The sequence below is a fragment of the Vibrio mytili genome (assembly GCF_000830505.1).
GTDB lineage: Bacteria > Pseudomonadota > Gammaproteobacteria > Enterobacterales > Vibrionaceae > Vibrio > Vibrio mytili.
Genome location: NZ_JXOK01000049.1, coordinates 1 through 57671 on the forward strand (window position 1 = coordinate 1; position 57671 = coordinate 57671).

At 44.2% G+C, this 57671-nt stretch carries 41 protein-coding genes, 2 pseudogenes and 1 riboswitch (1 of these 44 running past the window's edge); of the genes and pseudogenes, 19 read left to right on the forward strand and 24 right to left on the reverse strand.

Features of this window, described 5'->3' with window-relative positions; genetic code table 11:
• Positions 1-169: 169 nt before the first annotated feature.
• From SU60_RS21400 to SU60_RS12375, 3 genes and pseudogenes are all read left to right on the forward strand, one after another.
• A pseudogene (locus SU60_RS21400) lies at positions 170-908 on the forward strand (integrase core domain-containing protein).
• 595 nt (positions 909-1503) lie between these two features.
• Positions 1504-3108 carry a glycoside hydrolase family 13 protein gene (locus SU60_RS12370; RefSeq protein ID WP_041155769.1) on the forward strand — a complete coding sequence of 535 codons (1605 nt, stop codon included), beginning with the start codon at positions 1504-1506 and terminating at the stop codon, positions 3106-3108.
• Between the two features lie 3 nt (positions 3109-3111).
• Positions 3112-4440, forward strand: coding sequence for an MFS transporter (locus SU60_RS12375; RefSeq protein WP_041155770.1), 1329 nt, complete (start codon positions 3112-3114; stop codon positions 4438-4440).
• Between the two features lie 368 nt (positions 4441-4808).
• Here the strand turns inward: SU60_RS12375 and SU60_RS12380 are convergent, their stop codons facing one another.
• Both SU60_RS12380 and SU60_RS12385 read right to left on the reverse strand, forming a co-directional pair.
• Positions 4809-5045, reverse strand: coding sequence for a thioredoxin family protein (locus SU60_RS12380; RefSeq protein WP_041155771.1), 237 nt, complete (start codon positions 5043-5045; stop codon positions 4809-4811).
• A 30-nt stretch (positions 5046-5075) separates the two neighbouring features.
• Entirely contained in the window at positions 5076-6077 is a 1002-nt protein-coding gene (locus tag SU60_RS12385) for a permease (protein ID WP_041155772.1), read from the reverse strand.
• A 607-nt stretch (positions 6078-6684) separates the two neighbouring features.
• Positions 6685-6769, forward strand: a riboswitch (cyclic di-GMP riboswitch).
• Positions 6770-7223: 454 nt separating this feature from the next.
• Between SU60_RS12385 and SU60_RS12390 the strand changes: the two genes are divergently transcribed.
• The 4 genes from SU60_RS12390 (at position 7224) to SU60_RS12400 (ending at position 12017) form a co-directional block, all read left to right on the forward strand.
• Positions 7224-8603, forward strand: coding sequence for a glycoside hydrolase family 68 protein (locus tag SU60_RS12390; protein ID WP_245228401.1), 1380 nt, complete (start codon positions 7224-7226; stop codon positions 8601-8603).
• Positions 8604-8674: 71 nt separating this feature from the next.
• Entirely contained in the window at positions 8675-9802 is a 1128-nt protein-coding gene (locus tag SU60_RS12395) for a glycoside hydrolase family 32 protein (protein WP_245228402.1), read from the forward strand.
• Positions 9803-9828: 26 nt separating this feature from the next.
• Positions 9829-10305, forward strand: coding sequence for a GH32 C-terminal domain-containing protein (locus SU60_RS22385; protein ID WP_245228403.1), 477 nt, complete (start codon positions 9829-9831; stop codon positions 10303-10305).
• Between the two features lie 197 nt (positions 10306-10502).
• Positions 10503-12017: an EAL domain-containing protein gene (locus SU60_RS12400; protein ID WP_052481531.1), complete on the forward strand. Its 1515-nt coding sequence runs from the start codon at positions 10503-10505 to the stop codon at positions 12015-12017.
• A 54-nt stretch (positions 12018-12071) separates the two neighbouring features.
• Here SU60_RS12400 and SU60_RS12405 read toward each other — a convergent pair whose 3' ends face one another.
• The 8 genes from SU60_RS12405 to SU60_RS12440 all read right to left on the reverse strand — a co-directional run bounded on the left by SU60_RS12405 (position 12072) and on the right by SU60_RS12440 (position 19069).
• Positions 12072-13271: a type III PLP-dependent enzyme gene (locus tag SU60_RS12405; RefSeq protein WP_041155773.1), complete on the reverse strand. Its 1200-nt coding sequence runs from the start codon at positions 13269-13271 to the stop codon at positions 12072-12074.
• Positions 13272-13352: 81 nt separating this feature from the next.
• Positions 13353-13550, reverse strand: a complete 198-nt coding sequence (locus SU60_RS12410) for a hypothetical protein (protein WP_041155774.1) — start codon at positions 13548-13550, stop codon at positions 13353-13355.
• A 75-nt stretch (positions 13551-13625) separates the two neighbouring features.
• On the reverse strand, positions 13626-13985 hold the full coding sequence (locus SU60_RS12415; protein WP_041155775.1) for a DUF805 domain-containing protein: 360 nt from the start codon (positions 13983-13985) through the stop codon (positions 13626-13628).
• Positions 13986-14481: 496 nt separating this feature from the next.
• Entirely contained in the window at positions 14482-15204 is a 723-nt protein-coding gene (locus SU60_RS12420) for a dienelactone hydrolase family protein (protein ID WP_415679279.1), read from the reverse strand.
• Between the two features lie 182 nt (positions 15205-15386).
• Positions 15387-16148 carry an iron ABC transporter ATP-binding protein gene (locus SU60_RS12425; RefSeq protein WP_041155776.1) on the reverse strand — a complete coding sequence of 254 codons (762 nt, stop codon included), beginning with the start codon at positions 16146-16148 and terminating at the stop codon, positions 15387-15389.
• Between the two features lie 11 nt (positions 16149-16159).
• Positions 16160-17110, reverse strand: coding sequence for an iron chelate uptake ABC transporter family permease subunit (locus SU60_RS12430; RefSeq protein WP_041155777.1), 951 nt, complete (start codon positions 17108-17110; stop codon positions 16160-16162).
• The gene (locus SU60_RS12435; RefSeq protein WP_041155778.1) at positions 17103-18059 is read right to left on the reverse strand and encodes an ABC transporter permease; all 957 of its coding nucleotides are present in this window, start codon (positions 18057-18059) and stop codon (positions 17103-17105) included. Before SU60_RS12435 ends, SU60_RS12430 begins: the two co-directional genes overlap by 8 nt.
• Positions 18060-18148: 89 nt before the next feature.
• Complete coding sequence (locus SU60_RS12440; protein ID WP_041155779.1) at positions 18149-19069, reverse strand: siderophore ABC transporter substrate-binding protein; 921 nt, start codon at positions 19067-19069, stop codon at positions 18149-18151.
• A gap of 180 nt (positions 19070-19249) precedes the next feature.
• Between SU60_RS12440 and SU60_RS12445 the strand changes: the two genes are divergently transcribed.
• Positions 19250-20206, forward strand: a complete 957-nt coding sequence (locus SU60_RS12445; RefSeq protein WP_041155780.1) for a LysR family transcriptional regulator — start codon at positions 19250-19252, stop codon at positions 20204-20206.
• Positions 20207-20226: 20 nt separating this feature from the next.
• On the opposite strand, the gene SU60_RS12450 is transcribed toward SU60_RS12445, so the two are convergent.
• The 3 genes from SU60_RS12450 to glgX all read right to left on the reverse strand — a co-directional run bounded on the left by SU60_RS12450 (position 20227) and on the right by glgX (position 24325).
• The gene (locus SU60_RS12450) at positions 20227-21441 is read right to left on the reverse strand and encodes a multidrug effflux MFS transporter (RefSeq protein WP_041155781.1); all 1215 of its coding nucleotides are present in this window, start codon (positions 21439-21441) and stop codon (positions 20227-20229) included.
• Entirely contained in the window at positions 21438-22082 is a 645-nt protein-coding gene (locus SU60_RS12455) for a recombinase family protein (RefSeq protein ID WP_041155782.1), read from the reverse strand. Before SU60_RS12455 ends, SU60_RS12450 begins: the two co-directional genes overlap by 4 nt.
• Positions 22083-22300: 218 nt before the next feature.
• Positions 22301-24325: a glycogen debranching protein GlgX gene (gene glgX, locus SU60_RS12460; protein ID WP_041155783.1), complete on the reverse strand. Its 2025-nt coding sequence runs from the start codon at positions 24323-24325 to the stop codon at positions 22301-22303.
• Between the two features lie 444 nt (positions 24326-24769).
• Here glgX and SU60_RS12465 point away from each other — a divergent pair, with 444 nt between their 5' ends.
• The 4 genes from SU60_RS12465 to SU60_RS12480 all read left to right on the forward strand — a co-directional run bounded on the left by SU60_RS12465 (position 24770) and on the right by SU60_RS12480 (position 29478).
• Positions 24770-26068 (forward strand): maltoporin, encoded by a 1299-nt coding sequence (locus tag SU60_RS12465; protein ID WP_041155784.1) that lies wholly within the window; start codon positions 24770-24772, stop codon positions 26066-26068.
• 99 nt (positions 26069-26167) lie between these two features.
• A complete protein-coding gene (locus SU60_RS12470) occupies positions 26168-26977 on the forward strand; it encodes a MalM family protein (RefSeq protein WP_041155785.1) in 810 nt (269 codons plus the stop codon).
• A 305-nt stretch (positions 26978-27282) separates the two neighbouring features.
• A complete protein-coding gene (locus SU60_RS12475; protein WP_041155786.1) occupies positions 27283-27789 on the forward strand; it encodes a hypothetical protein in 507 nt (168 codons plus the stop codon).
• A gap of 90 nt (positions 27790-27879) precedes the next feature.
• On the forward strand, positions 27880-29478 hold the full coding sequence (locus tag SU60_RS12480; RefSeq protein ID WP_041155787.1) for an alpha-amylase family glycosyl hydrolase: 1599 nt from the start codon (positions 27880-27882) through the stop codon (positions 29476-29478).
• A gap of 138 nt (positions 29479-29616) precedes the next feature.
• Here SU60_RS12480 and pulA read toward each other — a convergent pair whose 3' ends face one another.
• Complete coding sequence (gene pulA, locus SU60_RS12485) at positions 29617-33603, reverse strand: pullulanase-type alpha-1,6-glucosidase (protein ID WP_041155788.1); 3987 nt, start codon at positions 33601-33603, stop codon at positions 29617-29619.
• Between the two features lie 569 nt (positions 33604-34172).
• On the opposite strand from pulA, the gene SU60_RS12490 reads away from it, so the two are divergent.
• On the forward strand, positions 34173-35372 hold the full coding sequence (locus SU60_RS12490) for a tetratricopeptide repeat protein (protein ID WP_041155789.1): 1200 nt from the start codon (positions 34173-34175) through the stop codon (positions 35370-35372).
• A 66-nt stretch (positions 35373-35438) separates the two neighbouring features.
• On the opposite strand, the gene sstT is transcribed toward SU60_RS12490, so the two are convergent.
• The 5 genes from sstT to malT form a co-directional block, all read right to left on the reverse strand.
• A complete protein-coding gene (gene sstT / locus SU60_RS12495; RefSeq protein WP_041155790.1) occupies positions 35439-36659 on the reverse strand; it encodes a serine/threonine transporter SstT in 1221 nt (406 codons plus the stop codon).
• Positions 36660-36955: 296 nt separating this feature from the next.
• Positions 36956-37609: an SCO family protein gene (locus SU60_RS12500; RefSeq protein ID WP_041155791.1), complete on the reverse strand. Its 654-nt coding sequence runs from the start codon at positions 37607-37609 to the stop codon at positions 36956-36958.
• 16 nt (positions 37610-37625) lie between these two features.
• Complete coding sequence (locus SU60_RS12505; protein ID WP_041155792.1) at positions 37626-38051, reverse strand: hypothetical protein; 426 nt, start codon at positions 38049-38051, stop codon at positions 37626-37628.
• A gap of 111 nt (positions 38052-38162) precedes the next feature.
• A complete protein-coding gene (locus SU60_RS12510) occupies positions 38163-39080 on the reverse strand; it encodes a polyprenyl-phosphate transporter (RefSeq protein WP_041155793.1) in 918 nt (305 codons plus the stop codon).
• Between the two features lie 640 nt (positions 39081-39720).
• Positions 39721-42429: an HTH-type transcriptional regulator MalT gene (malT, locus tag SU60_RS12515; RefSeq protein ID WP_041155794.1), complete on the reverse strand. Its 2709-nt coding sequence runs from the start codon at positions 42427-42429 to the stop codon at positions 39721-39723.
• A gap of 716 nt (positions 42430-43145) precedes the next feature.
• On the opposite strand from malT, the gene SU60_RS12520 reads away from it, so the two are divergent.
• The 5 genes and pseudogenes from SU60_RS12520 (at position 43146) to SU60_RS12540 (ending at position 52481) form a co-directional block, all read left to right on the forward strand.
• Positions 43146-45599 (forward strand): glycogen/starch/alpha-glucan phosphorylase, encoded by a 2454-nt coding sequence (locus tag SU60_RS12520; RefSeq protein WP_041155795.1) that lies wholly within the window; start codon positions 43146-43148, stop codon positions 45597-45599.
• A 152-nt stretch (positions 45600-45751) separates the two neighbouring features.
• On the forward strand, positions 45752-47932 hold the full coding sequence (gene malQ / locus SU60_RS12525; protein ID WP_041155796.1) for a 4-alpha-glucanotransferase: 2181 nt from the start codon (positions 45752-45754) through the stop codon (positions 47930-47932).
• Positions 47933-48146: 214 nt separating this feature from the next.
• Positions 48147-50378: a 1,4-alpha-glucan branching protein GlgB gene (gene glgB / locus SU60_RS12530; RefSeq protein ID WP_041155797.1), complete on the forward strand. Its 2232-nt coding sequence runs from the start codon at positions 48147-48149 to the stop codon at positions 50376-50378.
• Between the two features lie 135 nt (positions 50379-50513).
• Positions 50514-51191 (forward strand): monofunctional biosynthetic peptidoglycan transglycosylase, encoded by a 678-nt coding sequence (mtgA, locus tag SU60_RS12535; protein WP_041155798.1) that lies wholly within the window; start codon positions 50514-50516, stop codon positions 51189-51191.
• A gap of 127 nt (positions 51192-51318) precedes the next feature.
• Positions 51319-52481: pseudogene (locus SU60_RS12540) on the forward strand (MBL fold metallo-hydrolase).
• On the opposite strand, the gene SU60_RS12545 reads toward SU60_RS12540, so the two are convergent.
• Positions 52462-52881: a VOC family protein gene (locus SU60_RS12545; RefSeq protein ID WP_041155799.1), complete on the reverse strand. Its 420-nt coding sequence runs from the start codon at positions 52879-52881 to the stop codon at positions 52462-52464. The pseudogene SU60_RS12540 and the gene SU60_RS12545 overlap by 20 nt on opposite strands.
• A gap of 259 nt (positions 52882-53140) precedes the next feature.
• Here SU60_RS12545 and SU60_RS12550 point away from each other — a divergent pair, with 259 nt between their 5' ends.
• Positions 53141-53503, forward strand: coding sequence for a hypothetical protein (locus SU60_RS12550; RefSeq protein ID WP_041155800.1), 363 nt, complete (start codon positions 53141-53143; stop codon positions 53501-53503).
• A 95-nt stretch (positions 53504-53598) separates the two neighbouring features.
• Here the strand turns inward: SU60_RS12550 and SU60_RS21715 are convergent, their stop codons facing one another.
• The 4 genes from SU60_RS21715 to nfsA form a co-directional block, all read right to left on the reverse strand.
• Positions 53599-53772 (reverse strand): hypothetical protein, encoded by a 174-nt coding sequence (locus SU60_RS21715; RefSeq protein WP_128814671.1) that lies wholly within the window; start codon positions 53770-53772, stop codon positions 53599-53601.
• Positions 53773-54019: 247 nt separating this feature from the next.
• Positions 54020-55324: a dicarboxylate/amino acid:cation symporter gene (locus SU60_RS12555; RefSeq protein ID WP_041155801.1), complete on the reverse strand. Its 1305-nt coding sequence runs from the start codon at positions 55322-55324 to the stop codon at positions 54020-54022.
• Between the two features lie 327 nt (positions 55325-55651).
• A complete protein-coding gene (locus SU60_RS12560) occupies positions 55652-56920 on the reverse strand; it encodes a DUF1835 domain-containing protein (RefSeq protein WP_041155802.1) in 1269 nt (422 codons plus the stop codon).
• A gap of 261 nt (positions 56921-57181) precedes the next feature.
• On the reverse strand, positions 57182-57671 hold the 3' portion of the coding sequence (gene nfsA / locus SU60_RS12565) for an oxygen-insensitive NADPH nitroreductase (RefSeq protein WP_041155803.1). Its footprint extends 233 nt past the window's final position; the window shows 490 of its 723 coding nt (coding positions 234-723); the start codon falls outside the window, past its right edge; the stop codon is at positions 57182-57184.

The following is a 57671-nucleotide window of genomic DNA, read 5'->3' on the forward strand; positions in this document are numbered from 1 at the left end:
GGGCTCAATATAAAACATCATATGGTAGCCTATCTTGGCAAAGTAAACATAAGGCTGCCATTTATAATGCCTTGTGTGTTGATCCGCTATTGGTGTAACCCTCCCCGAAAAACTGGTCGCTAGTAATTAGAGCTTTTCCGTTTAAACTGAAACAAACGGAGAACGCATGATGAAGAAATCACGCTACACAGAAACACAAATCGTTAAGATCCTGAAGGAAGTGGAGGCTGGCCGAAAGGTGAATGAAGTCTGCCGCGCAGTTGGCATCAGTGACTCAGTCTATCGCTACGGCCAGAGCCTCATCGAGATGATGAGGTTCTGGCCAAGCTACAACAAGCCGTAGAGCGGTATCCTGCGTACGGATTTGGCAAGTTATTTAAAGTACTCAAGCGTTGGGGACACACCTGGAACCATAAGCGGGCTTATCGCGTGTACTGTTCGCTCAAGTTAAACATGCGACGCAAGGGTAAAAAGCGCTTACCCAAGCGTGACCCCGCACCGCTGGTATGTCCCGAGTGGATTAACGGTTGCTGGTCTATCGACTTTATGAGTGACTCACTGGTCTGTGGCAGACGCTTTCGTACGTTTAATGTGGTAGATGATTTTAACCGTGAGGTACTGGCGATTTAAGTGGATTTAAACCTGCCAGCACCACGCGTTCTAGAGCGTGTCATTGCCTGGCGTGGGTTGCCAAGTAAGTTGCGTATGGATAATGGCCCCGAACTTATCGGACAGAAGTACTGGATATGTACGTGTTTAAAACACTGAGTCAAGTCCGAGAGCTGATAGACAACTGGATGAGGGAATACAACGATGAACGACCTCATGACTCACTGGATGATCTGACTCCTTGGGAATATTTAGCAAGGCACGAAAGCAGGAAAAAATCTAATTTAGAGTGCCACTAAAACAGGGAGGGTTACATAATCTCATTCTGATCATTCATCGGAACAACGTAACTAGCTCTATATATTTTTTACCCATACTAACCCACCATATAGTCATCCATGCTTCTATAGTTAGTTATAAATACAATAATCACATTATAAGTAAAATTAGAAGCTATAAATTTTTTATACCTCCTTTTAAATTAGAATTTAATTAGTTTTCTATATGTGGCCCCGGTAGTTTACTGGGATCAGAATTCGTTACAGGCTTTGTTGCAGAAATCGAATGAACTAAATCGTAATCTTACGATCAGATCTGGGATAATACGCATATCGATGACCGCTGACATAAAAAAATTACATAAAAATGTGATGTATTTTCAATAAAAACATAAAATATGATAAAAACGCGATCTAGTTCACACATTAAGTAAGGTGGTGTGTATTTTATAACCATATGAGAGTAATTTTCCAACTAGAAAAGAGTAATTTTCCAACAGGAAAAGAGCAAATTTCCAACTGAACCGAGACAAATCAGTCGATTATCACTCCTTTGAGGCAAATCCCGATTATCGCTCGCCTATATACATTTATACTTTATACGGTGGCAATAACAATGAACACAATTAATCCTGGCACTATTGTTTATCAAATTTATCCAAAAAGTTTTGCAGACAGCAACAACGATGGGATAGGCGATTTACAAGGTGTAATTTCTAAACTTGACTACTTAACCGATCTTGGCGTTAATGCCATTTGGTTAAGTCCAGTCTACAAGTCACCTCTTGACGATAACGGTTACGATATTTCCGATTATCAATCAATCCTTCCCCAATTTGGCACAATGTCTGATCTTGATCAGTTAATTGAAGAGTGTCATAGCCGTGACATTAAGATAATCATGGATCTTGTAATCAACCATTGTTCTGATGAACATGAATGGTTTGAACAATCCAAGCTTTCTAAAGACAACCCTTATTCTGATTATTTCCATTGGGCTGATGGTGTAAATGGTAAAGAACCTAATAAATGGCGTTCTGCGTTTGGTGGTAGTGCATGGGAGTATGAACCCCAGCGTGATCAGTATTACCTGCACGTCTTTAGTAAAAAGCAACCCGATCTCAATTGGAGTAATCCAAAATTAGTTGAAGAAATTCATACAATGATCGCATGGTGGCTAGAAAAGGGCGTTGATGGCTTTCGTATTGATGCCATCTCATTCTTAGAAAAACCAAACGACTTCCATGCCTGTGAGAGTGACGATTTTGCTACCGTCCCGTGTGCTAACAAAGATATCGGTCATGGTTATATCAAGGGCTTTATGGACGTTATTAACCGTTATAATGCTTTTAGTGTTGGCGAAATCAATGATATTGATAGCAAAGGGATCATGACCTACGTTTCTCCTGAGGCGCAAAAATTCCAAATGGCTATCTCATTTGTCCCACCTGAGATTGAAGTGTTCAATAACGATCTTGTTGCTTATTACAAAAGTCAACTCCAGACCAAGTTAGAAATTGAGCAGCAAGGTGCTTGGAATACCTTGTTCTTCTCCAATCATGATAAACCACGTCAGGTTTCTTTATTTGGTAATGATGCAAAAGAGTATTGGAAAGATTCAGCAAAAGCACTAGCGGTATTAACGCTAACACAAAAAGGCACGCCGTTCTTATATCAAGGTGAAGAGATTGGCATGACGAATTGTTATTACGATTCGATTGCTCAATATAATGATCTAGACACAATCAACAAATACAATGAAAAAGTGCTAGCGGGTATGGACCCAGCGCAAGCACTTATGGAAGTGTCATTGGCGAGTCGTGATAACGCAAGGACGCCTATGCAATGGACACACGGTGATTTTGCTGGATTTAGTCAAGTTAAACCATGGCTCGATGTTAATCCAAACAAAGACACAATTAATGTTGAGTCACAGATTAATGAATCTACATCCATTTTAAATCATTACAAAAATCTTATTAACCTACGTAAAAAGGAAAAGACATTAACGCTTGGTGATACCAAATTAATCGACTTAGACAAAAACATCGTTGCTTATGAACGTAAATTTGAAAATGAACGTTTTGTTGTCGCCGTGAATATGTCAACTGATTCCGTATCAATCAAAGAGTCTACTCTACAATCAATGACTCCTTTAATGTCAAACAACTATCACAACAACAAATTAGAAAGCTACGGCTACGTGATATACAAAGGTTAATTTATGAAAATTTCGATGAAAGAAAAGGTCGGCTATGGCTTAGGCGACTTAGGCTGTAACGTCATATTCCAGACAGTTATGACCTACCTTATGTTCTATTACACCGATATTGCATTAATTGACTCTGCGGTGGTGGGGGTTATCTTCTTAGTTGCTCGTATTGTTGATGCGGTATCAGACCCTGTTGTGGGGATGATTGTAGATAAAACAAATACTCGCTATGGTCGTTTTAGACCTTATATATTATTCGGTTCAGTTTTTCTTAGTTTAACCGCATTTGCTTGTTTTACCATACCAATGGATATGTCAGCTACCGGTAAAATTGCTTACGCTACCGTCACGTACATTGCATTAAGCCTTGCTTATACCGTTGTTAATATTCCTTACTCAGCATTAACATCGGCAATTTCACAAGACCCTGATGAGCGTACAAAGATTACTGCGGTTCGTGTAATGTTCGCTGTAATATCTGGTATGGTTGTTGCGCAAATTGGTAACCTAGTGGATTTCTTTGGTGAAGGAGATAAACTGTTAGGTTACCGTTATACTATGGGTTTTGCAGCGCTGTTATCTACACTTTTACTATGGATAACATTTGCAACAACTAAAGAGCGTCAAGTTGTCAATGCATCCACAGAAACTAAGTACAAACTAAAAGATGGTTTCCGTATTGTTGCTCAAAACAAACCACTGCTCATTCTGTCAACTGTGTTCTTAATGACATTAACTGCTGCTTTCATTTCTTTCTCTATCAATATTTACTACTTGGAACACGTAATTCAAAGACCCGACCTTATCGGTACTTCAATTATGGTTGGTACGATAACGACTTTTTTCGGTACTTTCATTGTTCCAACAGTAGCTAAAATATACGGTAAGAAAGAAACGACGATTGTTACATTAACCATGTTTGGTTTAGTACACCTGTTCTTTGCATTGAACTTCTACACAGTAAACTCAATCGAGTTATACTTTGTAATCATTGCAGCGAAAGGTTTCTTAAACGCATTTGCATGGGCTATGGGATGGGCTATGGTGCCAGACACCATTGAATACGGTGAGAAACAAACAGGTGTACGAAGTGAGGGACTTGTTTACTCAACATTTAGCTTCTGCCAAAAACTAGGGATGGCGTTGTCAGGGGTAATCACTGGTTTTGTATTATCTCAATATAACTACAACCCAGAAGCTATTACGACCGAAGCAACGGATGGCATCATGGCTTTATTAGCTTATATTCCATTTACAATAATGATTGCAAGTTCATTATTGCTCACTAGATATAATCTAAGTGGTACTGATAAAGGGCACTTTGTCGAACAACGCTCTTAATTAAGTAATAATTTTGAAAATGCTAGCAGTCTCAGGCATTGCAAAATGTCTGAGACTGCTAATCTTAACTCGAATGAGAATATTTTACTTAGCACTGTGATGAGTTCTAAAATAGGATTTAATTTGATTCGTCTGGACTCAACCACTATTTGAATCCTTTGAGTCGATCTAATTAGTGTGAAGATAGCTTTATGCAAGATTGCATAGAACAAATTCAGCTGTGGGACAGTAAGCACCGTGAGTTCAGTATGTTTAAGATGGAACTCTCAGATCAAAGCTTTGGACTAATGCGAAATAAAATCTACAAACGTTTAAGGTTTCAATATACTTTTTCCTATCTGAAATGTGATGCCACTAAGTGATTTGAGTTAAGCGTTTAGCCAAGACCGTACTTTTTTGGTCTGTGGTATGCCTCCCGAGTGCACGACTTCTTCATCCATAACCACAGCTGGCGTCGACATTACACCGTAATCCATAATGGTTTCCATATCGGTGATTTTTTCTACTTTCACTTCAATGCCTTGCTCTAAGGCAATGCTTTCAATGAGTTTTGCGGTATTTACGCATTTTGTACATCCCGAACCGAGTACTTTAAATACTTTCATTTTATGACTCCCAATTTTATTTTCTAACGCCTAGAAGTGCCACAATGGTAAATTGAATATCCAACCCATCACTGTAAATGCTAAAAGTAACAAACCAAAGAGCATGCCTAGCAGCTTCCACTGCATAACCTGCTTTAGCATCACAAACTCGGGAACACTGGCAGCAACGGTACTCATACAAAATGCTAACGTTGTTCCTATTGGTAATCCGTTAGTGAGTAAGCTTTCCATAACGGGTATAACACCGGTCGCATTGGAGTAGAGAGGGATGCCGATCAACACGGCTGCTGGAACGGACCACCACTGCCCTTGACCTAAATGGGTCTCAATCCATCCATCGGGTACAAAGCCATGTAAACCTGCACCAATCCCGACCCCAATTAATACCCATTTCCAAACGCGGCTGACAATTTCAGTCATTTCTTGTTTGGCAAATTGATGACGCTCTGAAAGCGTAATACGTGAGTGTGTATGAGCGTGATTGGGAACACCGCTTTGCGTAGCGCTCTTCGCGTTATGCATCGCCTTTGCTGCGATAGGCTGTAACCAACGATGAGCGCCGATTAAATCTAGTAGCCAACCACTTAATATGCCGATGCTCATGCCAACGATGATGTACATGACGGTGAACTGCCATCCAAGCAGACTAAATAGCAATAACACGGCAATTTCATTAATTAATGGCGACGTAATGAGAAAAGCCATAGTGATTCCTATGGGGATACCAGCAGAGGTAAAACCAAGAAAGACAGGAATACTGGAACATGAACAAAACGGAGTAATTGCGCCAAAAAAGCTGCCTGCTAGGTAACCAAAAAAGCGTCGTTTTCCTTCCAGGTAATGGCGAACCTTTTCAACATTTAAGGATGCTCGCAGTAGGGCAATCACATATATCATGATGATCAATAAGGCGAGTATCTTCGTAGTGTCTTCGATAAAGAAATGTGTCGCGTCTGCTAGCTTAGAGCCTGACGACAGGCCAAGTAATCGGTAGGTCATCCAATCAGCTAGATAGGTAAAAGCTTCAAACACATCCGCTCCTTAAACATTGGTAACTATTCCGATCACCATGTGTATTAATCAGGTGAAACAACCAAAGGTCTTTTTAGGTACTTACTCTAAGTTTAATTCACCTTAGTGTGAGTGAGAGTATATAAAATGATATATGTCTCGTTTTGAAAGAGTAGGAGGGCTTGTTGGGGGTAAGTCATAAACGATCAGGAGAAAGTCGGTAAATATCCTCATTGCACGAATGGTAACGTTACCAACCAAGTTGTTTAATGGGTGAGGTTAAGAGAGCGATGGGTATTTGCTTATAATTTTTTCTGTTGTTATGTTTTTATGTCATTTTTGTGTGTTTTTTGGGTTATTTTTCATTAGTTTGGTGTGAAGGTTTTTTATTTGGTTCAAACTCTATTGTTGCTGTTTCTTGTAACCGGAACCAACCTGGTTTTAATAAGGTTTTGTTGCGTGAAGCGCTTCATATATCAACGTTCAATTTAGTCACGATATTGTCAGAGTTTTATACGGGTAATCGTATAATCTTTGAATTGTCATTTTCCATTGTTATGATTTTTCGCGTGGACAGAAAAGCAAGTCCACGGCCAGTTAACCATCTCTCCTTACGCGAGTGCTGCTTAACTGATAAAGGCAAAACCTTCGAAAGAGGGTGACGCAAAGTCTCCGATCTAACGGATATTTCCTATGGTAGCGGGACCGCCAGTTTTGTATGCTGACTAAGAAAATTTAGTTGTATTTCAATAACAAAAACATAGTTGAGATTTACTTTCACACAGGTGTTCAGTCGTTTTCATAGTCTGTTTGATGTGAAGGTTTAAGTTTTTCTTATTTTAGGGAACGTTCTCAACTTTTGGTTTGAAGTTGTATGCAGCAAATTTACTGTGATTAGTTCGTCGCAATACTGAGGGTTAACCACTTCTAGAAAATTAAAAATTTCAAAATTTTATTAGCAGAGGTAAGTAAAATGCGTTCAACGAAAATCAAAGCGAGAGTCCCTATTTTAGGGATGCTAATAGGGACAACAATGGCTAGCCAGTTCGCTTTCGCCGCTCAGCTTCAACCTGGGCCAGAGCTACTGTACACACGCAAGAAGCATTCGCTCCTGATGCTGACTTTACCGCTAAGTGGACCCGTGCAGACGCACGCCAGCTCAAGCGTTTGTCTGACCCAATGGCAGGATCTCGTGAAAACTCGATGCCAGAGGAATACACGATGCCAAGCGTCCCTCAAGATTTTCCAGATATGTCTAACGAACAGGTTTGGGTATGGGACTCATGGCCTCTAACCGATGCGGATGCGAACCAATACAGCGTTAACGGGCAGGAAGTTATTTTTTCGCTCGTGGCCGATCGAAGTCTAGGTTTTGATGACCGTCATGTATTTGCGAAGATCGGTTACTTCTATCGTCCTGCGGGAATTCCAGCGGATCAGCGCCCTGAAAACGGTGGGTGGACTTACGGTGGTTTGATCTTTGATGAAGGCGTCACCGGACAAATTTTTGAGGATCAGTCCTTCAGCCATCAAACGCAGTGGTCTGGGTCTGCTCGTATTTTCCCAGGTGGCGAGGTTAAGCTTTTCTTTACTGATGTTGCGTTTTATCGTGATTCTGAAGGTAATGACATTAAGCCATATGATCCGCGTATCGCGCTAAGTGTTGGTAAGATACACGCAAATAAAAATGGCGTGAAGTTCACGGGTTTCGATAAGGTGATTAACCTACTGGAAGCCGACGGAACTTACTATCAGACCGCAGAACAAAACCCTTACTTTAACTTCCGTGATCCATTCACCTTTGAGGACCCTGCTCACCCAGGTGAAACGTTTATGGTATTTGAGGGTAACTCAGCAATGGAGAGGGGCTCTGCGAAGTGTACTGCGGAAGATCTTGGTTATCAGGTAGGAGACCCGTACGCTGAAACCGTCAGAGAAGTGAATTCATCAGGTGCAACGTTCCAGATTGGTAATGTCGGTTTGGCGAGAGCGACCAATGAAGATCTGACTGAATGGGAGTTCTTACCACCGATTCTTTCAGCGAACTGTGTAACCGATCAGACTGAACGACCTCAAATTTACCAGAAAGACGGTAAGTACTACCTATTCACTATCAGCCACAGCACGACTTTTGCAAACGGCATTACCGGTCCTGAAGGGGTTTACGGCTTTGTCGGCAATGGCATTCGCAGTGATTACCAGCCGATGAACCAAGGCTCAGGTTTAGTCCTTGGTAATCCGACGAATTTGAACTTCTACCCAGGAACGCCGTTTGATCCGGACTACAACCAGCCAGCAGGCCACTTCCAGTCTTATTCACACTATGTGATGCCTGATGGTTTGATCCAATCCTTCATTGATACGGTCGGTTTTAAAGAAAACTTTCGACGCGGTGGCACTTTGGCTCCTACCGTGAAAGTGCTTATTGATGGGGACACATCTGAAGTCGATTATTATTATGGTGCTAATGGATTGGGTGGTTGGGCTGATATTCCTGCCAACATAAACGTGAACCCGAGTGGTAAAAAGGAAAAAGCACTGAAATAACGAAGCAAAGTTATTTGTGTCATCGATTGGAGGAGCGGTTTTTCCGCTCCTTTATTATATTAAGAAGGGCTATGCGATTTACTTATTTAAGGCCAGGGTTTAGACCTGCCGTTACGACTTTTCTTCTCGTTACATTATTAATACCAGACATTGCAAGTAGCGTACAACGTGTCGAAGACGGGCAGTTGTCTGTAGAATCCTTACCATTTTCTTATCGTACGGAATGGGCTAATTATCGACCTGCAATACATATTACTCCTGAAAAACACTGGATGAACGATCCGCAACGCCCATTACTGATCGATGGTATCTGGCACTACTACTATCTCTATAACGCTGACTATCCGCATGGAAATGGGACTGAGTGGTACCACATGACATCGAAAGACTTAGTGCATTGGCAAGAGCATGGGGTTGCTATCCATAAATATAAAAATGGCCTTGGCGACATTCAAACCGGCAGTGCGGTGGTTGATGTGAACAATACCGCAGGTTTTGGTGCCGGGGCGGTTATCGCAATTGTGACTCAACAGCATGACGGTGTGCAGCGTCAGTCGCTATTTATTTCAACGGATGGTGGTTACCATTTTAAAGCGTATGACGATAACCCGATTATGGATAACCCCGGAGCTGAACACTGGCGTGACCCAAAGATAGTCTGGGATGAGAAGCATCGTAAATGGATTATGGCGCTTGCTGAAGGAAATAAAATCGGATTCTATACCTCGCCAGACCTTAAGCGTTGGACGCATCAATCTGATTTCCATCGTAACGAGCTTGGTCTTCTCGAATGCCCTGATCTGTTTCAACTCTCCCTTGATGGCGATCCTAGTAAGACCCGATGGATACTAGCATCTGGAGCGAATGGGTTTAGAACGGGGAAAACAACAGGTACCGCTTATTGGGTTGGAAACTGGGATGGAAAACGGTTTATACCAGAAAAGAAAGAACCACAATGGCTAGACGCCGGTGCTGACTTTTATGCAATGGTATCCTGGGACGATACCCGCTTAGACACAACACCGGAGTTTAACTCTCGGTATGCGATTGGCTGGCTGAATAATTGGGCTTACGCCACGAACTTACCGACTAGACAATGGTCTGGTGCTGCTGATTCAATCGTGCGTCAAATGAAGCTACAAACTGTGGATGGCGAGGCGATTCTTACGTCCAAGCTATTGAGGCTATCGCAGGACTAGAAGGCGATGCATATACTCGCTCGGCAGTGGATGTATTTGAAGCATCGCCAACGGTTTTCCCCAAGCCACTGTCTGATGCATACCGTCTCAGAGTTGAACTTGATGCACACTCTGATGCGAGAGAGATTCAGTTTCGCCTAAAGGAAAAGGATGGGCATTTTGCCGTCGTTGGATACAACTTTGACGACAAAACCGTGTTTGTGCGGCGTGATAGTGATGCGATAGCAAGCTCAATGCCTAAAGAGTATCGAGCGGAGCGGTCTGCGGCGGTTCGCACTCTTAATGGCACGGTGAAACTGGACATCATTGTCGATACTTTTTCCGTTGAAGTCTTTGTCAATGATGGAGAGAGCGCATTATCAAATCTCATCTTTGGACTTCCAGGAAGTAATGCACTGTCTGCTGTATCAATCGGTGGCAACAGCGTACTCCGTCATTTACAACTTACCCCTCTAAAGGTTGCACCAGTTCAGCGATATAGCACTGGGCCATCATCTCAATAGATATTCTTAGTGATAGGAGTAAAAGCGTTTTATTCCTGTCATTAAAGTTGGCGTACTCGAACGAAGAGTTATTTCAAAGAATGATGACCTCTCAATTTACACGGAATCTATAGTCGCATGAGTAACTTACTGCTATTCTCAACTAATGATTGAGAATCACGATGTGTATTTTTCTCGAAAAGTAGAAGAGGCTGAGTTTGAAAGCAAAAATCTTACTGAGTGGTATTTTTATACTGTCTTTACTCACGTCTCTGTTCAGTGCCATGCTATTTTCATATCAACTTCAGCAAGACGAGCAAGAAGACTTTACTGCTGATGTATTAGAATATACTGAAATGGTGACCGATCAGTTGGCTTCTGTTCTTTCTGCTACGGAACAGTTATCGGACTTTAAATGCACCAAAGAGCATATCAACAAGCTTCGAGAGATCGCTCAGGTGAACTTGGAAGTTTTTGATGTCGGTTATATCGTTGATGATGAGGTATTTTGTACAGCAAATTGGGGAAAGATAACGCCAATAAAACTCCAAGCTCAAGATGTTGGCTCACAGAATGGCTATCGTTTTTACTCAAATGAGAAAAATCTTTATGATATTTCCAACCACTATAATATCACGGCTAAAAATCATTTTTTCGCGGTAAACATCGCCATTTCTTACTCGCGCATGATTAAATCCACGCCTAACCACCCATTTAAAATTTACTCTAGTTCTAATAGTGGCTATATCTTTGATGAGTACACTTTCAAGCAAGTAAAAAGAGGCCCTCTTTCTTTAAGTTTGGAAACCAATCTTTGTAGTGAGAAATACGATTATTGTGTGAAGAGCTCAAACTCTAACGCAGGTCTTGCTCATTACAGTGGGAAAACCAAACAACTCATCCTTTTCTTGAGCATTATTTTTGCTTATCTGGTTACTCACTTAGCAAAAATGGTGATGGTAAGTAATCAGTCCATTGAGTCGCGATTTAGGAAAGCACTAATTAACAAATCCTTATTCATGGAGTACCAGCCCATCGTTGCGATCCAGGACGGTAAGATTATGGGGGTTGAAAGCTTGGTACGTTGGAAAGATGATGTATTTGGTTATGTACCACCAGATCTGTTTATTGGAATTGCAGAAAAGCGCGGCTTATACCCTCAGCTTGCGCATTTCACTGCGAAGCGTTCCATCTCTGATATGGCACCGATATTGCGCGATAATCCACTGTTTTCGGTCGGAATTAATGTTGGGAGTTATGAAGTCTTAGATCATGGTTTCTTACTTTTTCTTGAGAAAGTTGCTAAAAAGCAACGGGTTAGACCTGAACAGATCAAAATAGAAATCACAGAAAGTATTGACGTTGCACTGGCTGATCTTACCGACTTTTCTAATCGAGCTCGTCAGTTAGGCTTCATGGTGGTATTGGATGATTTCGGAACAGGTGTGTCCAATTTAGTTTGGCTAACTGAGGTTAACTTTGACTACATCAAGATTGACCGTGTATTCGTGAATGCACTCAACTTTGATGTGAAAAAAGGTATGGTTAACTCAATCATGGAATTGATTGCAAATCTTGGCAGAGAGGTCGTGTTTGAAGGTGTAGAAACTGAGTATGAATACCACATGATCAAAGAGCGCTGTAAGTATGGCTATGTGCAAGGATGGTTGTTTTATAAATCATTGCCATTCACTGAATTACAGTCTCTGCTCAAGTCCAAATCCTTAGATTGAAACGTTGCAGGTCGTGTTAGTTGAGCTCGGTATTCACCGAGCTCTGATAAAAATTTAACCAAATAGACGCTGGTCGTTATCTTCGCGCTCATTAATCACAATGGTCTGCGCACGTTTGAAAAAGTTAAAATCGGTTGCGGTTGCACTGGTGTATGCCCCCATCATGCGACCGATAACCAAGTCACCGTTCTCAAGCTTCGGTAACATGACGTTTTCTGCAATGACATCAATGCTGTCGCAAGTTGGGCCAGACAATACACTAGGGTAGTGTTCCCTGTCGTGGTTTAACGTTACCAGTGGGTATTGCGCATCGTCAAACATCAAACCACTAAAAGAACCATAAATACCATCGTCTAGGTAGTACCACATTTGTCCTTCACGCTCTGCTTGTCCCATTACTGACGCTACACTGGTTACAGCGGCTGCGACGATAAAGCGGCCTGGCTCTGCAATAACGTGGACGGTTTCAGGTAGTTCATTAAGCGCTTCGTTAATTGGTACACAGAAGTCCGCGATTGGCATGGCTTGTTCTGTATACGTCACAGGGAATCCACCACCAATATCCAATGTGCTTAGCGCTGGCAAACCGCGTTCAACGACTTCAGCCATGACTTGTTTACAAGTACGAATCGCGTCCACGTATTTTTGTGGGTTCATCGTTTGAGAACCGACATGGAATGACAATCCTTTGATGCGAATATTCCACGCTTGAGCCGTTTCGATAATGTTTAATGCTTGCTCAGGAGCGCAACCGAACTTTTTCGACAGATCGGCGAATACGTCAGAGTTGCGAAAACTCAGGCGAACAAGCAGCTCGACATCATCTCGGTACGCTTTGAATTTCTCTAGCTCGTTCAAGTTGTCGACAACAAATACATTGCAGCCATAAGCTAATGCATCGCGAATATCACGATCACGTTTGATAGGGTGCGTATGAATGGTGCGCTCTGCTGGTACCCCTTGTTGTTTCACCAAATCGACTTCACCAGACGTTGCTAAATCAAAGCATGCACCTTCTTCCAATAGCGTGTTGACTACGCTTGGATGGGGCAGAGGTTTTAGCGCGAAGTGCAGAGTTACGTTTGGTAACGCTTGGTTCAATGCTCGGTATTGCTGACGAACCACATCACAATCAAGCATAAGCAATGGTGCACCAAACTGCTCAACCGATGTTTGAATAAGATCAACGGCTTCTGCAGGAAGTGCTGGAGAAGAAAAAGATTGAAAACCAAGTACAGACGCAGAATGAGCCATAGCAAACCTCCAAAGTTAAAAAGCACTTTTCATGGATGATGTGATGAAAAGTGGAGCGTCAATAAAAGCGGGTTACCGCCATCAAAGAAACTCTTGGATAGTTGCTCTATCGCCTTGCCACAAAACTGCTGTGATGTACTCGGATTGGCTATCATCAAGAAGCAGCGTGATATTAAGGTCATCTATTTTTGTGCGCAATAAAAAATGCAGCAAAGAAAGAAGAAGTTTTTTATCGTAAAGATTAGGTTTTTTGATGATAAATTTGTGTTCTAAAATCAAACACGGCTCAACAAAATGAGCCGTGTGTGATGTCGATGGTTGAACTCAGCGACCTAAAGGTCCGAAATAGGCGTGTTAAGCCTGCACACCGTCTGAGTTTTTAGGATCTGAGCCATATTGATTGTTGCCTGATTCACCGTCTGTTGCAGCAAATACCAGCAGAACAATTAAACCAATAAAAGGAATAAGTCCAATCAGTGCCCACCATCCTGTACGACCAATGTCATGCAATCGGCGAACGGTGAGGGCAATACTCGGAATCAATACCGCTAAACCATAAAGACCACCGATGATAGTTGTGCCTAGTAAGCCGTCAACAATGCCAAGTGCCAAAGAGATAAGTAGGTTGAATAAAAAGAACATCCAATACTCTTTTCTTCGCGCTCGTCCATTAAAAACGGCGTATTTCTTTAATACACTGATATACCAATCCATTTGTTTTTCCTTGTCATGATCATAAAGTCGATAACGAATCCCCAATAACGTCAAGGTGTAGAAAGAACGATTAGTAAATCAACACCTTGACGGTTTTTGGATATTACATTCATTATGACACAGTGTGAATAACCATGCCGTAGATCGCACTCGACAACGTAAAAGACGAAACGTGTTTTTATGATCTCAGTGTCTGTTTTGCTCTCTAGGGTCTGTTGACGTTTCGTGGTTAAATTTTGTTCGGATGGGGACGCCTAGTCAAAAGCGTTTTAATCGCGGCGAGAGGTTTGTAGCCTAGTCATTCTAAGCAAAACACCTCTCAACAAAGAGTAAAACGCTTTTAGCCGAACCCTTCGGGCAGCGTTTGTGTCTCCTTTCTACTGCGTTATCGGCTTATCAGGTAGGGCAACTACATTTCAAAGCCTCTGCCTTGTATAAAGAATCCACAAACTGCTGCAAAAATCATCTCGAAACGTCAACAGACCCTAGGTTGGTTTTACATCTGAGTGTTGGCCGATAGAAAGCTGGAAAAGGCTTGCCAAGATTTTTCATCCGCGTCTTTACGATAGCGGTCGGATCCCCAAACGGTAAACGCGTGAGGGGCACCACCATAGGTGATCATTTCATGCGGGATCTTGGTTTCTTCCAACTCTGAAGCCAGCTGGGCGAAGTCTGCCATAGTAATGGCTGTGTCAGCGGTGCCATGTAGAATTAACAGCGGAGATGTCGTCTTTGAATAGTCTTGTCCGTCTGGTGTGCTAAGACCGCCATGAAAGGTGACAAAGCCACGTGCGTTCATCCCAGCGCGGGCGGATTCCAGCACTGCTGCGCCGCCAAAGCAATAACCCATGACCACGGTGTTGTCTAAATTCCCGCCCAGTTTACCGGCTTCTGCTAGGCTTGCATTCATCAAGCTTCTAAGTTTGTTTCTGTCTTTATAAAGCTCACCCGTATGTTGTCTTTTGTCTTCAACTTTGGTCGGTCTTACACCTTTACCAAAGAGATCGGCTGCGAAAACGTTGTAGCCCATTTTATTGAGCATTTCTGCCCGTTTTTGTTCATAGTCGGTCAAACCGTCCCAATCGTGGATGAGTAATACTAGTGGGGCTTTATCATCGACTTTGGCCCAATAACCTTCGTAAGCCTCACCATCGACTTGGTAAGTTATGTTTTGTCCAGCAAGGACTGACGCGCTACCGAGCGTCGCGAGAACTGCCAATCCAACATGTTTCATTTTCATACTCATTCCTTTTTGTATTACTTTGCAGGGTACTCTCGAAGCTTAGTACATGCTCAGAAAGGGATAAAAATAATGATGAGCAGTTTTGTTACGGATGTTGTCGACAAAAAAGGCGACACACGGTCGCCTTCCATTTCATTGTTGGCATTGTCATGCGGGAATTAACGCCGATAGTACAACGAAATAAGTTTGCCATTGAGTTCTTGAACACTGAATGGAATTTCGTAAATATCACTCAATACCGCTTCATCAATCACTTCGTTTACGCTGCCTGCTTTGATCACTTCACCCAGTTTCATCGCGACGATATGGTCTGAATAACAGGACGCGAAGTTGATATCATGAATCACAATTACGACGGCTTTATTGTTGCGTTCAGCGAGTTTTTGCAACGTGCTCATGATGTCGACCGAGTGTTTAATATCGAGGTTGTTCAGTGGTTCATCTAAGAAAATATAGTCCGTGTCTTGGGCGACTACCATGGCGATAAATGCCATTTGACGCTGGCCACCAGAAAGCTGGTCAATAAAACGATCGTGTAAGTGATCAATCTCTAGTTGCTGCATGGACTCATTGATAATGCGATTATCCTCTTCGGTCAAACGACCTTGCGAATAGGGGAATCGTCCAAACGCTACCAAGTCCCGCACGGTAAAACGCATATTGATGTTGTTGGACTGACGCAAAACAGACAGACGTTTGGCGAGGTCTTCTGTGTCCCACTGGTCTAGCGGTTTGTCGCCGATCACGACCGTACCTGCATCGCTCTCTGTTAGACGACTTGCCATCGAAAGCAGGGTACTTTTCCCGGCACCATTAGGACCGATGATACTGGTGACTTTTCCAAGAGGAAAAAGGGCATCCGCATTTTTTACCACGTATTTTTCATTGTATTGTTTACTTAAACCTTGAATACGGATCATGAGATACACCTTTAATCGAATTTATTTTTCATAAGAAGCAGTAAGAAATAGCCGCCACCAACAAAGTTGATGATAACGCTGATGGTCGTGTCGAAGTCGAACAGGTTTTCAACCACCCATTGCCCACCGGAGAGCAACACGACAGATAGGATAGAGCTGGCAACTAGAAGTAATCGGTGTGAGTAGCCGATAAACACTTGACGGGTTAACGCTACTACAATAAGCCCAAAAAATAAGATGGGACCTACCAGCGCGGTGGAAATCGACACCATTAACGTGATGATAAACATTACCTGCATGGTCAGTTTGTGGGTATTGATACCCAAGCTTTTAGCGTTATCAACGCCGAGCCACATCACATCCAATTTGTTGGCGATTTTGGTTAAATAAGCACCACAGAGGAGTAAGGGGATGATGCACCAATACACCAGCTCATTATTGATGTTGTTGAAACTGGCAAACATAGAGCCCTGAATAAAATTGAACTCGTCTGGGTCAATGACCATCGTGAAAAAGCCTGTAATGCTGCTAAACAAACTGCTTAACACAATACCAATCAGTAACAAGGTAAAGATGTTTCGTTGTCGACCTCGAAAGTAAAAGCTGAATAATGTCATGGCACACAGAATCATAATGCCAGTCGATAAGAGAAAGTTGATCTTGGTGTTGATGACCAAAGCACTCATTCCACCAAACACAGCAACCAACATAACCTGAATCATGACATACAGGGAGTCAAAGCCCAAGATGGAAGGCGTTAGTATACGGTTGTTGGTGATGGTCTGAAATATTAACGATGAAGAAGCAATCGCCATCGCTGCGAGTACAATCGCTAATACTTTGGGAATGCGACGCGACAAGAAAAACTGATAGTTATCTGGTGTTAAACCTTTACCGATAAATACGGCACAAATCAGTGTTGCGGCCACTGCGAGCAGAATGACTTTCATGGAATCACGCATTCTTTTTGTCTCTCAATATCAGATAAATGAAAACCGAGCCGCCCAAAATACTGATGATCATCGATATTGGAATTTCATAAGGGAAAATAATTAGGCGGCCTAAAATGTCGCAAGTTAGGACTAAAATGACGCCCGCGTACGCAGTCCAAGGAAGGTTGCGTCGCATGTTGTCCCCAATAAAGATCGACACTACGTTAGGCACAATAAGTCCAAGAAATGGGATCATTCCAACAATCATGACGACGGATGAAGACAAAACGGCCACCAAAATAACACCAATGAAGACGATACGCTGGTAGTTCAAACCAATGTTTTTGGCAAAGCTTTCACCAATGCTTGCAGCGCTGAAGCGATTGGCATAAGCGTAAGCAAGTACGGATATGGGGAGCGCTAAGTATAAGAACTCGTAATTACCTCGCAGAACTGAGGCAAAATTCGCTACGGTCCAGGAGCCCAGCGTTTGGACAAGATCGTATTTGTAGGCAATGAAGGTGGTCATGGAAGACACCACATTACCATACATGATGCCAATGAGTGGAACAAGTACTGCGTTCTTGAACTTTAGATGTTGGAGAAATCGAACAAAAATAAGTGTTCCGAGTACGGAGAAACCAAAGATGGTGAACAGATGGACCCAACTGCTCATATCCGCAAAAAATATCAACGCAACGATGTAGCCAAACATTGCCCAGTCCACAGTTCCGGTGGTTGAAGGGGCGGCAAAGCGGTTTTGGACGATTTGTTGCATGATCAAGCCAGCAATGCTCAAGCCTGCACCTGCTAACACTATGGCGATCAAACGAGGCAGGCGGCTGACGATAAGAATGTTTAGGCTCTGGCTGTCACCAGCCAATATCTGTGGCAGAGATATATTTGCGACTCCGACTAACAGAGATGTGCAGCCGAGAGTCAAAAGCAAAATGGACGCTAGGATATGGTGTAATTTCATTGTGAAGATACGACTATATAAATACAACAATGACCTTTCACGCCATAAGCGGAAAGGCCATGCTTTATCGGGTGATTAACGTGTCTTATTTAGTTAACAACGACTTGGTTGAGATCTTGAATCATGGTTTGAGTGGATTGGTAGCCACCTGCGGTTAAGTACCAAGCGGCTGGATCAACAAACATGACTCGATCGTTTTTTGCAGCTGGAGTCGACTTTACGAGCGCATTGTCAAACAAGGCTTTTGCTTTGCCATTGCTTTGACCAATGGCTTGCTCACGATCGAGCACCAATAAGACCTCAGGTTGCGCATCAGCAATGTACTCAAACGAGATCAAATTGCCGTGTCTTCCTGGGGTTGCCTTCACGTTCTGAGATGTTGAGGGTTTAAAGCCTGCCTCATCATACACAAATGAGAAGCGACTGTTGGCACCGAACATGGCAAGGTTGTTGCCGCTATTGGTGACAGTCAATGTTCGAGGAGCATGTTTAGCTACCTTAGTATGCAGCGTATCAATCTGATCTTGGACCTGCTCAATAAGTTGATTGGCACGATCTTGTTTATGGAAAATTTCACCTAGCGTACGCCAATTTTTCTGTGTGGTTTGCCAGTAATCACCCGTATCAACTTGGAACATATAAGTGGGAGCAATTTGCTTCAAGTCGTCGTAGCTTTCTGCGATTCGAGGCTCTGCGATGATCAAGTCTGGCTTAAGGTTAAAGAGCGTTTCGAAGTTCACTTCTTTCACAGTGCCAGTATTTACAACCGAATCGTTATCATATTTTTTTAATGTCCGTGGCAATAGTGTCTTTGGTAAACCAACAGGCGTGATACCTAGCGCATCAATATAATCCAGACTGCCATAGCCAAGTACAACAACACGCTTCGGTACGTCATTTATTTCTACAGAGCCTAAGCTGTGTTCGTAGGTTTTTGCGCTTGCCCCAATAGGCACTAAAGCAAGTAACAACATGCCTGTTGCTACGCGAAGAGAGGTTTTACCAAACATGGTGACTCCTAAAACGGTTCATATCATCAGTCATCGAGTGAAAGACACCGAAACCAAAGCTAAGCACGAGATGACCTGACAGGCGTTAGTTATATTTAACTGGCAATAAAAATAAGAATGATTATTGATTGCATATACGTTAGCAGATAGTCTATATGCAGCAATAAAATTATTAGAATAATGGGTATGCAAAAAGTGAATTTAGCTCAGGTGGACTTAAGCTTACTGTTTATCCTCAAAAACTTACTTGAGGAAAAGCATGTGTCCAATACTGCCGTTTTGCTGAATATGAGTCAGCCATCGGTCAGTCGCTCTTTACAAAAGTTACGCAATTTATTTCATGATGAGTTATTAGTTCGTACGGCACATGGGTACGAATTAACGCCGAAAGCGGAAATGATCAAACAGGATTTGAATGCGGTACTGACGGGGTTGGAAAAGCTGATGTATGGTCAGTCTTTTGTGCCAGAAAAGAGTCAGGGAACCATCCGATTTTATGGTTTGGCTCCTCAGGTCAATATGCTCTTGCCCAGAGTCGTGGCTCGTATTCGTGAAAAGGCACCCAACATGACCGTCGATATTGACTCGACACCGAAAAGGCACTTTGAGGCACTAGTGACAGGAGATGTCCACTTTGTTCTTTCAACCTCGGAGCCAAATAGTTCGGAACAAAACTTATATCGAATGAAGATCGCCCATCGAGATTATCGGTTTCTCATGTCTGAATCTCATCCACTGGCTGAGGTAGAAGAACTCACCGTTGAGATGTTGCTTGAATGCGATTTTGGGCAAATCTCGCTCGAGGGTGGGAAGCAGTTGTCTATCTATAATCGCTTTGTAGAATTAGGCGTCGTGGATAAACAACGCAAACTATCCATCCCTATTCAGTTATCGAACTTTAACGCCGCTCCTGCTATTGCAGAGCACTCAAATGTGATTTTTCATCTTCCTACTCCATTCGCCAAGGAGTCGTGTCAGGGGCGGAAACTGATCACAAAAGCGGTGCCAAAAGCGATTCGGTTGGATAGCGAGTCTGTCTATTTGTATTGGCATAAGCGTTATCATAATGACCCAATGTGTCAGTGGGTTAAGTCGTTGTTTAAGGACATCAATGGTGCAGAAAACCTCGAGTGTTAGACTTATCCCCTAATTTATCGTCACTTAGATATAGTACTTTTGGCTTCGACGGCAGTGTGGGTGGCTGCTGAAACGCTAAAACCGCGTAAAATGTTCAGTAATGTAATCACGGTAAACAGTGCAATGACGAGCGAAAGGTGCCATGCCTCACTTAGCCCTAATTGAACCAAAGTTAAACTGACAACTGCTGACACCACCATCTGCCCTCCGCCTGACATCGCTGCTGCTGTGCCTGCTTGATCTTTATAGGGTTGCATGACCAAAGCCTGAGCGCATGGCAATGCAATACCATTACCTAAGATCATCAACAGCTGTCCAATCATCAAATACAAAGGATCTAATGGGCAAAAGAATAACCATAATGCAGCGCTAAGATGCAAGATAGGTGTACAGAGTAACATCTTCTTATTGCCAATGATGGGGCGGACGCGATTGCAAGTGATTGTGCCTCCCAACATCCCGAGAGCGGGAATCAGTGCCCACATCGCGTATTCATCGGACGTCATACCAATTTGGTCTTGCATGATAAACGGCATGACAGAGACCGTAGTAATCATCAAACTGAAGTTTAACCAACTGATACTGGCAAAGCTCATAAAGTAACGTGAACAGAGCAAATCACGATACTGCCCCAACATTTTTTTGGGGGAAGGTAACGTCGTTTTTTGTGGAATGGTTTCTTTAAAATGCAGTGCAATAACAACCCACGCGAGTGCTACATAGCCAAATAGCGAGATAAACACCATGCTCCAACCAAAATGGAAGTTGATAAAACCGCCAATGACTGGGGCCATGACGGGAGTAATCGACGCCGCCATTGCGATATAAGACATCGCAACCGGAAGCGCACTTCCATTAAATTGATCTCTGGTCGAAGCCCTTGCTAATACAGCACAGCAGCCCGTTCCAAGCCCTTGAAGAAAACGGCCTAGCACCATGCCAGTAAAGGTTTGGCTGAAAAAGATGATCATTAACAGTCCCGACATCGCAATCAATAAGCCTGTTTGCAGCACTTTTTTTCGTCCTAATGCATCGGATACGGGTCCATAAATAAATTGAGAAGGGCCAAAACCGAGCAAGTAAACACTGACTAACAACTGAGCTTTATCAAGAGTAATCGAGAAATCTTTTGCTATCCAAGGCAAAGAGGGCATGACCAGCCCCATACTCAGCTGGCCAATACTAATGATGAGACATGCGAGCAAAATCGCTCGGAAGTTAATGGCATGCTTCATGATGATTCACCATCGGAAAGGCCTGCATTCCCACGGGTTCGCAGTCCTCCCTCATCATCAAATTCATTCAGTTTTGCTTTGATCCGCTTGACGGTCGACAAGCTCACCTCACACTGCTCAGCAACGCTCTGCAGCGTATTTCCATCAAGTAAAAGTGTTGCGATTTGCTGATGTTTCGCTGTGTTGGCAGGACGCCCCCTAAACTTTTTCTTCCACATTTCGGGTTGGTTTTTGATCGCTTTTCGGCCTTGTTCCGCTGCGAATAAACGGTGTTGGATTTGAACTTTACTGTAGCCAGATAGGACGGTAAGTAAGCTTTGCGTTTGGACCGAGTTAGATTCGAATGTTAAAGGTTCACAAACTGTTTTTAGTGCAACGCCTTTGTCCAGCAGCAGGTTGATGGTCGCGAGTGCTTGACTGAAATCCCGGCCAAATACCGTCAGCCACCAGACGATGACAGTATCCCCCGTTTTAACGGTGTTGAGTAATTGTTGAAAGGCTTGTCTCTCGGTAGGTGGCAGGCATCCTTGAACTTTGTCCTCAAAATGTCGGGCATTAGGGGCAATGGCTTGCAGTGACGCTAGGTGATCACAGTAGGCTCGATTTTTTGGTGAATAGCGCGTGTAAAGGTAAGTCGTCATGATCCTTTGCCAGAGAGTTGGTTCATATGATGTATTGGCTCATAAATATACAGGGGTTCATTATTTACCGCAACACCAAATGAGCTTTAAAGGTGTTTAGCTCAATCACTCATTTAGAGGCTACTAGCAGGGGCTATAACTAAAAAACCGATGCACGGAGGCATCGGTTTTACTACTTTTTGTCAAACAAGTGGCTGACATCAAAGGTTTATTCTTTACTAAGATGTTTTGGACTTGGTTTTTTTAAGACCTGCCTGAGCTTTTTTTGATTGAGATGAAGTTTGCGCTTCTGGTTCGAAGTGCAATATTGCCATGGATGATGGAGACAGCAGCACTTCGCCTTCGGCATGGCCTGGGTTTACATTGCGCACGTTGGTATCACAAATGGTTATCCAGTTTTGTTTGCGATCATTTGGGAGCTTAAAGCGCGCGGTGGCGTTGGTTTGGTTGATCAAATACACCAACTCTTGTCCATCTTTACCAATTCCCAGGTGTAGTGCAACAGAGCTTAAACGGTTCCAGTCGTCATGTTCCATTAAGTGGCCATCGGTTCGTCGCCAGAAAATACGGTTATTATTGCGATTTTCACCACTGAAAGAACGGATAAATGGCACCATGTACTGGCTTCGGTTTGCCACCATTTGTGCCATCCACGTTTTAAAATGTTGTTTTCTCTCGGTTTCGCTCCAGTCTAACCAACTGGTCTCGTTATCTTGGCAGTAGGCATTGTTATTACCACCTTGAGAGTGCGAAAGAATATCAGCAGTCAAAATATGGGGAATACCAAAGGCAAACAGTAGGCTAGCGATAAGGTTACGCTTTTGCTTTTCACGCGTAGCAATGATCATTAGATTTTCAGTTGGGCCTTCCACACCATAATTTTCTGAGCGGTTATCTCCATGCCCATCGCGATTGTCTTCACCATTGGCTTCATTGTGTTTGTGTTTGTAAGACACTAAGTCTTGCAAGGTGAAGCCGTCATGGTAGGTGATATAGTTAACCGTCAATTTGTATGGCCAATTTGCTGCACTGTATATATCGCGTGAACCCATCAAGCGAGTGGCGAACTCTTTCAAATAGCCGTTATCACCTCGCCAAAAGCTACGCGCAATATCACGCAGTTTATCGTTGCACTCATTCCAGCCAAACGGGAAATTACCAACTTGGTAGCCATTCGGGCCAATATCCCAAGGTTCGGCAATTAACTTGGTTTCGCGTAAGACAGGGTCTTGTGCAACGGCTTTGAAAAACGCCGATTCTGGATTGTAATCGTCACCTTGGCGTCCAAGGGTTGCGGCCAAGTCAAACCGGAAACCGTCCACCTTAAACTCGCTTACCCAGTATCGTAACGTGTCCATGACAAGGTTAAGTGCAGGCTGATAGGTAAGGTCAACCGTGTTACCACAGCCGGTATAGTTCGCAAAGTGCGTACCGTGTTTGATATAGAAGCGTGAATCTAGCGCTTTGAGGTTAAAAATGATCGGGCCTTCGCCACCTTCCGCCGTGTGGTTGTACACCACGTCAAGTATCACCTCTATGCCGTGTTTGTGCAGTTCTCGAATGGTGGTTTTAAGTTCTGTCACCGCATCGTCTTGCGCATAGCGGGGATCTGGGACCATAAACAGATAGGGATTGTAGCCCCAATAGTTCACCTTCTCCATCTCCAGAAGGTGAGGTTCATGCATACAAGCTGCAACCGGTAACAATTGTAAGGTGTTAATGTTTTGTCGTTTATAAAACGCCAGCATTTCTGGTGATGCTAATCCCAGGTACTTTCCTTTAAGATCATCGCCGACACTTGGATGCTGTTTTGTAAGTCCCTTAACGTGGGTTTCAAATAGCACCATTTCTTCTCTTGGAATCCTTGGATGTTTGGTGTCCTGCCAATCGAAACTATCATCCACTACTATACACTTCGGCATATCGAAGCTTTTACTCGGGCTGTAAGGCGGAGTGTAATGCAGTACTTTATCAATCGACTTGGCATAAGGATCCGAGACCAGCAGAGGCTCATCTTGGTGAGAAACAACATAACCGTATTTCTGCCCCGGTTTAATATCAGCGATGAATGTATGCCGTATGCCTGCGTACTCATTTGGTAAGTCGTGCAGTGCATAGCTGTCGTCTTCGGCAAACAGTGCCAGCTTAATGTCTTTGTTCTCTGGCGCGTAGATTGAGAAGTTACACCCTTCTTTAGCTACCGTCGCACCCAGAGGGTAAGGGAGAGATTTTAGTTGTGTCATCGGCGATTCTTTATATAAATATTATTACGACCTTTGGAAACTATAAGTTAAAAACTTTGTCTTAATAAGGTCAACCACCTAACAATATAAATATTACTGTAATTTAATTACTTTTTATTGCGACTTTGAGACAGATTTTTGAAACGGGTATCACTTTGTAGCCATTTCCGACCGAAGAAACTTACTAACTCCTCCCTAGAACTTTGAGATAACTCGTAAAAACACCATGCGGTAAAATCCCTCCTCCCTTCTCATCCCCCCTAAATAGTTTTAGGGTGAGGAAGCCATATTTTTACGCCTCAGGTAGATTCTTAACTGTTGAAACAAAACGGGGATACATTCCCATCTTACCTCTCTTTCTCTTGGTGAATTTTTACTGCCTATATTCGCTGAGAGAAAGAAAGGAAAGACAAAAAATTATAAATACCCTTAATGGAGTTAAGAATGAAAAAAGTAAGTATGATTGCTGCAGCAGTGGCTGCCTCTTTAGCTGCTGGTTCTGCATTCGCAGTAGATTTTCATGGTTACATGCGTGCTGGTGTAGGTGTAAGCGGTGATGGTGGCCAACAAGTTACATTTGAAAAGAACAAAGTGGGTCGTCTAGGTAACGAAGGCGATATCTACGGTGAAGTTCAACTTGGTCAAGAAGTTTACAACAACAACGGTAAAACCTTCTATGTCGACTCTATGGTTGCCATGACTTCAAACGGTTCAAACGACTGGGAAAGTACTTCAACGAACTGTGGTGTTACTACTGATACTAATGGCGCAGTGGATGGCGTTGATTGTGTTGATGATGCACAATTCGCGCTACGTCAATTTAACGTTCAAGCGAAAGGTCTGCTGAACTTTGCTCCTGAAGCAACACTTTGGGCTGGTAAGCGCTTCTACCAACGTCACGATATCCATATCTCGGACTTCTACTACTGGAATATCTCTGGCGCAGGTGCGGGTATTGAAGGTATCGAAGCGGGCCCTGGTAAACTTTCTTTTGCGTGGGTACGTAATGACCGTAATGACAATGGAGGAACACCAGACGCAGGCAATGATGGTAAAGCAGCAAACGTTAACACATTAGACCTACGTTATGCAGGCATTCCGCTATGGAGTAATGCTTCTCTTGAAACGGGTCTGGACTACGCCATCGTAAACGAAACTGAAGATGCTTCAAATGCAGCTAAAGATGCGAAAAACGGCGTGATGTTCACTGCTGAGTTAACTCAAGGTCTAGACTCTGGCTTTAACAAAACTGTATTCCAATACGGTACAGAAGGTTACTCTAAAGCGTTCGCATTCTACGGCGATGGTAGCTGGTACGGTGCAGAAGCAAACGATGGTGCAGACGGTTACCGTATCATCAACTGGGGGGTAATCGGTCTTGGCGATAACTGGGAACTTGGTCACCAATTAGTATACGGTGTTGGTAACGACATGTGGGATGGCCAAGATAAGTGGGAAACCATGTCTGCTGTCGTACGCCCTGTATTCAAATGGGATGACAACAACAAGACTATCTTCGAAGCGGGTTACGCGATGGATGACAACGATGGCTTTGAAAGCACTTTTGGTAAGATGACTGTTGCTCAAGCTTGGTCTGCAGGCTCTAGCTTCTGGGCACGTCCTGAAATTCGTCTATACGCGACTTACCTAACTGCTGACGATGATAACGACACACAAAAATTTGATGGTGGTCGTTCAGACGATACATTCCAATTTGGTGTACAAGCAGAAGCTTGGTGGTAATCATTTGACCATTAGGTCCTAAATTGTCCTAGAATGATACAGCCAGAACTTATCTGGCTGTATTTATTTAAAAAACAATTAAATTCGAGGTAGACAGTAATGAGAAAATGGCTTGCTCCCGTACTGCTAGGCATGTTGGCAACTGGCTGTGCGTCTGTAGAACAAGTAGAGATGGCCCCAAGTGATCAGCAACAGGTGATTACCCAGTCTGATGATATTCAATGGGTGCCGCTTGATGTGCCAGTGGTTACTGATTTTGCTTTGACTAATAAAAGCCAAATGCTACTGGATGGTAGTAGCGCAGGCGCTATCGCAGCATTTGCACTTCCGGGAAACCGTGGCAGTCTCGATTTGCAACTAGAGACATTCGTTAGCACAGACCTTCAGTTTTACGCGCCTAATGTAATTGTGGTAAACGCGGATGGGAAAACCGTTTACTCAGCAGATTTTTCTCAGTTTGAGTACGTTCCAGCCAAAATGCTAGATAACGATAAATTTGTTCTGAATCTGAATATTATTCCTGATACAAGTGGAGAAGACCTTCACGTATTGATTTACACAACTTCAGATGATTTAAAAGGAAGCACTCAGATTCTGCACCCTGCTAAAGCTTATGCGTTAGCGCGTCATACTCAGCCACCTGATATTGCCGATCCGCAAGCGAAACACAGTCCACTTGGTCAGTTCCGTTTATCTGTATCTGCAAATGACATCGTGACGACGAAGATTGTCGCTAAAAACGATAATATTCCTGAAGGCGCAGAATTAACAGGTTACTACCACCGCGCTATTGAAAGAGCAGTAGCGGAAGACAATATTCCTAAAGCTTTAACTTTACTAGATGAAGCGAAAGCGTTAGATATTAAAGGCGCACAAGAAGTATTTGTTAAAGCAGTAAACAGAAAATAATAGATAGTATATTCATATAAAAAGGTCAGTCTCAAACTGGCCTTTTTTAATTATTATGCGCTCAAAAATAGTTACCCCTACATAGAGTTATCCCATTCACATATTCACTCACATTCCTTTGTCTTTAGTATTGTTTAGATCAATAATTTAATTTGTTAGTCATTTTATCTCGTATGATGAAAATGATAATTTTCTCTGACCTTTGAAACGAGCAAGAAAGCTGTCTTAATTAACTCAGTCTGCATTGAGCTAATTTTATTCTTGTTTATTTTCTGTTGTTAAAATAAAAAAGGAATCACTTCAATATGAATATGATGAAGACTTCAATTGCAGCTGCATTGCTTATCGCTCTTGTTGGTTGCCAATCTACATCTGAACCAGAACCAACGGTTACGCCTACCAATACAATGTCTGACGCAGAATTGGTGATGTTTATGCAAGCGTGTGACAATCCAGACAGCGTAGAAGCGGGACCAATTAAGAAGCCGCTATTTGTTGTCGGATCTTTTTCAGACTCTAACTGGAAGCATGTTCCTCAGCGTCAATATTCTTACAAAGGAAATAATATTTACCAAGCAGTAATACAAGAAAAGTCAGGCTCATTTAAAATGCAGTATGCGACAGAGTTATGGTTTCCACAATTTACTGCAAAGGGTAATCGAATGAATGTCGGTGAATTAACACCATTAACTTTTGGTGGTTATGGTACCGATACGTCAGTGGATATTAAAGAAGACGGGACATATGTTTGGAGTCTGCATTTTGAAGGTGAAGGTAAGCCTCTTCATGTCATGGTAAATAAGTGCCAATAATATTTAGTTGATCTGGCGATAATTTGATTTTTGTGTAATTAGCCCCTGCATGTGAAGTATGTAGGGGCTAATTTCTTTTGGGAGGGGTTCATGAGTACAAATTTATATAAATCTTTTTTAGCCTTAGCCATCGCGGGAGTAATAGCGGGTTGTAATTCGTCTGATAGTAATAATGAGAAGGCCTCGACACCCAGTGAGGCCAGTTATGATTGCCAAATTGGTATAGCGGAGCAGAGTAATCAGTTGCGTACTTATCAAATTATGGTGGAGAGCTTTGTCGATGGTGATGCCAGTATCGGTCATGGAACGGGATACGGAACCAGCCATCATAATGGTAATTTACAAGGTATTATTGATTCATTGGATTATATTCAAGCATTGGGCATGAACGCGATTTGGCTGACACCGATCTTCGATTCTGAAGCCATTGTAGGACAAGATCATTGGGCCGATCGTTTGGACGCAACCGGATATTATGCGACAGACTATTTTAAGATTGATCCTCGGTTTGGTGATCTTGAAACGGCGAAAAAGATGGTAGAGGAGGCCCACAAACGTGGATTATATGTCTTTTTTGACGGTGTTTTTGGGCACCATAAAGCGGGGCTAATCAAACCTTCGCCCTCTGGGCTGCTCCCTTCTGGTTCTAACAATCCTGTTGATTACCCAGCGAGTCTCGAGTTTTATAAAGAGGTCGCAACATATTGGATAAACGAACTAAAAATTGATGGCTGGCGCTTAGACCAAGCTTACCAAGTACCAACCGACGCTTGGGCGCAACTGCGTATGGCGGTTGATCAAGCCTCACAAAGTGTGACCTATATCAATAGGTTAGATGAGCGAGTGCATCCGTTAGGTTACATGGTGGCAGAAATCTGGAAAGGTGAATCAGATATTGCTGATGAGGCTTATGGAACGGAAAGCGAGCCGGCGTTATGTTCTGCTTTTGACTTCCCTATGCGTTACCGCATTGTCGAAACCTTAGCGGTGAATGAAAGTGGCGTAGGCGGTAAAGATGTTGAATGGTTGGACAACGGTTACCTCACACATCAACAATATCCAAGCCATGCCCAACCCAATTTAATGATTGGTAATCACGATTTAGTTCGCTTTGGCGACTTGTTACAGCGTGGTGGGTTAGCTGATGTAAATGATCAAGAATACTGGTTGCGACACAAAGCTGCGTTTGCATTTCAGGCTGCATATAGTGGTCCTATCACGCTTTATTACGGTGACGAGATTGGTGATCAAGTGGCGGATTTTGCAACAAAAGAAGACACGAATACTTGTGCAGTCGCTGGTTTGTGTGATGACCATGTGGCTCGCAGTAGCGCAAAAATTGAAGGCGTGACGGCGACGCTAGATGCAAACCAAGCCGACCTAAAGTCTTATGTACAAGAGTTGATGGCCATGCGTACCGCTCATTCGTCGCTGTATGAAGGATCACGTACTAACTTGTTGGCCAGCAACGGTATTTATGTCGATTTAAAAACATCGGACACCGATCGAGTCGTTTTTGCATTGAATACTCTTGAAAATGCAAGGACCGTTATCCTCACCGAGGGTATGCTCGGGGGGCAGTACTCGCTGGTGGATTTGATGACCAATGAGACGATCTTGTCTAATAACGGCCAGTACCAAATATTGATGTCACCACTGCAAGGAAGGTTCTTTGCAGTGAGCCAATAGTGTCCTACCCGTTAAAGTATGGGTCAAGTGATGCGGTTAGCTTGAAGGAACGCTTGGCTTTTGTCTCTGTGCAAAGTGAGTAAATGAAAAAAAGGGGGGAAGCAATAGCTTCCCCCCTTTTTGGTGCTGTTACATTAATTAGTTTTGCGTAACGGTCACTATTGGTGCAGCTGTATCGGCAGCATTAAAGTGGAAGTGATAGCTTCCGTCTGCAGGGACAGTGATACTAATGTTACCGCTTGAACCACCGGCCTCCATAGTTAATGGCGTGCCAAATTCAATGGCACCTTGCCCACCGAAGTTGGTTGCGTCTGCCCAGTCAGAACTTGCCACTTTCATCTCGAACGTGCCAGCGGTCAGATCGATGTCTAATGAGTAAACGTCGTTGGCTACATAACTAAACTTAGCGGTTTCAAGTGCGCCCCAGTCTGCATCCGTCACGTCTCCGCGTAAGTATAGAGAGGTATCGCCGAAGGTTGGGGCGTCCGCGGATTTGGTTACCGAAACCACAGGCTTTTCGACGCTTTCATCTTGAACATTGAGTGCGTTAAGAATGAAGTTGTATTTGCCTGTTTCAGCTACAGTCAGTGTGCAGTTGTCACCCGTTCCAAGATCAAGAGAGTCACCGGCTTGCTCTGCAGCACTGCAACCAATGTTTGGAACTGACCAGTCAGCATCTGCAAACTTGAACTCATGGTCACCTGCTTCCAGTACACCTGTCACTGAATACATACCGTTGCCAATAAAGGTCATTGCCCAGTCAGAGCTGTCAGCCCAACCGTTCATTGTGCCTTTTACATAAACCACGGTTTCGCCATACGGCGGGATACTTGATACGTCTTTGTTAGAGGTATCGACTGGAAGCCCAGCCCCTTGTGCGCCGGCTTGTGGCTGCACAAATACTGCGGTTGTCAGTGCTGGTACGGTAAAGGTTTCACCAGAGAAGCTTGCCGCTTTTACCACAGAGTCTGCCGAGTTTTTCTGGATGTCATGAAGCTCAAAACCGCTTGTGCCAGAGATGGTGAACGACTGTTGTTCAGCCGAAGCATTGATCACTGCCACGATCGCATCGTAGTTCGGATCCAAGTCTTGCCCTGCAGAGACCCCGTCATCAATCGTCATTACAATCAGACCAGAGACCTGATTTTGGCCAACGTTGCGGAAGTCCACTCGGTTCATCACTTCTTGAGCCGTATCTAAGCGGAACAGTTCACTGGAGCTACGGATTTTAAGTAACTCTATGAATTGCTGTTTCGTTAACTCGATGTCAGTCGTATCCGGTTTTGCTGTACTGTCACTGATGATCGTTTTGATCAGCTCCCAGTTATCGCCATCTTTATCTTCGCGTGGCAAACCAACGTTCCAGTTGTTGTCACTGCCATCGAAGAACACGCGGTTGAACCAATCGCCAGAGTCGTAGGAATCACGCTGCATCGACTTCGAGCGTAAGAGTTCTGAACCCATGTGAATGAATGGAATACCTTGACCTAGCATGACAGTCGAAAGCGATACGTTTTGCATACGAGCTCGCTCAGCTGAGCTAGTGCCCATTGCGATCTTATAGGCATTATTATCCCAAAGGGTTTGGTTATCGTGTTTAGAAACGTACGAGATGTTCTCCGATGGTACTTTCGTGTAGCCAGCAGGTGCACCATTGTAATCGACGTTCTTACCGAGTTTGGTTTCGCCGGTGTAATCCAACAGTACATAGTCTGCCAAGTTACCTGCCATACCTAGACGTACGATGTCTTGATTGTGCAGACGCCCGTTCACTGAATCGGCATCTGCTTTAGTTTCTTCGTTCGGGTACGCTGCATTACCAAAACCCTGGTTGTAGCGTAATGAGTGAGAACCATCTGAATCGACACCACCATCAAACGGACCGCCACCGCGTACAGCGTCACGCAGACGGTCGGAGAAAGTCCCTATTTCTGTACCAGCCATGTTAGGTTGATTAGCTTGATCAAAGCGTGCATTGTTCGCTACTTCACCAAAGTCCCAGCCTTCTCCATAAAATAAGGTATTAGGGTCAATCTTACGGACTTGCTCTAACGCGTAGACCATGACGTCTTTTGGCTGGTGGCCCATTAAGTCAAAGCGGAAGCCATCGACTTTGTAGTCTTGCGCCCAAACTTTCAGTGAGTCCACCATCAACTTGCCCATCATCAAGTTTTCAGTCGCAGTGTTATCACAGCAAGTTGAGGTCTCTACACCACCAGTATTCACATTGAGGCGATGGTAGTATCCCGGAACGATCTTATCCAGAACAGACTTTTCATTGATACCGGATGCGTTGGTGTGATTGTAAACCACGTCCATCACCAGTTTTAGTCCCATTTTGTGAGTCGCTTGAACCATTTCACGGAACTCAATGATTCGCTGAGTGCCATTTGGGTTGGTCGCGTAGCTGCCTTCCGGTACGGTGTAGTGGAATGGGTCATACCCCCAGTTAAAGCTGTCTAAACTGCGCAGATCGTTCATTAGTGCTTGTGCTGATCCTGTTGTGGGATCATAACTGTTGAGCACATCTTCAATCACCCTCGCTTCACCTTCGCTATCACATACGGCTGCGTCTGGCTTAACCGCACATAGCTTGCCAACCGTATCAGTAATATCGACTCGATTATCCGTATTTTCATCTACGGTCGCGATATCAAAGGCAGGCAGAATATGTAAAGTGGTTAAACCTGCGTCTTTTAGTGCTTGTAAGTGAGAAACGGACTCGCGCTCAGGTTCGGTGAGGGCTAAATACTTACCATCGTAAGCGGGTGTACCTTGACGGTCGTTAAAGCTAAAGTCACGAAGATGGGATTCGTACAATACGTGGTCTTCATCTTTCGCTAGGGTTGGGCGATCGTAGTTGTTCCAATCTTGCGGCATCAAGCTTGCATCGTTTAGATCAACGACTTGTGAGTAGAGGGAGTTAATCGACAAGCTCAGTGAATATGGGTCAGTGACCATCCGTGTTTCTACAGCGCCCGTTGTAGGATGATAAACCGTCACTTGGTAACGATAGAATTTGTTTACAACGTTACTTTGTGGTTCAGACATCCAAATACCGGTGGTGTTATCTTCCGTCATTGTCACGGTTGACTCTTCTTGTAGGTTCTCATCATAGATGACAAGAGATACATCTTGCGCTGTTGGCGCCCACAGCTTAAAGGTTGCCGCACCACCTTCGACGATAGCGCCTAAAGATTGACCCATTGCATTACCGGCATCGGCATCAGCAAAAACGGCATCCAACACGCCCGGTTTCTGGACTTCTGTCGCTGAAATAACATCACCATCAGCATTGTAAGCTACTACCACAATTTGCGATTTTAGGATGGTACGCAGTGTCGCATCATCGACATTGATTTCTGCCGCTTTTAGGCTTGATAGGTGACGGAATCGTGATTTTAATTCTTCGGAAAGCTCGCCGCTCGGAATGAGTTCGATGGCCGTACCACCAGTGAACTGTTTATTTTCGTTCATCGAAATGTCATTGGTCAGGCTATAGTAAAGCTTCAATGAGTCGGCATCACCAGCGGCTTCCCAGGCGATCGTCGTTGCATTTAACCAATGCGCTTTCTGACCATCTACCTCAACTGGACGCTCTTCGATTGGCTCGTAGTAAAGTTCGCTGCTGCCATGGAAACCGAACAGACCTTGAGACGCTCCGACTTTAGTCAATTCAACCTTTGAGTTAGCACTACCGAATGCTTTTTCATCGCCGTTGTGCAAAATAAAGTTCATACATTCGTATGGGTCAGCCGCATCTGGGTCGACCTTCAAGATATAATATGCACCGTAAGTATCGCTAATGCCGTCATAAGGATGAGGCGACGCCCAATCTGTACCACCATTGGCAATCCCCATCGCTTCAAGATCGGTACTTGTACAACCTTCACCGTTCCACAAGTGCAGACCCCAACCATCATAATCACTGGCGGTTGAAGCGGACGCTACGTCTCGTTTGTAATAGACCACCACTTCATTTTCGCCTGCAGGGTACAAACCTGAACTAGGGCTGGTCGTATCGTCGTTAGTGCTGTCACTGCCACAACCGCTGATCACCGCAATGGAGATCAAAGGCAGTACGGTTTTGGCAATCGCTGATAGTTTAAATGTTTTTTTGTCCACGTTTACAAATCCATTTTTATGTAATTGAAATATCGCGTGGTGTATTTCACTGATTAATTCGTGAAATACACCACTAGCTTGTGCGGCAAAATGCCGAAAGGAAATGTTCAACTAGATGCTAATACACAGAATCACCAACAAAATGTGAGGACAAACGCCGAAGTTATTTGCGAAGAAAAAATTTGCCTCACAGTCGATGACGTTCACAAATTCACTAAGAAACGCAACACAGATTGAGAGTTGTCGCACATCTCATATTTAAGAACTATGGCGGGAGTAGAGCAGAGGGAGGAGGAAGGAGGAGAGATGCTCAGCCTCAAAAGCGTGATGCATATCTATAAAAATCACGTATATATTTTTAGATGAGAAATAAGTATCTCCAATACTTCAGGTGGGTGGGTATTCAATTCGTTTGTTTGTTACGATTGGTATCAATTTATCGTCATGCTACCCAGCGCTATTTCGCTGCTAAACTTCAGTTTTTTGCCTGACGGTCGATATAATCGTCAAGCGCCGAGGAAAGTCGGTATTGATTTCTGTTTGTATTCCTAAATAAAAAGAGGCGATTTATGAGCGGTATAGGCATTGCTATTGCGGCAACTGGCCTTTCTCTCGTCCTGATATTTGTGTGGATGGCTTCGTTATCCATGCGCAAGCAACGCCTTGAAGCTGAGAGAAAAGCCCGCGAAGCGGTTTATCGAAAGGCGATGAAGAAGGCCCGAGAACAAGAGCGAAAAGAACGTGAGTTTAAAGCGGAAACGGGCCATATCCCAACCATTTTATATCTCGCGAAAGAAGCGGAAAAACGCAATATTAAGCAGGCTCTCTATTGGTATGAAAAAGCCGCTAAACTCGATAATATCACTGGTATGTACAGCATTGTCCGCCTCAGCGAGCGCATGAGGGAGGATATGGTTCTAAAGGAACAAGCGAATTTTTGGCGCATGGCCATTGCTGGAGTGGAAGGCGATGTAGATGCCAGGTTTGGTACTGGTAAGGCTTTAGTGTTTGGACGTGGTATTGAGCAAAATACATCTAAAGGGCTTGAGCTGATAGAGTCAGCAGCAGAAGAAGGGTGCGTTGACGCCATGTTATATATGGGAGAATGGCAACTTTCTCCTGAAAATGCAGCAGGCAAAAAAGAAGACGCACTTTACTGGTTTCTAAAAGCGGCGGATAAAGGCAGTATTGCAGGGAAAATTCAACTCGGCCTATGCTATTTAAAAGGCCTTGGAACGGAGAAAAACCTGCTTAAGGGGCGTTATTGGTTAGAGCGTGCAGCTGAATGCGGCAGCGCAGAAGCCATGTACCACGCGGGTGAAGCTTGGCAAGACACCAGTAAAACTGGCAATGCGATTGCTTATATTTGGCTGTTCCTCTCGGCCAGTATGGGATATGAGCCAGCACGTATTTTACGAGACAAAGTGGCAAGTAGCATAGGGGTTGATGTTGTCGTCGGGTTGCAGTCGATCGCGAAACCACTGCAGCGTAAATTAGCTTCAGGCGATGTGAAAAAGCATGGCATTATTCGCGCTTTGAACAAGGTGTACAAACGCCCACCGTATTTTCCAGACAAAGAAAATATTACAGAGTCCGTAGAGGAGACTGATGCAGATAAAGCAGGCATCGATTTATTTGAAGGCGAGCAAGAGAGTCACTTTCAATCGGATACTCAGCTTGCGGAATTTGAACCTCGTGATTCTGAACCAAAGCCAACTCGTTTATCAAAAGAAGCTCTGGACTTCACTCAGAACTTTCTTCAACCCTAGACCCCAACCTTTAAAATAATTAAGGGGAGCCAATTGGCTCCCCTTGTTGTTTATATATTCTTGCGATTACGACTGTTCTTTTTGATGTTCAGAGCGGCACACGGCAGCGGTGAAAACAACGTCAGTCGAGCTGTTAAGTGCTGTTTCAGCAGAGTCTTGAATCACACCGATAATAAACCCAACGGCAACCACTTGCATCGCAACGTCGTTAGAGATACCGAACAAACCGCACGCGAGAGGGATCAGTAATAGAGATCCACCGGCAACACCAGAAGCGCCACATGCCGATACCGCTGCAACGATACTCAGAAGCAGTGCAGTCAAGATGTCTACTTCAATACCCATAGTATGCACGGCGGCGAGCGTTAACGTGGTGATGGTGATTGCAGCTCCTGCCATGTTAATAGTTGCACCTAGAGGAATAGACACAGAGTAAGTATCTTCATCCAGCTTTAATTTTTCACATAGCGTCATGTTAACTGGGATGTTTGCGGCACTTGAACGAGTGAAGAATGCGGTTACACCACTTTCACGTAGACATTGGAACACAAGCGGGTAAGGGTTTTGCTTAGTTTTGAAGAAGACGATGGCTGGGTTAACAACCAAAGCAATGATTGCCATTGCGCCCAGCAACACTGCCAGTAGGTGAGCGTAGCTTGCTAGGGCGCTGAAACCTGTCGTTGCAAATGTTGCGGATACCAAGCCAAAAATACCAAATGGTGCAAGGCGAATGACGAAACGCACAATGTAAGAGACACTGTGGCTGAGATCTTCAAATACCGCCTTTGTGGTAGCAGATGCATGATGAAGCGCAAGCCCAAGACCTACACCCCAAGCCAGAATACCGATGTAGTTCGCTTCAACAAGAGCGTTAACCGGGTTATCGACTACTTTGAAAAGCAGTGTACGTAAGACCTCTGCAATACCTTGAGGAGGCATTGCACCTTCAGCACCGGTCACAAGCGTCAAAGTGGTTGGGAAAAGGAAGCTTAGAACAACGGCTGATAGGGCCGCAAAAAATGTCCCCATTAGATACAGAGCAACGATTGGGCGCATGTAAGTGTGTTGATTTTTCTTCTGATTAGCGATAGAAGCCGCAACCAAAATAAAGACTAAGATTGGGGCAATCGCTTTAAGCGCGCCAACAAATAAACTACCAATAAGGCCAGCGCTTTCTGCGTGACTTGGTGAGATTGTCGCAAGCAAAATCCCCAAGACGATACCGACTAGGATTTGAACGACAAGGTTGCCACGAGCATATCGGGCAACGAGACTGTTATGTTGCATACTTCATTCCTGCATGTTGTGCTTTAGTGATTCAGCCAATGGTTACTATCACGCTATAGCAATAGCTGATCTCCCCGAACGACAAAGAGAAAACATCACTGTTAATCACCGAGTTGCATTATTATCAATTAGAGCATTCAACCACTGTATTGTTGAATGCGACATATCTTAACTTCGGAATATTTTGTGTCTAGTTTTTGTTTGTTTTTGGACTAAATGTTTGCTCAATGTTACTAAAATAAGTCTTTTGTGTTGCAAGTTGTTGGCGAATGTGAGTGATACTTTTGAACGTGTGCTTAACCTGCATTCGCTTGGTCTTCCGCTTGTTCATCGACCGTTAGTTTTGATATTGCTTCGACAATTGGAGCAGGGGTCAGCGTATGCGGTACTTTGGTGATGAGTGTGCCATCAGGCTTTAAGAAATAAAAATAAGAGCTGTGGTCCAGCGTGTACCCAAGCTCCGAGCCTTCCAGTTCTGTTTTACGGAAAATAACACCGTATCGGTGAGCAAGAGGTGTTGTCACATCGAGTGGCGCTGAAAGTCCTTCAATCATCGGATGAAAGTAATGGGCATACTTGGCTGACGCGTCGGCTCCGTCTCGCTCTGGATCAAGTGAAATAAACATTGGACGAAACTGAGCTTTTTGCTTGTCATCAATTTGGTTGAGCGCACCCGCTAACATCGCTAAAGATGTTGGGCATACATCCGGACAACGAGTAAAGCCAAAGTAAACAATTCGAATGCGTGAATCATTGACATCGAAAATATCAACGGGTTGTTGATTTTCACCAAACAGTATCGTTTGCTGATCGGCTTGCTGGATTGCAGCTTGTTTGGAAGCGGAGGTTTGATCGTGTGTTGATACGTTGCTCTGATTGTCTAAATAGCTTTTAACGCCAAAACCCAGTGCGAACGCGGCAACGAGAAAAAGGGACCAATTACGGCTCATTATTTATTCCTTATCTTTATCTGTGCATTTTAAGGGCGGGATAAAGGGTGCTTTGCCCATCCGTTAGCTCTCCGACCCATGTCATTGAATCTTGTATACACACTGGCAGCAGTAGCTCTCCCTGGTACTTACCTGGAGAGACTTGTTTAAGTATGTATTTGGGTTGTCCCATATCCATCTCCCGACCAGCTAACGTAAGAATTAACTGTTCTGCTTGACTGTCTTCCCAGTCAACGGTGAGTTGCGCCGGAACCAAAGGTTGTGGCACTTCGACATCAAGCATCATAGACACGCCTTGCTGTTCACAAGGTGAGGTCGATAGAAAGCAGTATTCATCGAGTGGTTTGAGAGTGGAAGAAGAGGAAAAATTTTTAAGTAACGTTGGAGTGTAAAAACCAACAACAAGCGCCGCTACGACACCTGCCATTTTTATCAGTTTCATTCGGACCCGCACCCATCGCAGAAAGTTATCTGTATCGTATCACACAAGGGTATCGCACTAATCGAGCAGATCGGCAAATTGTGCGCGATACCCAAGTGTTAACGCCAGCATTTAGCTATTTGATTCTGAGAATTTTTCTAGGCCAAGTACTAAAGCAATCGCGACCAGCATCATGACAATGGCTAATATCAGTTGCGAAGGCTGTGAGGTAATGTGCTCAAATTCAAACGGTGACAAATTGTGTTGCAACAAAGGCACTTGTTCACCTTTGGAGTTGATACGCCAGGTAATGGTTTCTTTCCAGGGCCAAATTTTTGGCAGCGTCCCTAACATGAGGCCGGTTAAGAACATGAGTGTGAAATCGCGAAATTTGCGCAACAACCAAGACAAGAGGTGTGAAAAGGTCAGAAGGCCAATCACACACCCGGTTAAAAATAGTGCCAAGATATCAATTTGCAAACCTTTGACTGCGGTTAATACCGGCGTATACATGCCAATAAGCAGTAAAATGAAGCTGCCTGAAATACCTGGCAGAATCATGGCACATATGGCTATCGAGCCCGCAATTAGAATATTCAGCGTTGTTGGCTCCATGTGCAGCGGCTGCAGCACGGTAATGCTATAAGCGAACGCAATGCCTATGAGTAGAGTAATGAAGCGAATCACATCTCGTTTTTCGACCTGGCGAATGATGTGGTAAACAGACACTAAAATAAGTCCAAAGAAGAATGACCAAACCGGGATTGGGTGAGTGTCGAGCAACCATGTAATCAGTTTCGCGAGTGTTGCGATACTGCTAAATATACCGGCAAACAGAGCAATAAGAAAAAAGCCGTTGATATGGTTGAATGCCGCTTTAAACCCTTCTTTTCGCCAAGTCGATAAAAGTGAAGGGTTAATACGGCGGATGCTTTCTAGCAAGGTGTCATAAATACCTGTGATGAACGCGATTGTACCGCCTGATACGCCTGGGACCACATCGGCTGCCCCCATAGCCATTCCTTTGAAGAAAGTAATTAAATAGTTCATTTCTTGTTATTCAATGCTGTAAGTGGAACAGAGTATACAAATTTTGCAGTAAAAATAGTATGAGATAATGCTGGAGGATGAGCTCTGAATGTCGCCAAAAATAGAATTTAAAACCTTGGATAAATCTAAGAAAAGAAGCTATGTGGCGTAATCGTCAGCGCATTACTCGTTCTTTGAGTGTGAAGTTGTGTCGGATAATCACCATGAGAAGTGAGTGAAATTGGGGTGTTTGCATTTTGCAATTGCGAAATGCAAGCAACTTTTTGGTTTTGCGAGAGTGTAGGGTGGAAAATGTATAAAAATGTGTCGGCTAACATTAAAAATAGCACTTTAAAAGTTGGCATGTTTAATGCATAATAAATATCGACCCTTCTTAAGCCGAGGGTCACCTAGCCAACTGACGTTGTTAGTGAATGCACATTGTTCACATTAAATATTAGCCAATCGCGATTGTTGCGGTTGGCTTTTTTTTTATCTGAGTAAGGCCAATCTCTCGGTTGGGTATGGTCATTTTTACGAATGCAAGTCATGCCATTATCAGAAAATGGCGGGAATGAGTAAAAGAACGGTCAATTAAAAAGGGCTTACGTTATCTCGCAAGCCCTTTGTCGTATACACAGACTAATCAAACGAACGGAAGTTAATATCCCATCAATTGAAGTAAGTTTTCCGCTGTGATAATCGCTTCTTTTCGATTCGCGATATTTAGCTTTTGATACAAGTTACGAATGTGAGTCTTGATTGTGGTGCCTGCGACATCCAATTCTTGAGCAATCTGCTCGTTACTAAACCCAGAGTAAATTAATCCTAGTACTTGCCATTCGCGTTGGGTTAGTGGGCTAGTACGTACTAACTCAGGGACATTCGGGTGATTCACTAACTTTTCAATGAAATCTTCGTCAAAGTGAACGGAACGGCTACGTTGATTCGAAGAAATGTCTTTCATCAATTGTTGAGCTCGATGGCGCTCCAGATCACCCAATTCGTGACGCAGACTGAGTTTTTCAAGCAAACCTCCGATGGTCGCGCCATCGACAAGGAAGTTACCGACCATGCCAGTTTGATTGGTCATGACGAGCGCTTCTTTTAATAACCGCTTGGCCTGTTCTTCATCTTTTTGGCGAGCGGCCAGCGCGGCTTCGACGACTAGGTTGCGATTTGTATCCGTGACTAAGTGACTTTTACTGGCTTCACTTTGTAGGAAGTCCAAAGTTTGACGAGCTTGTTCGAATTGACCCAAATTAATATGCGCACGAGTGATGTTACGCCATTGTAACTGCAAGAAATGGTTACACGCTGATTCAGGACGAACCGCGGTATTTAGCCATTCTTGCATTGCTTCAGTGTCACCTCGAGCTTGCCAGAACAAAATGAGCGACAGTGACGCGTTGGCTGTCCAATCAACGTGGTAGGTAGACTGTCTCATGAGATGCTGAATGTGCTCGATAAATTTACCGGCTTTGTCTAGTTCGCCACGACCAACGGCGATACGTGCCAGCATTGAGTAGCTATGTAAGTGCTTACTTGGCGAGTGGTTTTCAAGAATTTGTAACCCTTTGTATGAACACTCTTCTGCTTCATCTAATCGATTCCAGCACCAGAGTACTTGAGCTCGGATTCGTAGAAGAAACTCATGCAACGGGACATGTTGAAGCTGATGTTCCTCGATTAAACGAAACCCTGAATCTTGTACTTCAAAGGCTGCTTGGACATAGCCTTGCGCAATTAAAATTTCACTCTGTTGCAAGATGGCCCAAAGCGCTTGGTGATAGACTTGATATTGACGTGCCAGCTTTTCGGTCTGTTGCATCATCGGCAGAGCGCGATCTAGTTTACCAAGTACGTGGTTTACCTCTCCAACGACAGAGGTCGCCACAATTCGGCTACGATAAATAGTGTGATCGAGTTGGCTCAGCGCAAGTTCGGCCAGCTCAAGTGCTTTTTCCGGCTCGTTATTGTTAATCGCTACTTGGGCAAGCAGGGCATTTGCCTGACCTTGATAGTGAATATCCAGTTCGATGTCACGTTTTTTATGCTCTTCTTCTGCCTCTTTAAGTAGCTGGCCGACTTGGTTATAACGGTGTTGGGATTGAGCAAGCCACGCTCGTAACATCGTCAATTTAGGGTGGAAATATAGCAGGTCAGCATCAAGTTTATTGATTGCAATTTCGAGCGTGCTGAGCTCGCCTTGATTAAACATTTTCCAACCATATTGATTGAGGATATCGACGACGAGATGCTTGTCGTCTGACTTCTGAGCATGGTGGATGGCTTGATGTGGTGATTCTTGTTGCAGCCATGCAATAGCTGCGTTTCGGTGCAGTTCCTTTTCTTGTTGCGGAATACGGGCTTGGCGCTGGTGTGATAAAAACTCGCCAAACAAATTGTGGAAGCGGAACCAGTTTTGTTCACCATCCAGAGGATAAATAAACAAACCGTAACGATTTAGGGATTCGATCAAACCAAGCGCATCTTCGCGCTGGGTAAGAGCAAAGACAAGCTCATCATTAAAATGATCCAGTACCGAGACTTGCATAAGAAATTGACGAGTTTCGTTGTCTAATAGATCAAATACTTCCTCTACCAAATAATCCCATAAATGCGCATGGTTGAACTGAGACACAGATTCGACCGTTTGAGCCAAAGTGCGTTTTTGATGCTGCGCTTGCAGAGCGATCAATTGCATCGCAGAAGGCCAGCCTTCCACGTAAGCTCTTAAGTCATTTGCCATGTCTTCGTCTATGCCGTCGGCGACGCGTTGATTGAAGAAGCGTGTCGTCTCTTCAGTATCGAACGCCAGCATCTCATTACCGACTTCGATCATAAGATCGCGCACACGCAAGTTTGCGGTACCTAACGGTGGCGCAGCGCGGCTAGTGACAACCACGGTTAGGTTATCGGGCATATGTTTTAAGAAAAATCGCATGGATTCATGAATTTCATCATTGGTGATCAAGTGGTAATCATCCAGCACCACATAGCACTCTTGATGGAAATCGGCCATTTCGGCAAACACTTCGCTGAACAATGAACGCAAAGACGAAATCTGGCGCTTTTCTGCGAGTTTTTGAGCATTAGAACAACTGGAGTGAGTCGCTTTATTTAGCGCCTGAAGCAGATAATTGACGAAACGAAAGTCATCGTTGTCGCTATCGTCAATACTATACCAGCCGACATTGGGCTTATCCGATAGCCATTGCGCTGCCATTGTTGTTTTGCCGTAACCAGCAGGAGAGCGAAACAAAACCAACTTGTAGCAAGGCGCCTGTTGGAGTAAGTCCAATACCCGAGGACGAACGATGGCATTGTGTAAGCGGCCAGGACGAGTCAGTTTAGATGGAATCCACATTTGTTATTGTGTCCTTTTTATTTATATACCAAGTGACTTCAAGAAGCGGAGTTCTGTGCATTGTTTACGACATTGAGTAGTAAAAAACGTTAACAGTTATTAATAGTTATCAGTTAATAAATAGCTAATTAAAGGTAAGCCTCGGCTTTTGTATCTCGTAGCGACTGTGGCATTAAAGCAAGCAAACTTATAGTGACTCACGTTGTTTATGCTTGGTGTGTACAAAAAACATTCAACTTTATGAGTCGAAAGGATGGTACGACATCCGAATTGCCACAAACTATGATCAACGTCCTAATTCTTGTTCGTTGCTGAAATAAACGTCATCTACGCCCTGTAATTGTGATGCGTGTCACTTTTGTAAGGTGTTTATATGTCAATGGTATTCCGTGTTGCACATATGATAACGTTTTTTAGCTAATGTAGTTGTTGTAAATGTGATCAATAACTCAGTTTTTAAATTCCTGATTAAATGAGACGTAAAAGACTAGATGGACAATCTATTACGGCTTTACGCGTTTACCTGTGATCAAACTCACTCAGAAATATGATGAAACCGTTTTTGATGAGAGTTGGATCACTAACTTAGTCATGGTACGCCTTCTACGCCCTGTCCCCTCCTCCTTGAGAGGTGGAGATTTAGGAGGATGTTCATTCACAGCAGTAGTTGCACGATATATAGCAGATGCATTACTTGAAGACGTGAGAATTTCGCAATGAAACCTACACAACAAAAAAAATTTGATAAAAAGTCTTTCCAAGATAGCGTGAAAAAACACCTATCCGTTACGTACGCACATACTGTTGAAAATGCAGACTCTCGTGCATGGTATCTAGCAATGGGCCACGCCCTTGCCGAGTTCACCACCATCGATCTCCTTGCAACAGAAGAAGACCCAAAAATTCAACAAGCGAAAAGTGTTAACTACCTTTCTCTAGAGTTCCTAATTGGCCGTCTGACAGGTAACAACTTAATCAGCATGGGTCTGTACGATCAAGTTACTGAAGCGATGGCTGAACTCGGCTATAACTTGACTGACTTGTTAGAAGAAGAGCGTGACCCATCACTAGGTAATGGTGGTCTTGGTCGCTTAGCCGCTTGTTTTATGGATTCTTGTGCTGCGCAAGAGTACCCAACGGTTGGTTATGGTCTTCACTATGAATATGGGCTATTTAAACAGTCATTCAAAGATGGTCGTCAACAAGAAGCGCCAGATGCTTGGCGTGGCGTAGAAGGTTACCCGTGGGAAATCGCACGTCCTGAACTTGCACAAGAAATCGGCTTTTATGGCCACGTTGAAGTGGTACATAAAGACGGTAAAGAAGTACGCCAGTGGGTACCAGGTATGACCGTAAAAGCGATGCCTTGGGATCTACCGATCGTTGGTTACGAGTCAGATACCGTATATCCATTGCGTCTTTGGGAATGTCAGGCAATTGCACCATTCTCTCTTGCTAGCTTTAACAACGGTGATTACTTCGAAGCTCAGCACGCACTGATTGATGCAGGTAATATTACTAAAGTGCTTTACCCGAACGACAACCATCAGAAAGGTAAAACACTGCGTTTGATGCAGCAGTACTTCCATTCAGCGGCGTCAGTACGCGACATTTTACGTCGTCACGAAGCAGCGGGCTTCACGCTAGAGCAGTTACCTGAGCAAGAGACCATCCAGCTTAACGACACACACCCAACCATCGCAATCCCTGAACTGATGCGCATCTTTATTGATGAAAAAGGATTGACTTGGGACCAAGCGTGGGCGATCAGCTCTAAAACATTCGCCTACACTAACCACACGTTGCTTCCAGAAGCGTTAGAGACATGGCCGGAATCATTGATTCAACACTTGTTGCCACGTCACATGGAGATCATTTACGAGATCAACCATCGTTTCTTACAAGAAGTACGTGCGATGTGGCCAGGCGATGTTGCAAAGCAACAGAAACTTTCCATCATTGAAGAGGGCTTCAATCGCATGGTTCGTATGGCAAACCTGAGTGTGATTGGTTCTTACGCTGTAAATGGTGTTGCGGCACTTCACTCTGAGTTGGTTAAGAAAGACCTGTTCCCAGAGTTCCATGAAATGTACCCAACACGTCTACACAACGTGACAAATGGTATTACGCCACGTCGCTGGTTGAAGTTCTGTAACCCAGGCTTATCTCAACTGATCACAGACAAAATTGGCAGCGAATGGCCAGCGAAGTTAGAGCAGTTAGAGGGTATTGCTAAATACGCGACTGACGCGACCTTCCAAAAAGAATTCATGGCGGTGAAGAAAGAGAACAAAGAGCGCCTAGCAAACTGGGTGAAAGATCACATGGGTATCGAGCTTGATACGAATGCGATTTTCGATGTTCAAATCAAACGTCTACACGAGTACAAGCGTCAGCATTTAGATCTGCTTCACGTCTTGTCTCTTTACCACCGAATCCTCAATGAGCCGGGTTTTGATTGTGTGCCGCGTGTGGTGTTCTTCGCAGCGAAAGCGGCACCAGGTTACCACCTAGCTAAAGAAATCATTTTTGCTATCAATAAGATTGCAGAGAAGATCAATAATGATCCACGCATTGGTAACAAACTTAAAGTTGTCTTTATTCCTGATTACCGTGTGAGCATGGCGGAAATCATCATCCCAGCAGCGGATGTATCGCAGCAAATCTCTTTAGCGGGTAAAGAAGCATCGGGTACAGGCAACATGAAGATGGCGCTTAACGGAGCACTTACTATCGGTACGATGGATGGTGCAAACGTAGAGATCCGTGAAGAAGTAGGCGATGAAAACATCTACATCTTCGGTTTGGATGTTGAAGGCGTGAAAGCGGTTAAAGCACAAGGCTATAACCCATTTGACTACTACAATGCGGATCACTTATTGAAAGCGTCAATGGACTTGCTGGTGGGTGAAGAGTTCTCTCCTGGTCAACCAGGCTTGCTACGCGCAACGTTTGACAGTCTGTTAGATGGTGGCGATCCATACCTATGTCTTGCTGATTTCGCATCGTACGTGAAAGCGCATGAAGATATGGGTGCACAGTACAAAGATCAGGCGGGCTGGGCTAAGAAAGCGATTCTAAACACGGCTCTGGTTGGTAAGTTCACATCAGACCGTTCGATTCGTGATTATGTGAATAACATCTGGAAATTAGAACCGGTACACCGTTAATCACTTAACGTTAAGATCAAGGTAGCCACGCGCTACCTTGGTCACTTTCAACTTACAACGGTTTAGCAATAGAAACGTTAAACAATAGAAACGTTTGATAATAATAAAACCCTACATAGTAGAAGGTCGTTGCATTACCTTCGGAGAAAGCGATGAAAGAACAAACTGTATTAAAGAAAGTCGCAGAAATGGCGAAATTGGCTGATAGCTATGTCAGCGCGTGGGGAGAGGAAGCAAAAGTGTCAGACGAGACTCTACGTCGACTATTGGCTTCACTTGGCTACGATACCAGCAGCGATGAGAAACTATTAGCTTCAGCAGAAAGAAAACATAAGAAAGACGTACTAGCCCCTGTTCTTGTTCTGCGCGATGGTGAACCCGTCGAAGTAGCATTAAACCTAGGTACGAGTGCTCGTGAGAGTGAATTCAGCTGGCGTTTAGAGACAGAACAAGGAGAGGTACTTGAAGGCTATCTTCAGTCTCAGATTGTTCGTGATGAAAGAGCTGAGGGTGGCCCTCTAGTGTTTATATTGCCAAAGAATTTGGCATGGGGTTACCACAAACTGATTATTAATCGTAAGCGCCGCAAAACGCCTTACGAAATGACGTTGATCATTACACCGAAAGCGTGTTTCAAACAAGATGCTCTAAATAAACATAAAAAGCTATGGGGCCCAAGTGTTCAGCTTTACACCTTGCGCACGCAACACAACTGGGGAATTGGTGACTTTGGTGACTTGAAACAATTGGTCAGTGATATTGCTTCTCGTGGTGGAGACTTCATCGGTTTAAACCCGATCCATTCATTGTTCCCTGCCAACCCTGAAGGTGCGAGCCCATACAGTCCTTCTTCTCGTCGCTGGCTCAATATCATGTACATTGATGTCAGTTCAGTGCCTGAGTTTGCATTGAGTGCAGAAGCACAGCAGCGAGTAGGAAGTGGTGAATTTCAGCAACGGCTACAAAAAGCGCGTGAGTCGCATTGGGTAAATTACACCGAAGTATCGAACCTCAAAATGAGTGTTCTACCTTTGCTGTTTAGTGAGTTTAAAGCGCGTCATCTAGACAAGGATACCGAACGTGCACGTGCTTTCCTTAACTTTGTCGAAAACGGTGGCGACAGTTTGCTACACCAAGCGGCATTTGATGCCATTCATGCAGATTTGCATGCAGAAGACCAAAGTGTTTGGGGATGGCCTGTTTTCCCAGAAAAATACCGCACATTTGATTCTGCTGGCACTCAAAAGTACATTAAAGAAAGCAATGACCGTGTTCAGCTTTACATGTATTTGCAGTGGATAGCGGACGACCAAATCAAAGAAGCACAATCGCTGGCGGAAGAAAAGGGCATGTCCGTCGGTTTGTATCGTGACCTAGCCGTTGGTGTGTCAGATTCAGGTAGCGAAACGTGGGCGGATGACGGCAACTTGGTGCAGGAAGCCAGCATTGGTGCTCCACCGGATATTCTTGGTCCTCTAGGACAAAACTGGGGATTACCACCACTCAACCCGGAAGTTTTACAGGCCACAAGCTACGATGCGTACATCAAGTTGCTGCGTGCGAATATGAAGCACTGTGGTGCTCTACGCATTGATCACGTACTTGGATTGTTGCGTTTATGGTGGATTCCAAAAGGCGAAAAAGCCACGGAAGGAGCGTACCTGTACTACCCGGTTGAGGATATGCTGGCGATTCTAGCATTAGAGTCACATCGCCATCATTGTTCGGTGATTGGGGAAGATTTAGGTACAGTGCCTGATGAGATTGTCGATATCCTGCGTGACGCTGGGGTTCACTCCTACAAAGTCTTCTTCTTCGAAACATCAAAAGAAGATGGAGGTTTTATCTCACCTAAGCATTACGCAGAGCAATCCATGGCAGCGTTGTGTACGCACGACATGCCGACATTACGTGGCTTCTGGCATTGTGATGACCTCAAAATGGGCAAAGAGATTGGCCTTTATCCAGATGAGCAGCAACTAGAAGGTTTATTTGCGGATCGTTTGAAGTGCAAACAAGGAATCTTAGACAGTGTACGCTGGCATGGCTACTTACCTGAGGGGATTGGTCATGACGCGCAATATGTGCCAATGGACTCTCACCTCAGTGAAGCGCTTCAGTTGCATGTAGCTGCGGGGGACTCTGCACTACTCAGTGTTCAGCTCGAAGACTGGCTAGAAATGGAGCAACCTGTCAACATACCTGGCACGGTAGACGAATACCCAAACTGGCGTCGTAAGCTATCAATGAATTTAGATGAGATCTTCACGCGTGAAGATGTGAATCGTATAGCAAAACGTTTAACCGACGTTCGTGCTCAAGCGAGTAAATGAAAAAGCTAAGGCCACGCGAGATTCATGTCATTTATTAGATTTGTTAGTTTTGAGACACGAAAGTACCAACTGGGTCACTCATTCAAAGCCTACAATCCGGTAGGATGAGAGATTGTTATTGCGCCCGCGAATAGCGGGCGTTTTTTGTTTCATGTTTAGCTTGTTTTAGTAAGTACACAATGTTGGTTATGTAAACAATATTGAAGAAGGCGCTATGCTTTCTAAGGATATTGGCTCTAGGGAGATTGGTTTGAAAAACACCAAGATAAATAAAATAAAGAACAAATGCGAACGCGCTTATGAACTGCTTGCTGGGGCTGCTTACCCAGATCCATTTGGCACTCTTGGTCCTTTCATCGACGACGGTAAAGGTTCTTTGAGAGTATGGATGCCTGGAGCAGATAAAGTTGAGCTGATTATTGAGGGTGAACCTCGTGTTGTCCTTGATCGCGAAGGTGACCACGGTTTTATCTTAAAGGAAAAGCGAGACTTACACTTAACACACTACCGTCTAGCCGTCGACTGGGCTGGTGTAGAACAGATTATTGATGACCCGTATCAATATCACAATATTTATCAAGAATACGAGCATTTACATACACCAAAAGACATGTATCACTACATGGGTGCACATTTCGTGACGTTAGAGCGTGGCGGTGAGTATGTTTCTGGTGTTCGTTTTCTTGTATACGCTCCGCATGCTTCAGCAGTGAGCTTAATTGGTGGCTTTAACCAATGGGATGGTCGTCGCCATCCTATGCAGCGACTAGATTACGGTATTTGGGGGCTGTTCGTTCCTGGCCTAGAAGAAGGCAGCCAATACAAGTACGAGATTAAAGGTCCACATGGCGAAGGGCTACCTCACAAGCAAGACCCTTGGGGTTTCTATTCTGAACAGTATCCATCGTTCGCTTCAGTGACGTATGACCACAATCGTTATCAATGGCAAGATGCACAATGGCTATCGCGCCCAGTAACACAAAAGCGCGAAGAAGCACTGTCTTTTTATGAGCTGCATGCTGGCTCTTGGAAGCGAAACGAGCAGGGTGAATTTCTCAATTATCGTGAATTGGCGGAGCATCTTGTCCCATACCTTGTTGACATGGAATATACCCATGTTGAGTTGATGCCTGTGTCGGAACACCCATTCTATGGCTCTTGGGGGTATCAACCTGTCGGGCTTTTTGCTCCAACCAGCCGCTATGGTTCACCGGATGACTTTAAATACTTTGTCGATGCCTGTCACCAAGCTGGCATTGGGGTAGTGCTTGACTGGGTGCCTGCACACTTCCCAGCCGATGGTCACGGTTTAGCAAACTTCGATGGCACGCCGCTTTATCACGATCCCGATCCGCGTCGAGGTTGGCATCAGGATTGGAATTCTTACATTTATGATGTGGGTCGTGAGCATGTGCGCCGTTTCCTTGTTGCGAATGCACTTTACTGGTTCGAACAATTCCATATTGATGGCATCCGTGTTGATGCGGTCGCGTCGATGATTTACCTTGATTACTCGCGCAGTCATGACCAATGGATCCCGAATATCGACGGCGGTAACGAAAACTACGACGCCATTGCGACGCTGAAGTGGATGAATGAAGAAGTCTACAAACACTTCCCAAATGCGATGACGATTGCCGAAGAATCTACCGCATTCCCAGGCGTATCCGCCCCCACTTTTATGGGCGGCTTAGGTTTTGGATTCAAGTGGAACATGGGGTGGATGCATGACAGCCTTTCCTACGTGAAAGAAGATCCAGTTCATCGCAAATACCATCATAATACCATCACGTTCCCGTTGATTTACGCGCACAGTGAAAACTACGTATTGTCATTGTCCCATGATGAAGTAGTGTACGGCAAAGGCTCTATACACAACAAAATGCCGGGCGACGAGTGGCAGCAAACCGCGAACTTACGTGCTTACTACGGCTATATGTACGGCCAACCAGGCAAAAAACTGAATTTCATGGGCGCTGAAATCGGACAAACGGCAGAATGGAACCATGATGATCAACTGCAGTGGTTTTTGTTGGAATTTGAACGACACAAAGGCGTGCAAGACTTAACCCGTGATTTGAATCATGTCTATCGCACTGAGCCAGCAATGCACGATCAAGACTGTGAACCTGCTGGGTTTGAATGGCGCCTTCAAGATGAAGCTGATGCCAGCATTTTAGCTCATGAGCGCATCAGTCAAAATGGTGAACGTATTCTGGTTATTACTAACTTTACGCCAGTACCACACGAGCGCTTTCGTTTAGGTGTGCCTGTAAAAGGTCGTTATGAGTTGCTTCTGAATACGGATGATACTCAATATGGCGGAAGTGGCTTCAAAGTGCATATGAGTGCTGTGACGGAAGCGAAAGAGAGTGAATCGCTCCCGCAATCTCTTGAACTGCGTTTACCACCACTATCCACGGTGTTCTACAAGCTCATTAAATAATATTTAAATCAAACGCTAAGCCCGTTTTACATTGTAAATCGGGCTTTTTTTGACCTATTTTTTATCGATAAATCTTGTTGTTTGGGACAGAATACGGCAATCTTGGCCGCTTCTTTTCGTTGTTGGGACCTAGGCATGCTGAAAAGGCTTAAATCAATTCTCTTTAAAGTGGTACTGGTTTTGTTACTCACACCTGTTGTCTTGGTGGGCGTGGGTAAGTTTATCGATCCGCCAATCTGGGGATGGAAAGTCAGTCGCATGGTTTCACCGCCAGAGAATTATCCCGAGAGTAGCCAACATGAATGGGTGCCATTGTCACGTATTTCAAAGAACATGCAAGTAGCGGTAATTGCAACGGAAGACCAAAAATTCCCTTACCATTATGGTGTCGACTTTGAGTCGTTGTTCCAAGTCATTGCCAACGCAGGTGACAATGGTCCTTCTCGCGGGGCGAGCACCATCACCCAGCAGACAGCGAAAAATCTTTTCTTATTTCCATCTCATTCTTACCTTCGTAAGGCGTACGAACTGTATTTCGCTTTATTAATGGAGTTGATGTGGAGCAAAGAGCGTATCTTAGAAATGTATTTGAATGTGGTGGAGTTTGGACCTGGTATATACGGCGCAGAAGCGGCTGCGCAGAACTACTTTGGTATTGGTGCAGCCAGCCTATCAAAATGGCAAGCAGCTCAGTTAGCGGTTGTCTTACCAAACCCATATAAAATTAAAGTATATCCGCAAAGTGATTATACCCAGCGCAGAACTCGTTGGGCGATGCGTCAAATGAATAATTTAGGGCGAGTAGAGCTGTAAGGCCACGCTATTCAGTCTCATTGACTCGGTTGCAATCTAATCTTCACGTTGCCGTCGTTTTTAGTCATTAAACCGACATACAAGCGCGTTTAACTAAAGTCACACTCAGTTAAGCGTTGCGTTTAAAATGTCTGAAACGATCCTGAAAAGCCGTTATTTTTCTGTTAAGGGCAGCTCTGGCTCCCTGATCCCTTTGCAAACTTACTATACTCAGCTTGCGCATCGGATGCGTCGCTCACCTCAATTCCGTAATGGGCGCGTTATCAATAGCATGCCGAATGTTCCTAATCAGCAGCCTATTTGGCAAGTCTGTTGGAGCTTTTTAGGTGGTCGGAAGCAGTTATGTCCCAATAATTATCTACCTTATTCACCAATTGAACATCATCAGTTTGAACGTCGTAGTGAAGACATGAGAGTGACTTGGTTAGGGCATTCCACCATGCTGATTGAAGTTGACGGTGTGCGGATTTTGACTGATCCAGTGTTTGACTATGCTTCACCTCTTATCGCTAAAGCATGGTTTACGCGAAACATCCCCAATACCCACGCGAGAGAAAGCCTTCCTGTGCCGGACATCATCGTGATTTCTCATGATCATTACGATCATTTAGAGGAATCGACGGTACGATTCTATGCCAGTCAGTCGGTGACATTTTACGTTCCGCTAGGAGTAGGAAAGCACTTAATTCGATGGGGCGTTTGCCCTGACAATATCGTCGAGTTTGACTGGTGGGAGAGTGTTCACTACGCCAATATCGAACTCGTTTGTACGCCAGCCAATCACAACTCTGGGCGCACGTGCTTTGATAAAAATACAACGTTGTGGGCGTCGTGGGTTATCAAAGGTACGAATGAGAGTCTTTTCTTCAGTGGTGATACGGCCTATGACCAACATTTTTCAGAGATCGCGAAGCGGTGTGGGCCGATTGATATCGCCTGTTTAGAGGTCGCAGCTGATGTGAAGGGCAACCATGGCTATGCGGTAGAAAATTGTGGTCATATGCAAGCTCACCACACCGCGCTCGCCTTTAAAGACTTAAAGGCGAAGAAGTTGTTACCGATACACTGGGCTACTTATGAGCTGTTTACCCACAAATGGGATGAGCCTATTTTAGATCTGATAACCCATTGCCAATCAAACCACATCAATCTACTTACACCGATGCCAGGAGAGAGCTTTACGTATATCAAACTGAGCCCAGCAGCCATTGGTGGCTGAAAGACCCAAAAGAGGTAGATGCGCATGGATACGTGAGTCATTCATCAAACATCAGGTTATCTGAGGTTTAAGCTCAACGACGTTGCCTTCCGGATCGTAAATATACAGGGAACGGCCGAAGCCTTGTGCACCATATCGTTTGGAGAACTCTCCGGTTTCAACCCCTTGTGACTCGAGGTATAGGAGTAAATCCTCTTCGATAAATGGTGAAAGTTGTAGGCAAAAGTGATCCACATTGCGTCCATTTTGCTCGGGAGGTCTACCACCAAGTTTCCCCAGCTTACTGTCGACCGTGACGATGTCAATCAATGCGTTTCCCGCTCTGAGCTGCGTCAAGCCAAGATCGGTGCGTTCGCGCTCCACAGGGCAACCTAACACATCTCGATAAAACTTTAACATGGCATCCAGGTCACGCGTTCTTATCACTACATGGTCAAGCGCTTGAATGTTAATGGGGTTGTGCGATGGCATGTTAACCTCCAGTTTGATGGTGATGACAAAGTATATACACAAACAACCTTTTAATGCATGACTTCACCTCTCACACTGTGTTGTAACAATAATAGTTTGTAACGATTGCAATGAGGAAGGTAAGTTGTGTCACGTCTGGTTAAGAGGGGGAGTGAATAACGGAGAGGAAAACCAATATCACCCTTGCTCTTGGCGAATTTTTTGCGTACCTTGCGAGTAATTGAATGACTGGCATTGATGCATATAACTCGGCGGAAAAATGATAAAAAAGACAGTAGTTACATTCGCTTGTATAGGTTCGGTGTTGGTAGGCTGTACTTCGGTCACACCAACTGCAAGTGAGACAAATACAGAGATTCAGCAGAACTGCTCGGTGATTCTCAGCAGCCATGTTTCAGATGAACAGCGTTGGCAGGTTTACAATGATTTATTGCAAGCGTACGCCGTACATAGCGTCCATCAGCCTTCTCAGCTTGAACGACTAAACGCGTTTATCGATCACGTCAAAGCGGATAATACGGGGCAGTTAGCGACGGAGCTGATAGAAGTAACGGACTGGGGATGTGCAAATGGAAACTATCTCGAAGAAATGACACTGTTTATTCAAGAAGTGCAAAAGTAAAAAAACCGAGCGATTCACCGCTCGGTTTTGTCGAAAGTCTTGGGGTACCATCACGAGTTCAAAAACAATACGAGGTCAAAGACAATATCGCGAGTTTATTCCTCAGGGTACTCGCCCATACCTTGAGATTTCCCTTGTGCTTTCCAGTGTTCATTTGGGTCAAATGCTTCGTCACATAAGTCGACGGTATAACCCATTTCGGTAATTTCTTTCAGGGTGAGGTTGTCAGCAACTTTCGCTTTATCGCCCGCTTTGTTACGTAGTTCCATAGTATGTTCTCCGTTACATCAGCTTTCTTGCCTATGTCGTTCAACATACCAATGTCATAACAATCGTTATAAACAACCGACCATTCTAGCTGGTTAAAATGCCGACTATTTCTGATCGCTTATTCACGGCGATTGATATAAATCGATATGACTTTCTAAAATTATAGACCCAAATAAGAGTAAAAAAAGAGGAAGCTAATTCCAATTAGCTTCCTCTTTGATTTGACAGGGTTAATGCGTTAACGAGTTACGCTTGTGCCTTTTTCAAGTGAACCTCTTCTTCAGCGACTCCTGCCAATGGGTCATTGAAGCGAGCCTCATCCAGTGCACCTTCTGATTTTGCAACAATGATAGTCACCGCACTATCACCAGTAATATTCACGGCAGTACGAATCATATCGAGTAGACGGTCAACACCCATGATTAGAGCGATCCCTTCAAGTGGCAGACCGACTTGGTTAAGAACCATCGCAAGCATAACCAGACCCACGCCAGGAACACCCGCAGTACCGATGGACGCAAGAGTGGCTGTCATGATCACCATTAGGTAATCGCCCATCGTGAGATCGATGTTGAACGCTTGTGCAATGAATGCAGTAGCGACACCTTGCATGATGGCGGTTCCGTCCATATTTACTGTCGCGCCAAGTGGTATCGTGAATGACGATACTCGGTTAGCAACACCCATACGGTGTTTCGCGGTTTCCATCGTAACAGGAATGGTTGCGTTCGATGATGCCGTCGAGAATGCAAACATGATCGCGTCTTCCATTTTGCGTAGGAACGTCATCGGGCTAAGACCAGTGAATCCTTTTAGCATTAGGCTGTAAGTGACGAGTCCGTGTAGGACAAGTGTGCCAGCCAGTACTAAAAAGTATTCTGCAAGGTTAAAGATTGCGCTTAGACCAAGACCAGTAAATAGTTTCGCCATTAAGAAGAACACACCGTAAGGCGCTAAGTGCATCAAAATAGCAACGAGCTTCATGATCACTTCATTGAGATCAGAGAAGAACTCAGCGATACGTTCACCTGGCTTACCTGCAGCACTGATCGCGATACCGAATAGTACAGCGAACACGATAACTTGCAGCGTTTTGCCTTCAGCCATCGCACTGATTGGGTTGGTTGGGAACATGTTGATGATCACCTGACCCAACGAAGGCGCTTCTGCTGAGGAGAAGGAGCTTGCTGCAGTAAGGTCCGCCCCTGCTCCTGGCTGGAATAACCAACCCATTGTCAGAGCAAGCGTGATTGCGACAGCGGTGGTTACGATGTAAAAGCCGAGCGTTTTACCACCCATACGACCTAAAGTTGAAAGGTCTTTTAGCGAGCTGGTACCACACACAAGTGAAACAAACACAAGTGGTACAACAAGCATTTTTAAGCTAGCAACAAAGATTTGTCCGCCAACTTCGAATAATCCATTAACAATGTATGCATCGACAAATCCGTTGTCGGCAAAAAGTGTGCGTATAGCAAACCCTGTCAAGATACCCGCTACCATACCTAAAATAACTCGGCTGGTCAGCGACATCGGTTTCTTGGTATTCATGAGAACACTCCTTATATTTATGCACTTCGAGTTCATTTCAAAGCGGCAAGCAGATTAGCAGCGGAGTGTGAAAATACGAAAGCAAAATCCTCTAAAGAACAATAGATGTGACTGTCGTCACTATAAAAATAGGGTGGTTAACCAAAAATTAACCATCTTGCTAGATATTTTATCTAATTTTTAACGATAGTTTCGATGATAAAACTATATCTTTTCCTCGATAACTAATGGTTACAGATATGACTTAGAGCGCGTAGTGATTTAGTTTTGAACCTGATTGCATAACGAGTCATGTTGTCTAACAAGTGTCTATGATAGTGAGAGCCGTTACAGGGAGACATCCGTGAGAGATGAGAGATGACTGTGATCCCATTCCCACCAGTGCTGCTCATTGTTGTGGATACCGCCAACCCAGTAATGTTGTCTTATTTTTACTCTGCCTTCTAAACATTGCTGACCATACGAAGAAATAGTCACGGTTTGCTCCCACCAATCCTTGTCGATGTCATCAATGATGATGAGCGGCTTATCTGTCATGGCCATAGGAGCCAATAGCGCATAGAACATCACATCGCCTAAGAACGGAAGTGGCTCTCGCTGTTGATAGAGTTGAAACCACTTGGTTACCGGGATGGCTTGGTTTTGCTCTTTGAGTATCGTCAGGGCGAGGTTTTGAGTGCAACTTAATCCGGTCGTCGCGTGTGGTAATTCTTGCAGGTGGCGGGTGAGGGCATCTTTCATGTTTGGTAAGCCGTCCAGATCGTGTTGTTGGAGAAGTGCGATCATAGACATGGGCGTCGCGGAAACTAAGGCCTGCCAGCAACGTGTTGCCTGGCTTATTATCTTAGGGGTAACCGGTCTACGGTATTGCCAGGATGATCGAATCGCTTCGGCAGGAAGTTGACCGAAGCCAATAAATCGTTCGGTCCCTGGATATTGATCCAACTCGATGATCTCAATGACTTGGTTTTGTACACCTTTAAGCAACGTGAGGGCGCGTAGGAGCATCAGTTGATCATAGCTATCATGTTCTACCCAAAGCACAATGCGTTCAAATTGTTGGTCGAGTAAGGTGTAAATACGTTTCTGCTCTTGTTGTGCGACATCGTGCGCTGTGTCGTTACGTCCCATGATTGGCAATAGAGTGTCAACGACATACTGCGCTCGCATCTTAACAAACCTTTGCTCGTCATTGGGGGTTGGGCCAATGCAAAGCGGATCGATCATCGGTAAAAAATCGCCAGTGAATCCACCTTCAAGCAGCTGTTGCTGAATATCATGACCACAGCGCACACGCAGCGTCTTTAAGTCTGCATCGAGAGAATCAGGTTTATCGGCGATCGCCTGTCTGTGTTTTTCTTGCTCTTCTATATGCGCTTTTAGCTTACTCCAGTTTGGTAAGCCGATTTCTCTAGCTAAAGCATGTTGAATATCAGCAAGTTTTACGGTATCAAACGCGAGTTTTTCAGGGGTTGAGTGAGAACGCTGGACAGAGGTTAGGACGGAAAGGTCACCATTGCGTATCGCTTTCAAGCGTTTTTTCGCAATAGCCTTCTGTTGGTTTAGATTGATGGAGAAACTGTTGTGCGAGTGCATTTTTCACCTTTCTTATTTCTTCTCTTTTACACTCGCCTAGATAGAAGCTAAAAAAGGTAAAACCAATATTGCCTGCCAAGCAGGGGTTTTATATGCCGTGAACTGGGTTCTTTCCGCGAGTGTTGGGTGCTTTAGGCTTCAGCCCAATAATAGTATGTGAGGGCACCTTGTTTCGCAACTAAAACGACTATTGTCTGACGTACAAAAAAGCCCCTCGAAGATTCGTGGGGCTTTAAGACAGCCAATCAGTTCTTAATGCTGCTACCTTTTCGCTAGGCCTTTTTTATTTAAGTACGGCAAAATATGTGGTCTTGATTCACCAGCAAGCTTGGTCGTTACTTCTTGCGACCAGGTACTTTGTTTTTGATTGCTTGAACGACTTGCGTAGTAATCGTGCATCGTTTGGTCATAACTTTCGATGTCTGCCAAGCTTAGAGGTTGGTACTGGTTTTCATGAACGATTACGTCTGCAGGTAAGCGAGGTTTGATCTCTGGGCTTTGTTCCGGATGCCCCAGGCACATGCCGAAAAGAATGGCGGTGTTATCGGGCAGCCCTAAGAGTTCATCCACTTTCTCAGCGTTGTTGCGTAATCCGCCAATATAGACACCACCCAGCCCCATAGATTCAGCCGCTATCAAACAGTTTTGCGCCATAATCCCTGAGTCGACTGCACCAATAAGCGTCAACTCTGTGAAATCGGCTTGCACCTGGGGGTTAATGGTGCTGTGGCGTTGGTAATCAATACAAAAC

Excerpts from the sequence above, each read along its gene's own strand:
- SU60_RS12445 (WP_041155780.1), top strand. The coding sequence starts at position 19,250 with ATGGGTATGCAAAAAGTGAATTTAGCTCAGGTGGACTTAAGCTTACTG.
- SU60_RS12435 (WP_041155778.1), bottom strand. The coding sequence starts at position 18,059 with ATGAAATTACACCATATCCTAGCGTCCATTTTGCTTTTGACTCTCGGC.
- SU60_RS12425 (WP_041155776.1), bottom strand. The coding sequence starts at position 16,148 with ATGATCCGTATTCAAGGTTTAAGTAAACAATACAATGAAAAATACGTG.
- SU60_RS12430 (WP_041155777.1), bottom strand. The coding sequence starts at position 17,110 with ATGCGTGATTCCATGAAAGTCATTCTGCTCGCAGTGGCCGCAACACTG.
- SU60_RS12395 (WP_245228402.1), top strand. The coding sequence starts at position 8,675 with ATGCGATTTACTTATTTAAGGCCAGGGTTTAGACCTGCCGTTACGACT.
- glgX (WP_041155783.1), bottom strand. The coding sequence starts at position 24,325 with ATGACACAACTAAAATCTCTCCCTTACCCTCTGGGTGCGACGGTAGCT.
- SU60_RS12470 (WP_041155785.1), top strand. The coding sequence starts at position 26,168 with ATGAGAAAATGGCTTGCTCCCGTACTGCTAGGCATGTTGGCAACTGGC.
- SU60_RS12545 (WP_041155799.1), bottom strand. The coding sequence starts at position 52,881 with ATGCCATCGCACAACCCCATTAACATTCAAGCGCTTGACCATGTAGTG.
- SU60_RS12450 (WP_041155781.1), bottom strand. The coding sequence starts at position 21,441 with ATGAAGCATGCCATTAACTTCCGAGCGATTTTGCTCGCATGTCTCATC.
- SU60_RS12440 (WP_041155779.1), bottom strand. The coding sequence starts at position 19,069 with ATGTTTGGTAAAACCTCTCTTCGCGTAGCAACAGGCATGTTGTTACTT.
- SU60_RS12490 (WP_041155789.1), top strand. The coding sequence starts at position 34,173 with ATGAGCGGTATAGGCATTGCTATTGCGGCAACTGGCCTTTCTCTCGTC.
- SU60_RS12405 (WP_041155773.1), bottom strand. The coding sequence starts at position 13,271 with ATGGCTCATTCTGCGTCTGTACTTGGTTTTCAATCTTTTTCTTCTCCA.
- SU60_RS21715 (WP_128814671.1), bottom strand. The coding sequence starts at position 53,772 with ATGGAACTACGTAACAAAGCGGGCGATAAAGCGAAAGTTGCTGACAAC.
- SU60_RS12455 (WP_041155782.1), bottom strand. The coding sequence starts at position 22,082 with ATGACGACTTACCTTTACACGCGCTATTCACCAAAAAATCGAGCCTAC.
- SU60_RS12550 (WP_041155800.1), top strand. The coding sequence starts at position 53,141 with ATGATAAAAAAGACAGTAGTTACATTCGCTTGTATAGGTTCGGTGTTG.
- SU60_RS12480 (WP_041155787.1), top strand. The coding sequence starts at position 27,880 with ATGAGTACAAATTTATATAAATCTTTTTTAGCCTTAGCCATCGCGGGA.
- SU60_RS12500 (WP_041155791.1), bottom strand. The coding sequence starts at position 37,609 with ATGAGCCGTAATTGGTCCCTTTTTCTCGTTGCCGCGTTCGCACTGGGT.
- SU60_RS12375 (WP_041155770.1), top strand. The coding sequence starts at position 3,112 with ATGAAAATTTCGATGAAAGAAAAGGTCGGCTATGGCTTAGGCGACTTA.
- SU60_RS12475 (WP_041155786.1), top strand. The coding sequence starts at position 27,283 with ATGAATATGATGAAGACTTCAATTGCAGCTGCATTGCTTATCGCTCTT.
- sstT (WP_041155790.1), bottom strand. The coding sequence starts at position 36,659 with ATGCAACATAACAGTCTCGTTGCCCGATATGCTCGTGGCAACCTTGTC.
- SU60_RS12370 (WP_041155769.1), top strand. The coding sequence starts at position 1,504 with ATGAACACAATTAATCCTGGCACTATTGTTTATCAAATTTATCCAAAA.
- malT (WP_041155794.1), bottom strand. The coding sequence starts at position 42,429 with ATGTGGATTCCATCTAAACTGACTCGTCCTGGCCGCTTACACAATGCC.
- glgB (WP_041155797.1), top strand. The coding sequence starts at position 48,147 with ATGCTTTCTAAGGATATTGGCTCTAGGGAGATTGGTTTGAAAAACACC.
- mtgA (WP_041155798.1), top strand. The coding sequence starts at position 50,514 with ATGCTGAAAAGGCTTAAATCAATTCTCTTTAAAGTGGTACTGGTTTTG.
- SU60_RS12415 (WP_041155775.1), bottom strand. The coding sequence starts at position 13,985 with ATGGATTGGTATATCAGTGTATTAAAGAAATACGCCGTTTTTAATGGA.
- SU60_RS12555 (WP_041155801.1), bottom strand. The coding sequence starts at position 55,324 with ATGAATACCAAGAAACCGATGTCGCTGACCAGCCGAGTTATTTTAGGT.
- SU60_RS12465 (WP_041155784.1), top strand. The coding sequence starts at position 24,770 with ATGAAAAAAGTAAGTATGATTGCTGCAGCAGTGGCTGCCTCTTTAGCT.
- SU60_RS12380 (WP_041155771.1), bottom strand. The coding sequence starts at position 5,045 with ATGAAAGTATTTAAAGTACTCGGTTCGGGATGTACAAAATGCGTAAAT.
- malQ (WP_041155796.1), top strand. The coding sequence starts at position 45,752 with ATGAAAGAACAAACTGTATTAAAGAAAGTCGCAGAAATGGCGAAATTG.
- SU60_RS12520 (WP_041155795.1), top strand. The coding sequence starts at position 43,146 with ATGAAACCTACACAACAAAAAAAATTTGATAAAAAGTCTTTCCAAGAT.
- SU60_RS12510 (WP_041155793.1), bottom strand. The coding sequence starts at position 39,080 with ATGAACTATTTAATTACTTTCTTCAAAGGAATGGCTATGGGGGCAGCC.
- SU60_RS12560 (WP_041155802.1), bottom strand. The coding sequence starts at position 56,920 with ATGCACTCGCACAACAGTTTCTCCATCAATCTAAACCAACAGAAGGCT.
- SU60_RS12505 (WP_041155792.1), bottom strand. The coding sequence starts at position 38,051 with ATGAAACTGATAAAAATGGCAGGTGTCGTAGCGGCGCTTGTTGTTGGT.